This window comes from Pseudomonas sp. TE3786 (assembly GCF_054057335.1).
In genome coordinates this window covers 56379-109594 of sequence record NZ_JBSRZF010000019.1, presented here as the reverse complement: position 1 = coordinate 109594, position 53216 = coordinate 56379, and the positions used below count along the sequence as shown (strand labels likewise).

At 62.2% G+C, this 53216-nt stretch carries 52 protein-coding genes and 1 other RNA gene (1 of these 53 only partly in view); 32 read left to right on the top strand and 21 right to left on the bottom strand.

Annotated elements, in window-relative coordinates:
- Positions 1-132 precede the first annotated feature (132 nt).
- Together ACVW0Y_RS19375 and ompR are read right to left on the bottom strand one after the other, a co-directional pair.
- The gene (locus tag ACVW0Y_RS19375) at positions 133-1446 is read right to left on the bottom strand and encodes an ATP-binding protein (RefSeq protein WP_457440570.1); all 1314 of its coding nucleotides are present in this window, start codon (positions 1444-1446) and stop codon (positions 133-135) included.
- 134 nt (positions 1447-1580) lie between these two features.
- Positions 1581-2312: an osmolarity response regulator transcription factor OmpR gene (gene ompR / locus ACVW0Y_RS19370; protein WP_108097918.1), complete on the bottom strand. Its 732-nt coding sequence runs from the start codon at positions 2310-2312 to the stop codon at positions 1581-1583.
- Positions 2313-2475: 163 nt separating this feature from the next.
- Between ompR and ACVW0Y_RS19365 the strand changes: the two genes are divergently transcribed.
- From ACVW0Y_RS19365 to rmf, 4 genes are all read left to right on the top strand, one after another.
- Positions 2476-4800 carry a Tex family protein gene (locus ACVW0Y_RS19365; RefSeq protein WP_457440568.1) on the top strand — a complete coding sequence of 775 codons (2325 nt, stop codon included), beginning with the start codon at positions 2476-2478 and terminating at the stop codon, positions 4798-4800.
- A 5-nt stretch (positions 4801-4805) separates the two neighbouring features.
- On the top strand, positions 4806-5201 hold the full coding sequence (locus ACVW0Y_RS19360) for a PaaI family thioesterase (protein WP_457440566.1): 396 nt from the start codon (positions 4806-4808) through the stop codon (positions 5199-5201).
- Positions 5202-5361: 160 nt separating this feature from the next.
- A complete protein-coding gene (gshA, locus tag ACVW0Y_RS19355) occupies positions 5362-6945 on the top strand; it encodes a glutamate--cysteine ligase (RefSeq protein WP_457440564.1) in 1584 nt (527 codons plus the stop codon).
- Positions 6946-7054: 109 nt separating this feature from the next.
- The gene (gene rmf, locus ACVW0Y_RS19350) at positions 7055-7267 is read left to right on the top strand and encodes a ribosome modulation factor (RefSeq protein ID WP_457440562.1); all 213 of its coding nucleotides are present in this window, start codon (positions 7055-7057) and stop codon (positions 7265-7267) included.
- A 207-nt stretch (positions 7268-7474) separates the two neighbouring features.
- Here rmf and argA read toward each other — a convergent pair whose 3' ends face one another.
- Together argA and argE are read right to left on the bottom strand one after the other, a co-directional pair.
- Entirely contained in the window at positions 7475-8773 is a 1299-nt protein-coding gene (argA, locus tag ACVW0Y_RS19345) for an amino-acid N-acetyltransferase (RefSeq protein ID WP_457440560.1), read from the bottom strand.
- A gap of 104 nt (positions 8774-8877) precedes the next feature.
- Complete coding sequence (argE, locus tag ACVW0Y_RS19340; RefSeq protein ID WP_457440558.1) at positions 8878-10035, bottom strand: acetylornithine deacetylase; 1158 nt, start codon at positions 10033-10035, stop codon at positions 8878-8880.
- A 264-nt stretch (positions 10036-10299) separates the two neighbouring features.
- Between argE and ACVW0Y_RS19335 the strand changes: the two genes are divergently transcribed.
- The 6 genes from ACVW0Y_RS19335 to ACVW0Y_RS19310 all read left to right on the top strand — a co-directional run bounded on the left by ACVW0Y_RS19335 (position 10300) and on the right by ACVW0Y_RS19310 (position 16020).
- Entirely contained in the window at positions 10300-11670 is a 1371-nt protein-coding gene (locus ACVW0Y_RS19335) for a CYTH domain-containing protein (protein WP_457440556.1), read from the top strand.
- A 278-nt stretch (positions 11671-11948) separates the two neighbouring features.
- A complete protein-coding gene (locus ACVW0Y_RS19330; RefSeq protein WP_457440554.1) occupies positions 11949-13733 on the top strand; it encodes a GspE/PulE family protein in 1785 nt (594 codons plus the stop codon).
- 138 nt (positions 13734-13871) lie between these two features.
- Complete coding sequence (locus ACVW0Y_RS19325; protein WP_457440552.1) at positions 13872-14807, top strand: SPFH domain-containing protein; 936 nt, start codon at positions 13872-13874, stop codon at positions 14805-14807.
- Positions 14808-14820: 13 nt separating this feature from the next.
- Positions 14821-15270, top strand: a complete 450-nt coding sequence (locus tag ACVW0Y_RS19320) for an NfeD family protein (RefSeq protein ID WP_457440550.1) — start codon at positions 14821-14823, stop codon at positions 15268-15270.
- Between the two features lie 112 nt (positions 15271-15382).
- Positions 15383-15703 (top strand): DUF2388 domain-containing protein, encoded by a 321-nt coding sequence (locus tag ACVW0Y_RS19315; protein ID WP_457440549.1) that lies wholly within the window; start codon positions 15383-15385, stop codon positions 15701-15703.
- Between the two features lie 92 nt (positions 15704-15795).
- Positions 15796-16020 carry a hypothetical protein gene (locus ACVW0Y_RS19310; protein WP_457440547.1) on the top strand — a complete coding sequence of 75 codons (225 nt, stop codon included), beginning with the start codon at positions 15796-15798 and terminating at the stop codon, positions 16018-16020.
- 107 nt (positions 16021-16127) lie between these two features.
- Here ACVW0Y_RS19310 and gcvH read toward each other — a convergent pair whose 3' ends face one another.
- The 8 genes from gcvH to ACVW0Y_RS19270 all read right to left on the bottom strand — a co-directional run bounded on the left by gcvH (position 16128) and on the right by ACVW0Y_RS19270 (position 25252).
- Complete coding sequence (gene gcvH / locus ACVW0Y_RS19305) at positions 16128-16517, bottom strand: glycine cleavage system protein GcvH (protein ID WP_457440545.1); 390 nt, start codon at positions 16515-16517, stop codon at positions 16128-16130.
- 99 nt (positions 16518-16616) lie between these two features.
- A complete protein-coding gene (gcvT, locus tag ACVW0Y_RS19300) occupies positions 16617-17699 on the bottom strand; it encodes a glycine cleavage system aminomethyltransferase GcvT (RefSeq protein ID WP_457440543.1) in 1083 nt (360 codons plus the stop codon).
- A 268-nt stretch (positions 17700-17967) separates the two neighbouring features.
- Entirely contained in the window at positions 17968-19581 is a 1614-nt protein-coding gene (locus tag ACVW0Y_RS19295; protein WP_457440541.1) for an ABC transporter permease, read from the bottom strand.
- A gap of 102 nt (positions 19582-19683) precedes the next feature.
- Entirely contained in the window at positions 19684-20643 is a 960-nt protein-coding gene (locus tag ACVW0Y_RS19290; RefSeq protein ID WP_457440578.1) for an extracellular solute-binding protein, read from the bottom strand.
- Between the two features lie 217 nt (positions 20644-20860).
- Positions 20861-22081 (bottom strand): 2-octaprenyl-3-methyl-6-methoxy-1,4-benzoquinol hydroxylase, encoded by a 1221-nt coding sequence (locus tag ACVW0Y_RS19285; RefSeq protein ID WP_457440540.1) that lies wholly within the window; start codon positions 22079-22081, stop codon positions 20861-20863.
- Positions 22082-22133: 52 nt separating this feature from the next.
- Positions 22134-23321, bottom strand: coding sequence for a 2-octaprenyl-6-methoxyphenyl hydroxylase (gene ubiH, locus ACVW0Y_RS19280; RefSeq protein WP_457440538.1), 1188 nt, complete (start codon positions 23319-23321; stop codon positions 22134-22136).
- 2 nt (positions 23322-23323) lie between these two features.
- Complete coding sequence (gene pepP, locus ACVW0Y_RS19275; RefSeq protein WP_457440536.1) at positions 23324-24658, bottom strand: Xaa-Pro aminopeptidase; 1335 nt, start codon at positions 24656-24658, stop codon at positions 23324-23326.
- 36 nt (positions 24659-24694) lie between these two features.
- Positions 24695-25252, bottom strand: coding sequence for a YecA/YgfB family protein (locus ACVW0Y_RS19270; RefSeq protein ID WP_457440534.1), 558 nt, complete (start codon positions 25250-25252; stop codon positions 24695-24697).
- A 158-nt stretch (positions 25253-25410) separates the two neighbouring features.
- On the opposite strand from ACVW0Y_RS19270, the gene ACVW0Y_RS19265 reads away from it, so the two are divergent.
- The 4 genes from ACVW0Y_RS19265 (at position 25411) to ACVW0Y_RS19250 (ending at position 26888) form a co-directional block, all read left to right on the top strand.
- Complete coding sequence (locus ACVW0Y_RS19265) at positions 25411-25617, top strand: TIGR02449 family protein (RefSeq protein WP_122449701.1); 207 nt, start codon at positions 25411-25413, stop codon at positions 25615-25617.
- Positions 25617-25928 carry a cell division protein ZapA gene (locus ACVW0Y_RS19260; protein ID WP_457440531.1) on the top strand — a complete coding sequence of 104 codons (312 nt, stop codon included), beginning with the start codon at positions 25617-25619 and terminating at the stop codon, positions 25926-25928. The genes ACVW0Y_RS19265 and ACVW0Y_RS19260 overlap by 1 nt, the downstream gene beginning before the upstream one ends.
- A gap of 33 nt (positions 25929-25961) precedes the next feature.
- Positions 25962-26140: non-coding RNA, 6S RNA (gene ssrS, locus ACVW0Y_RS19255), on the top strand.
- Positions 26141-26219: 79 nt separating this feature from the next.
- On the top strand, positions 26220-26888 hold the full coding sequence (locus ACVW0Y_RS19250) for a 5-formyltetrahydrofolate cyclo-ligase (protein ID WP_457440529.1): 669 nt from the start codon (positions 26220-26222) through the stop codon (positions 26886-26888).
- Here the strand turns inward: ACVW0Y_RS19250 and ACVW0Y_RS19245 are convergent.
- Positions 26885-27019 (bottom strand): hypothetical protein, encoded by a 135-nt coding sequence (locus ACVW0Y_RS19245; protein WP_457440527.1) that lies wholly within the window; start codon positions 27017-27019, stop codon positions 26885-26887. The genes ACVW0Y_RS19250 and ACVW0Y_RS19245 overlap by 4 nt on opposite strands.
- A 202-nt stretch (positions 27020-27221) precedes the next feature.
- Here ACVW0Y_RS19245 and ACVW0Y_RS19240 point away from each other — a divergent pair, with 202 nt between their 5' ends.
- Both ACVW0Y_RS19240 and ACVW0Y_RS19235 read left to right on the top strand, forming a co-directional pair.
- A complete protein-coding gene (locus ACVW0Y_RS19240) occupies positions 27222-27668 on the top strand; it encodes an EVE domain-containing protein (RefSeq protein WP_457440526.1) in 447 nt (148 codons plus the stop codon).
- Between the two features lie 56 nt (positions 27669-27724).
- Positions 27725-29596 (top strand): diguanylate cyclase domain-containing protein, encoded by a 1872-nt coding sequence (locus tag ACVW0Y_RS19235; RefSeq protein WP_457440524.1) that lies wholly within the window; start codon positions 27725-27727, stop codon positions 29594-29596.
- A gap of 10 nt (positions 29597-29606) precedes the next feature.
- Here ACVW0Y_RS19235 and ACVW0Y_RS19230 read toward each other — a convergent pair whose 3' ends face one another.
- On the bottom strand, positions 29607-30023 hold the full coding sequence (locus tag ACVW0Y_RS19230; RefSeq protein WP_457440522.1) for a flagellar basal body-associated protein FliL: 417 nt from the start codon (positions 30021-30023) through the stop codon (positions 29607-29609).
- Between the two features lie 142 nt (positions 30024-30165).
- Between ACVW0Y_RS19230 and ACVW0Y_RS19225 the strand changes: the two genes are divergently transcribed.
- Positions 30166-31143 (top strand): NADPH:quinone oxidoreductase family protein, encoded by a 978-nt coding sequence (locus ACVW0Y_RS19225; protein ID WP_457440520.1) that lies wholly within the window; start codon positions 30166-30168, stop codon positions 31141-31143.
- A gap of 79 nt (positions 31144-31222) precedes the next feature.
- On the opposite strand, the gene ACVW0Y_RS19220 is transcribed toward ACVW0Y_RS19225, so the two are convergent.
- The 4 genes from ACVW0Y_RS19220 to trxA form a co-directional block, all read right to left on the bottom strand.
- Positions 31223-32188, bottom strand: a complete 966-nt coding sequence (locus ACVW0Y_RS19220) for a CDP-6-deoxy-delta-3,4-glucoseen reductase (RefSeq protein WP_457440576.1) — start codon at positions 32186-32188, stop codon at positions 31223-31225.
- Entirely contained in the window at positions 32188-33654 is a 1467-nt protein-coding gene (gene ubiD / locus ACVW0Y_RS19215) for a 4-hydroxy-3-polyprenylbenzoate decarboxylase (RefSeq protein ID WP_457440518.1), read from the bottom strand. The genes ACVW0Y_RS19220 and ubiD overlap by 1 nt, the downstream gene beginning before the upstream one ends.
- Positions 33655-33798: 144 nt before the next feature.
- Positions 33799-35058: a transcription termination factor Rho gene (gene rho, locus ACVW0Y_RS19210; protein ID WP_457440516.1), complete on the bottom strand. Its 1260-nt coding sequence runs from the start codon at positions 35056-35058 to the stop codon at positions 33799-33801.
- A 261-nt stretch (positions 35059-35319) separates the two neighbouring features.
- Positions 35320-35646: a thioredoxin TrxA gene (gene trxA, locus ACVW0Y_RS19205; RefSeq protein WP_457440514.1), complete on the bottom strand. Its 327-nt coding sequence runs from the start codon at positions 35644-35646 to the stop codon at positions 35320-35322.
- A gap of 356 nt (positions 35647-36002) precedes the next feature.
- Between trxA and ppx the strand changes: the two genes are divergently transcribed.
- Positions 36003-37505, top strand: a complete 1503-nt coding sequence (ppx, locus tag ACVW0Y_RS19200) for an exopolyphosphatase (RefSeq protein ID WP_457440513.1) — start codon at positions 36003-36005, stop codon at positions 37503-37505.
- 129 nt (positions 37506-37634) lie between these two features.
- Here ppx and ppk1 read toward each other — a convergent pair whose 3' ends face one another.
- Together ppk1 and hemB are read right to left on the bottom strand one after the other, a co-directional pair.
- Entirely contained in the window at positions 37635-39908 is a 2274-nt protein-coding gene (gene ppk1, locus ACVW0Y_RS19195; protein WP_457440511.1) for a polyphosphate kinase 1, read from the bottom strand.
- A gap of 19 nt (positions 39909-39927) precedes the next feature.
- A complete protein-coding gene (gene hemB, locus ACVW0Y_RS19190; RefSeq protein WP_457440509.1) occupies positions 39928-40941 on the bottom strand; it encodes a porphobilinogen synthase in 1014 nt (337 codons plus the stop codon).
- Between the two features lie 209 nt (positions 40942-41150).
- Here hemB and ACVW0Y_RS19185 point away from each other — a divergent pair, with 209 nt between their 5' ends.
- Positions 41151-41705 (top strand): DedA family protein, encoded by a 555-nt coding sequence (locus ACVW0Y_RS19185; protein WP_457440507.1) that lies wholly within the window; start codon positions 41151-41153, stop codon positions 41703-41705.
- Here ACVW0Y_RS19185 and ACVW0Y_RS19180 read toward each other — a convergent pair whose 3' ends face one another.
- The gene (locus ACVW0Y_RS19180) at positions 41706-42944 is read right to left on the bottom strand and encodes a sterol desaturase family protein (RefSeq protein WP_457440505.1); all 1239 of its coding nucleotides are present in this window, start codon (positions 42942-42944) and stop codon (positions 41706-41708) included. It abuts the gene before it with no gap.
- Positions 42945-43254: 310 nt separating this feature from the next.
- On the opposite strand from ACVW0Y_RS19180, the gene elbB reads away from it, so the two are divergent.
- The 13 genes from elbB to ACVW0Y_RS19115 all read left to right on the top strand — a co-directional run.
- Positions 43255-43920, top strand: a complete 666-nt coding sequence (gene elbB / locus ACVW0Y_RS19175) for an isoprenoid biosynthesis glyoxalase ElbB (protein ID WP_457440504.1) — start codon at positions 43255-43257, stop codon at positions 43918-43920.
- 49 nt (positions 43921-43969) lie between these two features.
- Positions 43970-44482 (top strand): GspH/FimT family pseudopilin, encoded by a 513-nt coding sequence (locus tag ACVW0Y_RS19170; protein WP_457440502.1) that lies wholly within the window; start codon positions 43970-43972, stop codon positions 44480-44482.
- Between the two features lie 132 nt (positions 44483-44614).
- Positions 44615-45172 (top strand): type IV pilus modification protein PilV, encoded by a 558-nt coding sequence (gene pilV, locus ACVW0Y_RS19165; RefSeq protein WP_457440500.1) that lies wholly within the window; start codon positions 44615-44617, stop codon positions 45170-45172.
- 12 nt (positions 45173-45184) lie between these two features.
- Positions 45185-45961, top strand: coding sequence for a PilW family protein (locus ACVW0Y_RS19160; RefSeq protein WP_457440498.1), 777 nt, complete (start codon positions 45185-45187; stop codon positions 45959-45961).
- On the top strand, positions 45958-46500 hold the full coding sequence (locus ACVW0Y_RS19155) for a PilX N-terminal domain-containing pilus assembly protein (protein WP_457440496.1): 543 nt from the start codon (positions 45958-45960) through the stop codon (positions 46498-46500). The genes ACVW0Y_RS19160 and ACVW0Y_RS19155 overlap by 4 nt, the downstream gene beginning before the upstream one ends.
- Positions 46497-48479, top strand: a complete 1983-nt coding sequence (locus tag ACVW0Y_RS19150; RefSeq protein ID WP_457440494.1) for a pilus assembly protein — start codon at positions 46497-46499, stop codon at positions 48477-48479. The genes ACVW0Y_RS19155 and ACVW0Y_RS19150 overlap by 4 nt, the downstream gene beginning before the upstream one ends.
- Complete coding sequence (locus ACVW0Y_RS19145; RefSeq protein WP_457440492.1) at positions 48466-48906, top strand: type IV pilin protein; 441 nt, start codon at positions 48466-48468, stop codon at positions 48904-48906. The genes ACVW0Y_RS19150 and ACVW0Y_RS19145 overlap by 14 nt, the downstream gene beginning before the upstream one ends.
- Positions 48907-49153: 247 nt before the next feature.
- Entirely contained in the window at positions 49154-50548 is a 1395-nt protein-coding gene (locus ACVW0Y_RS19140) for a COG3014 family protein (protein ID WP_457440490.1), read from the top strand.
- A 15-nt stretch (positions 50549-50563) separates the two neighbouring features.
- Positions 50564-50938: a YcfL family protein gene (locus tag ACVW0Y_RS19135; RefSeq protein WP_457440488.1), complete on the top strand. Its 375-nt coding sequence runs from the start codon at positions 50564-50566 to the stop codon at positions 50936-50938.
- A gap of 35 nt (positions 50939-50973) precedes the next feature.
- On the top strand, positions 50974-51561 hold the full coding sequence (lpoB, locus tag ACVW0Y_RS19130; RefSeq protein WP_457440486.1) for a penicillin-binding protein activator LpoB: 588 nt from the start codon (positions 50974-50976) through the stop codon (positions 51559-51561).
- Between the two features lie 3 nt (positions 51562-51564).
- Positions 51565-52308, top strand: a complete 744-nt coding sequence (locus tag ACVW0Y_RS19125) for a penicillin-binding protein activator LpoB (protein ID WP_457440484.1) — start codon at positions 51565-51567, stop codon at positions 52306-52308.
- A gap of 191 nt (positions 52309-52499) precedes the next feature.
- Positions 52500-52970 (top strand): thioesterase family protein, encoded by a 471-nt coding sequence (locus ACVW0Y_RS19120; protein WP_457440482.1) that lies wholly within the window; start codon positions 52500-52502, stop codon positions 52968-52970.
- A 148-nt stretch (positions 52971-53118) separates the two neighbouring features.
- Positions 53119-53216 carry the 5' portion of a putative bifunctional diguanylate cyclase/phosphodiesterase gene (locus tag ACVW0Y_RS19115; RefSeq protein ID WP_457440480.1) on the top strand. It continues 2044 nt past the right edge of the window, so only the first 98 of its 2142 coding nucleotides appear in the window; it begins with the start codon at positions 53119-53121; its stop codon lies off the right edge, out of view.

The window sequence follows — 53216 nt, the reverse complement described above, 5'->3', positions numbered from 1 at the left end:
CCGTCGTCCCAGCGCAGGCTGGGACCCAGAATCTCGCAGAAATACGACTGGCGTTCGGACGAACGAGGAGCGCCCGACATTGAAACTATCGAGGCTGAATCGGATGGCAGCCCCCCTCTCCCACCGTCGACCTTACACCGCGTCCCTTGGCAGGAGCAGGCCCAGCGGCAGGCACACGCGGGCTTCCAGACCACCGCCGGAGCGGTTGCGCAACTCCACGCTGCCGCCATGCTGCGCGGCGATGCGTTTGACGATGGCCAGGCCCAGCCCGGTGCCCTTGCCACCGCGGGCGCGGTCGCCACGGATAAAGGGGTTGAAGATATCCCCCAGCTCGGACGGATCGATGCCATTGCCGCGGTCAAGCACACTAAGCACCACATAGGGCGCATTGCTGTCGCCGGATACATAGGCCGCCACTTCCACGGCATTGCCGCCATGGTGCAGGGCATTTTCGATCAGGTTGTTGAGCAGGCGCTTCATCGACACCCGCCGCAACGGAAACGGTGGCACCGGCTCCAGGCACAGGCGCACGTTTTCCCGGTCATGGTTGAACGGTGCCACCGCATCGGCCACCAGATCGGCGAGGTCGACCTCTTCCAGACGCTCGTCGCGACCGTCACGGATAAAGGCCAGGAACTGGTCGAGGATGGCGTCCATGTCTTCGATGTCGCGGACCATATCGTTGACCAGCTCGGTATCGCTATTGAGCAATTCCAGGCCCAGACGCAGGCGGGTAAGTGGCGTACGCAGGTCGTGGGACACCCCGGCCAGCATCAGCTCGCGCTCGCGGGCGGCCTGCTCCAGCCCCTCGGCCATCTGGTTGAAGGCGCTGTACACCTCGGTCATTTCGCTCGGCGTGTCGCTGATCGGCAGCCGCACGCTACGGCCCTGGCCGAGTTGACGGGTAGCCGAGACCAGGCGTTTCAGCGGCTGATTGAGCTGGCGAACAAAAATCCACGCCGCCGCCGTCGACAGCACGCCGATGGCCAGGAACCAACCCAGCACCCCCCAGATTTTTTGCCCGCGCAGCGGATGCGGGTACAGCGGCACTTCCACCCACCCATCGCCCAGTGCCGGTGCCCGCACCCAGAGCGCGGATGGCTGGTGAATGCGCAGGCGCACTTCGGTATCCGGGCCCAGTTCCATGCGCATCTGCCGCTGGAAGATCCCCGTATAGGGCCAGTGCTGCTCACCCGGCGGTTCTTCGGCATCGGAGGTCCAGCGCAGGCCCGCGGCTTTTTCGATGACCGGGCGTTTGTCTTCGTCCGTCGCCCAGTAGGCCCGCAAGGTCAGCGCGGCACCGTGGCTGTACTGGCGGTCGACCAGCACGTCCTCGTTCATCATCAGATAAACCAGGGTCAGGGCCTTGGAGAACAGCACCACCACCAGCACCAGCCAGAGGGTGCGAGCGAAGAAGCTTTGCGGGAACCAGACGGGGGTTTTCATGGCGGACTGCGGGTTCCATGGAGAAGCGGAAGGTTCGATCACAAACTCGTAGGAGCGGCTTCAGCCGCGATGCTGTTGATCTTGCAGAGCATCGCGGTTGAAGCCGCTCCTACAGGTGCTGAGTCAGCCGGCTATTACTTATTACCATCCGGCACAAACACATAGCCCACGCCCCAGACAGTCTGGATATACCGCGGCTTGGACGGGTCCGGTTCGATCAACCGGCGCAGACGGGAAATCTGCACGTCGATAGAGCGCTCCAGCGCATCCCATTCGCGGCCACGGGCCAGGTTCATCAGTTTGTCGCGGGTCAGCGGCTCGCGGGCATGTTGCACCAGGGCCTTGAGCACGGCGAACTCACCGGTGGTGAGCATATGCACTTCATCGCCACGCTTGAGCTCGCGGGTGGCGAGAAACAGTTCGTAGTCGCCGAAGCTCACGGTTTCATCTTCGCTGCCTGGCGCGCCAGGTACCGAAACGGTCTGGCGACGCAGCACGGCTTTGATCCGCGCCAGCAATTCGCGGGGGTTGAAAGGTTTGGCCAGGTAATCGTCGGCGCCCTGCTCCAGGCCCTGGATGCGGCTGCTCTCGTCGCCCTTGGCGGTGAGCATGATGATCGGCATCTGGTTGTTGGCTTCACGCAGGCGTTTGCACGCCGAGAGGCCATCTTCGCCCGGCAGCATCAGGTCCAGTACCAAGAGCTGGAACAGCTCGCGCGACAGCAGACGGTCCATCTGCTCGACGTTTTCCACCGCCCGAACGCGGTAGCCTTGCTCTTCCAGAAATCGTTCCAACAGGCGTCGCAGACCGGGATCGTCATCGACGATCAGAATCTTTTCGCCTTCCAGCGGGGCCGTATTGCTCATAGATGCTCCTTCAAATCGTCGCGCATTATGGCGCAGACACCGCGCAGCACGTGCGCACCATTCGTTAGCAGATTTTTCCCCGCGCCGGTTAAAAGTGCCTGCGTATAATGCCGGCCTTCACGTTTTTGTGTCAGCACGTCTTATTTAAGTGGATCTTTTATTTATGAGTAACAACGTCGCCAGCATCAACAACCGTATTGCCGAAGAACTGGGCGTGCGCCCGCAGCAAGTCGCCGCTGCCGTCGCCCTGCTGGATGAAGGCTCCACTGTTCCGTTTATTGCCCGTTACCGTAAAGAAGTCACCGGCAGCCTGGATGACACCCAGCTGCGAAACCTGGAAGAGCGTCTGCGCTACCTGCGTGAGCTGGACGAGCGCCGCGCCAGCATCCTCGCCAGCATCGAAGAACAAGGCAAGCTCACCCCCGAGCTGACCCGCGAGATCAACCTCGCCGACACCAAAACCCGCCTCGAAGACCTGTACCTGCCCTATAAGCAGAAGCGCCGCACCAAGGGCCAGATTGCCCTGGAAGCCGGCATCGGCGAGCTGGCCGACGGCCTGTTCAACGACCCGAACCTGAGCCCGGAAAGCGAAGCCGCGCGTTTTGTCGACGCAGAAAAAGGCTTTGCCGACGTCAAGGCCGTGCTCGAAGGTGCCAAGTACATCCTGATGGAGCGCTTCGCCGAAGACGCCAAGCTGCTGGATAAACTGCGCAGCTTCCTCAAGCACGAAGCCATCCTCGGTGCCCGCGTAATCGCCGGCAAGGAAGAGGAAGGAGCTAAATTCCGCGACTACTTCGAACACGACGAGCCGCTGAAAAGCATGCCCTCGCACCGCGCTCTGGCGATTTTCCGTGGCCGCAACGAAGGCATTTTGAGCTCCTCGCTGAAGGTCGGCGACGAAGCACCCGGCAGCCTGCATCCATGCGAAGGCATGATCGGCGAGCACTTCGGGGTGAAGAACGAAAACCGCCCCGCCGATAAATGGCTCGGTGAAGTGGTGCGCTGGACCTGGAAGGTCAAGCTCTACACCCACTTGGAAACCGACTTGCTGGGTGAGCTGCGCGATGGCGCGGAAACCGAAGCGATCAACGTCTTCGCCCACAACCTGCACGACCTGCTGCTGGCCGCGCCGGCTGGCCCGCGCGCCACCCTGGGCCTGGACCCGGGCCTGCGCACCGGCTGCAAGATCGCCGTGGTCGATGCCACCGGCAAACTGCTGGAATACGCCACGGTTTACCCGCACGTGCCGCAGAAGCAGTGGGACCAGACCCTGGCGATCCTTGGCGCGCTGTGCATCAAGCACCGCGTCGACCTGATCTCCATCGGCAACGGTACCGCCAGCCGCGAGAGTGACAAGCTGGCCGCCGAGCTGATCAAAAAACTGCCTGAGCTGAAGATGACCAAAATCATGGTCAGCGAAGCCGGTGCCTCGGTGTATTCGGCCTCGGAACTGGCCGCTAAGGAATTCCCCGATCTGGACGTATCGATCCGTGGCGCTGTATCCATCGCCCGCCGCCTGCAAGACCCGCTGGCCGAGCTGGTGAAGATCGACCCGAAATCCATCGGCGTCGGCCAGTACCAGCACGACGTGTCGCAGCTCAAGCTGGCACGCAGTCTGGATGCGGTAGTGGAAGACTGCGTTAACGCCGTCGGCGTGGACGTCAACACCGCTTCGGTGCCGTTGCTGGCGCGCATCTCCGGCCTCAACACCACCCTGGCGCAGAACATCGTCAACCACCGCGATGCCCACGGCGCGTTCAAAACCCGCGATGCCCTGAAAAAGGTGCCGCGCCTGGGCGACAAGACCTTCGAACAAGCCGCCGGCTTCCTGCGCGTAATGAACGGCGACAACCCGCTGGACGCCTCCGCCGTGCACCCGGAAACCTACCCGCTGGTGGAGCGCATCGCCGCCGACACTGGCCGCGATCTGCGCTCGCTGATTGGCGATGCCGGCTTCCTCAAGCGCCTGGACCCGAAGAAATTCACCGATGAAACCTTCGGTCTGGTGACCGTCAGCGACATCCTCGCCGAGCTGGAAAAACCCGGCCGCGACCCGCGCCCGGAGTTCAAGACCGCCGAATTCCAGGACGGTGTGGAAACCCTGCAGGACCTGCAGCTGGGCATGATCCTCGAAGGCGTAGTGACCAATGTCACCAACTTCGGTGCCTTCGTCGATATCGGCGTGCACCAGGACGGTCTGGTGCATATCTCGGCGCTGTCGGAGAAGTTCGTCAAAGACCCGCGTGAAGCGGTGAAGGCCGGCGATGTGGTCAAGGTCAAGGTAATGGAAGTGGATATCCCGCGTAACCGTATCGCCCTGTCCATGCGCATGGGCGACACGCCGGGCGAGAAAATCGACGGCCCGCGCGGCGGCGGCAACAAAGGTGGCGGCAAGCCACGTCCACAAGCGCAACCGACCACCCAGCCAGCGCCAAGCAATAACGCCATGGCCTCGCTGTTCGCCAACGCCAAACAACTGCGGAAGTAAACACCATGACCCAGCCAGCGGACGAAACCCAAGAGGTCGGCAATAAAAGTGCCTTCGCCCGCTTGCTGGGCCTGCATATTCTCAAGGCCGACGGTGGCGAGGCGATCATCCGCCTGAGCATGCACGACGGCCTGCGCAACCTGCATGGCAAGCTGCATGGCGGCGCGCTGTTCTCGCTCATCGACACGGCCATGGGCCAGGCCAGTCACAGTGTGGTGGGCGGCCCGGGCACGGTGACCCTGGAGAGCAAGATCAACTACATCCGCCCGGTGGATGAAGGCGACATCCTCTGCCGCGCCTGGGTGGTCCACGCCGGCCGGCGCACCCAGGTGATCGAGGCCGAGGTGCATCAGGACGACAAACTGGTGGCCAAGGCCCAGGCGACCTTCGCCTGTCTGTAACCGCCTGCCGCCTACAACCGCAGCGTGAGTTCCGCTCGCGCTGCGGTTAATCTGTCGCACTCCGAGTAAACCAGGCGACCACGCCAGTTGTTTCTATTTGCCCTTGCAGACCGTTGATCTCACCCCCATATAGGGCCGACTGACGCGAAGGAACACAAAATTGAGCGACCTCCTCTCCCGCCGTTTGGCACTGCTCAGCAAGCCCGCCCACCTGAATTTGCTTACCCAGTGCCTGCACGGGATCGAGCGCGAATGCCTGCGCGTCGACAGCCAGGGCCAACTCGCCCTGACGCCGCACCCGATTGCCCTGGGTTCGGCCCTGACTCACCCGCTGATCACCACCGACTATTCCGAGTCGCTGCTGGAGTTCATCACCCCGGCCGAACCCGACCCGGCAGCCACCCTGGCAGACCTCGAAGCGATTCACCGCTTTGCCTACAGCAAGCTCGACAACGAGTACCTGTGGAGCCCGTCGATGCCCTGCCCGCTGCCGGAAGAGGAGGTGATTCCCATCGCCCGCTACGGCAACTCCAATATCGGTCGCCTCAAGTACGTGTACCGCAAGGGCCTGGCTCTGCGCTATGGCAAGACCATGCAATGCATCGCCGGCATTCACTACAACTTCTCGCTGCCCGAAGCGGTGTGGCCGTTGTTGCAGGTGACCGAGGACGAAACCCAGAGCCTGCGTGACTATCAGTCCGAGCGCTATATCGCCCTGATCCGTAACTTCCGCCGCTACAGCTGGCTGCTGATGTACCTGTTCGGTGCCTCGCCGGCGCTGGATGCCGGCTTCCTGCGTGGCCGCCCGCACAAGCTGCAGCAGCTCGACGAACACACGCTGTACCTGCCGTATGCCACCAGCCTGCGCATGAGCGACCTGGGTTACCAGAGCAACGCCCAGGCCGGCCTGACGCCGTGCTACGACGACCTCGCCAGCTATACCGACAGCCTGCGCTGCGCGGTGTCGACGCCGTACCCGGCCTATGCCGAAGCGGGCACCAAGAAAGACGGCGAATGGCAGCAGCTGAACACCAACATCCTGCAGATCGAAAACGAGTACTACTCGAACATCCGCCCCAAGCGCGTGACCTACAGCGGCGAGCGGCCGATCCAGGCGCTGATGTCCCGTGGCGTGCAGTATGTGGAAGTGCGTTGCCTGGATATCAACCCGTTCCTGCCGATGGGCATCGACCTGCAAAGCGCGCGGTTTATCGACGCCTTCGTGCTGTTCTGCGCCCTGCAGGACAGCCCGTACCTGAGCAGCAATGAATGCCATAGCTGCACCTACAACTTCCTCACCGTGGTCAAAGAAGGCCGCAAGCCGGGCCTGCAGCTGCAGCGCAATGGCCTGGGCATCGGCTTGCAGGAGTGGGCCAACGAGCTGTTGGACAGCATCGGCAAGCTCAGTGAACTGCTCGACCAGAGCCACGGTGGCGATAGCCATGTGCAAGCGTTGGCTGCGCAACGGGCGAAAATCGCTGACCCGGCACTGACGCCATCGGCCCAGGTGCTGGCTGCCTTGCAGGGTAACAAGCAGACCTTTGCCGAGTTCTCCCTGCAGCAAAGCCAAGCCCATGCCGAGTACTTCCGCAGCCAGCCGTTGAGTGCCGAAGAAAGCGCTGCCTTCGAGGAATCGGTGCAGCAATCGCTCGCCGATCAGGCCGCCACCGAGGCCGAGCAGAGCGGCGATTTCGACACCTTCGTGGCCGCCTACCAGGCCAGTATTCTGGCGTTGGCGGTTTAGTCGACGGCGTCACAAATACTGCCAGCGGGGTAAAAGCCGGGACCGACGGTCAAATGTCGCCGGCTGGTCGGGGCTAGCATTAGCCCAGTTCCCCACTGTGAGCTTGCCCATGGCACCGCCCGAGGCCATCCCCAAGGAAGACGACCCGCAATGGAGCCTGGAAAGCCTCAACAAGGCTTACCAACAGGGCTACATGGCCGGCTTGACTGGCAACCCGATCAGCAACCAGCCGAACGCCGCCGATGTATTGGCAGCCGCCTGGGAAGCGGGTTGGGATGATGGGGAAGAGCAGTATCAACTGCTGGCGCAGAAGACTGCGTAACGCCTCAACAACACCGCGGTTGGGCTATAAAGCCCCACGAATCATGCGCGGCCCTTCTCGGCTATAACTTTCCTTGCGAAGGTCTCGCTACCGCAATGTTGGGCTTCGCTTGCGCTCAACAACCTACCCACTAAATCGCTATCGCGGCTGAAGCCGCTCCTACGAGGTCGAAAAATCCTGTAGGAGCGGCTTCAGCCGCGATGCTTTTCAAAGCTGCTTTTCGAAGATCTGCGAGTTGCGCTGGTAGTTGTACAGCGACGCCCGCGCCGCCGGCAGGCGCTCCACGCCACTGGGTTCAAACCCGCGTTCGCGAAACCAGTGCGCGGTACGGGTGGTAAGCACGAACAAGGTCTTCAGTCCCTTGGCCCGCGCCCGTTCTTCGATACGTTCCAGCAGTTCATCGCCACGACCGCCATGGCGGTATTCCGGGTTCACCGCCAGACACGCCAGCTCGCCGCTGTCGGAATCGGCGATCTGGTACAGCGCCGCACAGGCGATGATCAGGCCGTCGCGTTCGACGATGGTGAATTGTTCGATCTCGCGCTCCAGCACTTCCCGCGAACGACGTACCAGGATGCCCTTTTCTTCCAGCGGGCTGATCAGGTCGATCAGGCCACCGACATCCTCGATGCTTGCCTCGCGCAATTGTTCGAACTGCTCCTGGTCCACCAGGGTGCCGCCACCGTCGCGGGTGAACAGTTCGGTGAGCAGCGAACCATCTTCGCTGTAGCTGACGATATGCGCGCGTTTCACCCCGCCACGGCAGGCCTGCGCCGCCGCATCCAGCAGTTCGGCCTGGTAGCTGTTGCCCAGGCGCTGCAGATGGCTGGGCACTTGCTGTGGACGCAGTTCGCGCACCAGCTTGCCGGCGTCATCCATCAGCCCCTGCTCATTGCCGAACAGAATCAGTTTGTCCGCGCCCAGGTCGATGGCCGCGCGCATGGCCACGTCTTCGCAGGCCAGGTTGAAAATCTCACCGGTGGGCGAGTAACCCAGCGGCGACAGCAGCACGATGGAGCGCTCGTCCAGCAAACGGCCGATGCCCTTGCGGTCGACCCGGCGCACTTCGCCGGTGTGGTGGTAGTCCACGCCTTCGACCACGCCAATCGGCCGTGCGGTGACAAAGTTGCCACCCGCCACGCGCAGACGCGAACCCTGCATCGGCGAGGCGGCCATATCCATCGACAAGCGCGCCTCGATGGCGATACGCAGTTGGCCGACCGCGTCGATCACGCATTCCAGAGTCGGGCCATCGGTGATGCGCATATCGCGGTGGTAGTGCGGAGTCAGACCGCGGGCGGCCAGGCGCGCCTCGATCTGTGGGCGCGAACCGTGCACCAGCACCAGACGTACACCCAGGCTGTGGAGCAGCACCAGGTCGTGGACGATATTGCCGAAGTTCGGGTGCGCAACGCCGTCACCGGGCAGCATCACCACAAAGGTGCAGTCCCGGTGGGCGTTGATATAGGGCGAAGCATGGCGAAGCCAATTGACGTATTCCGGCATAGCGAGAAGAGCCTTTTATTCGTGAGGAGAAAGCCTGTGCAGGTACAGCGGGGTACGTCAGCTTTATCGTCGGAATAGGGGCTGCAACACGCGGGTGCTCCTTGTCATTGGCTGGTCGTTGAGGTGAGGCAATAGTGCTGAATCAATTCGCGCAGCACTTTCACTGTGGGCTGCAAACGTGACAGTTCCAGGAATTCGCCGGGCTGGTGGGCACAGCTGATATCACCGGGACCGAGCACGATGGTCTCGCAACCGAGTTGCTGAAGATAAGGTGCTTCGGTGCCGAATGCCACTGCCTCGGCACGATGCCCGGTCAAGCGCTCGGCCACCCGCACCAATTCGCTGTCGGCCGCCTGCTCGTAGGCCGGCACATGGGGGAACAACGGGGCGAAGTCGATCTTCACCGCGTGGCGCTCGGCAATTGGCTTGAGCTTGTCGCGGATTGCCGCGCGCAGCTGTTCGGCGTCCATACCGGGCAAGGGCCGCAGATCGAACTCCAGCGAGCATTGGCCGCAGATCCGGTTGGGGTTGTCGCCGCCATGAATGCAGCCGAAGTTCAGGGTCGGCTGCGGCACGCTGAACTGCTCGTTGCGGTACATACGCTGCCATTTCTGCCGCAGCGCCATCAGCTCGGCCATGCTCGCGTGCATGGCTTCCAGGGCGCTGTGGCCCAAGCTCGGGTCAGAGGAATGGCCGCTCTGACCGAGGATATCGATGCGCTCCATCATCACGCCTTTGTGCAGACGGATCGGTTTCAACCCCGTCGGCTCGCCAATCACCGCCGCACGCCCCAGGGGCTTGCCGGCAGCGGCCAGCGCGCGCGCGCCGGCCATGGAGCTTTCTTCGTCGCAGGTGGCGAGCACCAGCAGCGGTTGCTTGAACGGATGGGCCAGCAGCGGCAGCACCGCCTCGATGATCAGGGCGAAAAAACTTTTCATATCGCAGACACCCAGGCCAACCCAGGTGCCGTCGACTTCGGTGAGTTTCAGCGGATCGCTTTTCCACAGCGCGTCGTCATAGGGCACGGTGTCGCTATGGCCGGCCAGCACCAGACCACCGGGGCCGGAACCGAAGCTGGCGAGCAGATTGAATTTGCCCGGAGACACTTGCTGCACATCGCACTTGAACCCCAAATCCCCCAGCCAGGTGCTGAGCAGATCGATCACCGGCTTGTTCGACAGGTCCAGACTCGGCTGCGTACAGCTCACCGAAGGGGCGGCGATCAACGCGGCGAATTGCTCTTTTAAGCTAGGTAATGGCATGCCAGGTCTCCACGGGCGAGGCCCATCATAGAACCATCGGCGCCAAGGAATAAACCGTAAACGGCCGCAGCCACCCGCCCCACCACCGTCATTCCAGCGCAGGCTGGAATCCAGACGGGTCCGCCGGGCGCGACTTCCTTAACTACGCTGGGTCCCAGCCTGCGCTGGGACGACGGTGGGGTGGTTTGGCGTTGCTGCACGACGCAAGTGCAACGGGCCTGTACACTTCACCGCCTTAGATAACCGCGTTTGGATTCCCCGGCCATGCAGAAAGAAACCGAAATCAAACTCCGCGTCAGCCGCGAAACCCTCACTGCCCTGCGTGACCACCCGCTGCTGAAAAAGCGCAACAAGGCGGGCTGGGAGCAGCGCGAACTGCTCAATCAATATTTCGACACCCCCGAACGCGACCTGGCCAAGGCGCGTATCGCCCTGCGCATCCGCCGCGACGGCGAGCAGTTTATCCAGACCCTGAAAACCCGCGGCCAGAGTGTCGCCGGCCTGTCCGAGCGCAATGAATACGACTGGGACGTGGCCAAGGCCAAGCTGGACCTGAAAAAGCTCGATGACAGCTGCTGGCCGGCATCCCTGGCCGAGCTGGACAAGAAAACCCTGCAAGTGATCTTCACCACCGACTTCGTCCGCGAGCGCGCCGAAATCGCCTGGGGGCGTGGCAAAAGCAAAGTCGTGGTGGAAGCAGCACTGGACCTCGGCAAAGTAGTGGCCGGTGGTCAGGAAGAAGAAATCTGCGAGCTCGAACTGGAACTGCGCCAGGGCGAGCCGCAAGCGCTGCTGGAACTGGCCGCCGAGCTGGCCGCCGACCTGCCGCTGATGCCCTGCGATATCAGCAAGGCCGAACGCGGCTATCGCCTGTTCGATGCCAATAGCTATTCCCTGAGCCTGCCACACCCGGAGCTGAGCATCGAGCAGCCGCTGGATGCCGCCTTCACCGCGCTGGCCTGGAACCTGTTGGGCAGCAGCCAGCGTCTGGCCGAGCAATACCGATTCAATGGCCACTGGCGCCTGCTGGTGGAATGGCTGGAGCAACTGGTCGACCTGCGCGCCCTGCTCAGCAGCTTGGGCCAAGCAGCGCCACGGGCCAGCAGCCATGATCTGCGCGAGCGTCTCGACGCCCTGCTCAACGATTGGCGTCCACGGGTGGTTGCCGGTCTCACCGATGACGATGCCCGCCAGGCCGCGCCGGCGCTGTTCCAGGCCGAACTGCAAGGCACCCGTTGGGGCCAGTTCTCGCTGCACACCTCGCTCTGGCTGTTGACCAGCGCCTGGACCGCCGAGCGCAACAACCGTGGCAATCGCCAGGGTGCCGCGCCGCTGGGCAACTGGCTGCCGACCCTGCTGGCCGAGGAAGCCCGCAGCCTGCAGCTGGGCCGCTACCAGCAACAGCCGGAAGATCTGGCCGAGCAGCTGCCGCGCATCGAGCGTATTCAGGTGTGGCTGCGTCTGGCCCGTCAGGTATTGGTCGAAGTACCGGAAGTCGACCGCCTGTACGGCGAGCTGAACAAACTGCGCGACCTGGCCCACCGCGCCATCGAAGACGACTGTCTGGATGCCCGCAGCCAGCAGGCCCAGACCGTGCTGACCACCAAAGCCTGGAAGACCCTGCTGCGCGGTTGATCCAACACACCCCGTAGGAGCGGCTTCAGCCGCGATGCTCTTTAACAGCATCGCGGCTGAAGCCGCTCCTACGGAGACCGTATCGCGGCCGAAACAGCCGTACCAAACCGTACATCCCTGCAGAGCGCAAACCGGTTCGCAGACCGGCGAATCGGTTGGCTGCCAAGCGTCGCGTCGGGCGACGCAATCGGGCATGCTTGCGGCTATTCTTGATCCACCCCGACATCCTCTGGGGCTGATCATTTCGTTTTGCCGTACCGCGTCAACCAGGAGTTCGCATGTCAGCTTTCGCTTCCCAGGCCCAAGATCGCACACTGGATCTCAATGACCTGCTGCGCGAGCTGGTGGCCCAGGGCCGCCTGGTTCAGGAAACCGCCGAACAGCTGCTGGCGATCCGCCGCAGTTCCAGCAACACCCAGCTGCACCCCCTGGAGTTCGTTGCCGCGCAGCAGGTCGACGACCTCAGCCGCCCCGGCAAAAAACTCGATCTGGAAACCCTGACCATCTGGCTGGCCAACCTGGCCGGTCAGCCGTATATGCGCATCGACCCGTTGAAAATCAACGTCGCCGCCGTTACCCCGCTGATGTCCTATGCCTTTGCCCAGCGCCACAAGATTCTCGCCGTGGCGGTGGACAACGAAGCGGTGACCATTGCCAGCGCGCAGCCATTCCTCACCAGTTGGGAAGCCAACCTGACCCACGTGCTCAAGCGCCCGATCAAGCGCGTGGTGGCCAACCCGACGGATATCCAGCGCTTTACCGTGGAATTCTTCCGCCTGGCCAAATCGGTCAGCGGTGCCGCGTCGGTGGACACCAAAGGCACCAACATCGGCAACTTCGAGCAACTGCTCAACCTCGGTGCCAGCGACCAGGAGCCGGACGCCAACGACGCGCATATCGTCAATATCGTCGACTGGCTGTTCCAGTACGCCTACCAGCAACGCGCCAGTGACATCCATATCGAGCCGCGCCGCGAACAGGGCACCGTGCGTTTTCGCATCGACGGCGTGCTGCACAACGTCTATCAATTCCCGCCCCAGGTGACCATGGCCATCGTCAGCCGCCTGAAAACTTTGGGGCGGATGAACGTCGCGGAAAAACGCAAACCCCAGGACGGTCGGGTGAAAACCAAAACCCCGGACGGCGGTGAAGTGGAACTGCGCCTGTCGACCCTGCCCACCGCCTTTGGCGAAAAGATGGTGATGCGGATTTTCGACCCGGAAGTGCTGCTGAAAAACTTCGACCAATTGGGCTTCTCGCCGGACGACTTGCGGCGCTGGCTGGAAATGACCAGCCAGCCCAACGGCATCATTCTGGTCACCGGCCCCACCGGTTCGGGCAAGACCACCACGCTCTACACCTCGCTGAAAAAGCTGGCGACCCCCGAGGTCAACCTGTGCACCATCGAAGACCCGATCGAGATGATCGAGCCGGCCTTCAACCAGATGCAGGTGCAGCACAATATCGAGCTGAACTTTGCCAGCGGCGTACGCGCCCTGATGCGCCAGGACCCGGACATCATCATGATCGGCGAGATCCGCGATCTGGAAACCGCCGAGATGGCGATTCAGGCGGCGCTCACCGGTCACCTGGTGCTGTCCACCCTGCACACCAACGACGCCCCCAGCGCCATCACCCGCCTGCTGGAATTGGGCGTGCCCTATTATCTGCTCAAGGCCACCCTGCTCGGGGTCATGGCTCAGCGTCTGGTGCGCACCCTGTGCCCGCACTGCAAAGAGCCGATCGAAATCACCGAGGAAGACTGGCAGTCACTGACGCGCCCGTGGAACGCACCGCTGCCCACCGGGGCACACAAGGCGGTAGGCTGCCTCGAATGCCGCGACACCGGCTATCGCGGGCGTGCCGGGGTGTACGAAATCATGCAGCTGAGTGACAGCCTGAAGCCCTTTATCAGCGCCGACACCGACCTGCTGGCGTTGCGTCGCCAGAGCTTCAAGGAAGGCATGCGCAGCTTGCGGCTGTCCGGCGCACAGAAAGTTGCGGCCGGGCTCACCACCATTGAGGAAGTGCTGCGGGTTACGCCGCAGAGCGAACAGAAGTAAGGTTTGACGCTTTAGGTCGAACCCCCATGTCCCCCGTAGGAGCGGCTTCAGCCGCGATGCTGTTCAAGTTCAACCGCATCGCGGCTGAAGCCGCTCCTACGGAGGCACGAAACACCCCACCACCAACAAGGACTCGTTATGCAAATCGGTAGTGTGCTTTTTCTCTTTGTCGGCCTCGCCGTCGCCATTCTGTTCATGGGTTTCAAGGTCGTGCCGCAAGGCTTCGAGTGGACGGTGGAGCGCTTCGGTCGCTACACCAATACCCTGCGCCCGGGCCTGAACATCATCGTGCCGGTGATGGACCGTATCGGCCGGCGCATCAACGTGATGGAAAACGTGTTGGATATCCCGCCCCAGGAAGTCATCACCTCGGACAACGCCACGGTACAGATCGACGCCGTGTGCTTCTTCCAGGTGGTCAACACCGCCCAGGCGGCCTACGAAGTGAACAACCTCGAACACGCCATCCGCAACCTGCTGCAAACCAATATCCGCACCGTGCTCGGCTCCATGGAGCTGGACGCCATGCTCGGTCAGCGCGACGTGATCAACGAGCGCCTGCTGCGCACCGTCGATGAAGCCACCGCGCCCTGGGGCATCAAGATCACCCGCATCGAAATCAAGGACATCAGCCCACCCGCCGACCTGATGGCGGCCATGTCCGGGCAGATGAAAGCCGAACGCGTCAAGCGCGCCCAGATCCTCGAAGCCGAGGGCCTGCGCGCCGCCGCCATTCTGACGGCAGAAGGCAAGAAGCAGGCGCAGATTCTCGAGGCCGAGGGTGAGCGCCAGGCGGCGTTCCTCGAGTCCGAAGCGCGTGAACGTCAAGCCGAAGCCGAAGCCCGCGCCACCCAGGTGGTGTCGGAAGCCATCGCCAGCGGCAACGTGCAGGCGATCAACTATTTCGTCGCGCAGAAGTACATCGATGCCCTGGGCAAATTGGCCTCGGCGAACAACAGCAAAGTGATTCTGATGCCGTTGGAAGCCAGTCAAGTGATTGGCGCTGTGGGCGGTATCGGCGAAATCGTCAAAGCCACCTTCGATGGCAAAGCTGATAAAAACCAGAAAGCCTAAGGACGCGTTACCGATGATGGATTTTCTGCAACACCTGTCCTTCTGGGACTGGCTGGCGCTGGGCACCCTGCTGCTGATTCTGGAAGTGTTCGGCGCCGGCGGTTACCTGCTGTGGACCGGCATGGCCGCAGCCGCCGTAGGCGTGCTCACGTACCTGTTTCCGGCCCTGCCGTGGCCGTGGCAGTTTCTGTTGTTCGCGCTGCTTTCGGTATTAACCGCCGTGCTCTGGTGGCAACGCTTGCGCAAGGCCGGCAAAACCTCCCAGCAGCCTGGCCTGAACCAGCGCGGCCAGGAGTTTCTCGGCCGCACCTTTGCCCTGCATGAAGCCATTGTCGGTGGCCGCGGCAAGATCAAGGCCGGCGACAGCCTGTGGCTGGTGAGCGGCCCGGACATGCCTGCCGGCACCCCGGTAGAGGTAGTCGGCCAGGACGGCGTGGTGCTGAAAATCAAGGCCTGCGCCTAGGTTCTGCACCGGGTTCCTGCGGCAAAGCAATTTGAACTCGGGCGCTGGGCTTGAAGTCGTAATTTCAGGCCCCGTCGTTCAGATTCGAGGTGCCAGTCACAGGAGAACTACCATGCATCGCAAACTCGCTACTGCGGCCTTGTTGCTGATCGTTCCGGTTGCTTCGGCCATGGCCGACGACTTCTGGCGCGACGTGTTGTCATCTGGTGCCACCACCGGTTCCACTTACCTCACCTCGCGTCACGACCACAAAATCATCGTCAATGCCCAGGAAGACGCCGGCAGTTTCATTGCCAGCGACGGTGCCATTCGTGGCCCCTATCTGGAAGCCGCGCTGCACCAAGTACGCGCCGCACACCCTGACCTGAAGGCCTCGGACGCTGAACTGGCGCAGGCGATTCTCACCACCGAGCCAGACCGCCTCGCCCACTAAGTTCATCCGGCAGGACTGCCGACCGCTTCCGGTTGCGTGAAGGGCACATGTGCGAGCATCGCCCTTCCCCTCCAATGACAAGGACCGTTGCCATGGGCAATCCCCTTTCCACCTTGAAAGTCGTGCTGATCCTGATGATCGCCGTGAATGCCGTGTGGTTTACCGATCGCTTGCTGTCGCTGGTTGATCTGGACTTGCTGGGCCTGCTGCCCAGCACCGTCTGGCAAGTGCTGAGTGCCTTTGGCAGCGGCTTGCTGATCATCTTCAACATACAGTTGCTGGCGTTGCTGCCGAAGTTGCAGCTCAAGGCTGAGTGACATCTCTGCCCTGCGGGCAACAAAAAACCTCGAGAGGCGGGTGCGCCTGTCGAGGTTTTTTTAACTGATTTTTCAACGGCGGCCGGGGTCGATCACCCCGCCATTACTCAGGCATCAGCGTCAGCCACGGCCTGGTAAGCGCCAGCATCCAGCAGTTTGTCCAGCTCGCTGACATCGCTTGGCTGCAGCTTGTAGAACCAGCTGCCGTAAGGATCGCCATTGACGCTTTCCGGCGCATCGGCCAGGGCGTCGTTGACGGCGGTGACCACACCGCTGACCGGCGAGTAGATGTCGGAAGCGGCTTTCACCGACTCCACCACGCCGGCTTCCTGCCCCGCCGCCAGTTGCTTGCCGACTTCCGGCAGCTCGACGAATACCACATCACCCAGCGCTTCCTGCGCGTGGTCGGAAATACCCACGGTCACGCTGCCATCGGCTTCCAGGCGAGCCCATTCGTGGCTGGCGGCGTAACGCAGTTCACTGGGGATATTGCTCATGTCTTGGTCCTCGGAGTCGGGGAGGCGGATCGTCCGCCTGGAAAATTTAGCAGGTTGTGGCGCGCTGCCCGATTTTTCGTGGTGCTGCGCCGCAACCGGTCAGATCAATGCCTTGCCGTGTCGCACAAAATTAGGCCGAACTACCCGCACCGGGTACCACTTGCCGCGGATTTCCACCTCGGCACGTTCCCCTGTTGCGGCAGGAACCCGCGCCAGGGCAATGGATTTACCCAGGGTAGGCGAAAAGCTGCCGCTGGTGATTTCACCTTCACCAATGCCTTCAATCCGCACCACCTGGTGCGCGCGCAGCACGCCGCGCTCTTCCAGCACCAGGCCCACCAGCTTGGCCTGCGCCCCGGCGGCACGTTGCGCCTGCAGCGCCTCGCGGCCGACAAAGGCGCGGCTGGCCGGCTCCCAGGCGATGGTCCAGGCCATATTGGAGGCCAGCGGTGAAACGCTCTCATCCATGTCCTGACCGTACAGATTCATCCCGGCTTCCAGGCGCAGGGTGTCGCGGGCACCGAGGCCGATGGGGGCGATACCGGCACCCACCAGCTCATTGAAGAAACCTTGCGCCTCGTCGACCGGCAGAACGATTTCCAGACCGTCTTCACCGGTATAGCCGGTGCGGGCGATAAACCAGTTGCCGTCGGCAAAACCTTCGAATGGTTTGAGTTCGTTGATCAGCTTGGCGCGGCTGGCGGACACCAATTCGGCCACCTTGGCGCGGGCATGGGGGCCCTGAATGGCAAGCATGGCCAGTTCGCTGCGCTCGTTAAGCTGCACGGCGTAACCAGCGGTTTGCGCCTGCATCCAGGCCAGGTCCTTGTCGCGGGTGGCGGCGTTGACCACCACGCGGTAACCGTCTTCGGTGAGGTAGACGATCAGATCGTCGATCACCCCGCCCTGGGCATTCAGCATGCTGCTGTACAGCGCTTTGCCAAGCTCTTGCAGACGCTCGATATCGTTGGCCAGCAGGTGCTGCAGATAGGCTTTGGCCTGTGCGCCGCTGACGTCGACCACGGTCATATGGGACACATCGAACACCCCGCAATCGCGGCGCACCTGATGGTGCTCCTCAACCTGCGAGCCGTAGTGCAGTGGCATGTCCCAACCGCCGAAATCGACCATCTTGGCACCCAATGCAAGGTGCTGATCATAGAGGGGCGTACGCTGTCCCATGGGTTTCTCCTTCCGGGCTTGGCGAAGGTGAAGGCGGTCAGTGAACCCTGGCTGAGCCTACGAAAACCGGCACTTGCACGAGGACTCAACGAACCGGTCTGGATGACGTCCTACACCGAATGGCGCGCATTGTAGCCGCAAGACTGACGCCTGCACACGCCAAGGGAAAGGCTGGAAACGAATTTGTAGGAGCGGCTTGAGCCGCGATGCTGTTGGAGGTCAAAGGCATCGGGGCTCAGGTTGCTCCTACACAGACCACGCGTGCAAATTAATGCCCATAGCGCCGGGCTGAGCGGCGTATCAGACCTATCACCGGCAGCAAACCCACCAGCACCAGGCTCAGCGCCGGTAGCGCAGCGCGGGCCCACTCGCCCTCACTGGTCATTTCGAAAATGCGCACGGCCAGGGTGTCCCAGCCGAAGGGGCGCATCAGCAGGGTAGCGGGCATTTCCTTGAGCACATCGACGAACACCAGCAGCGCCGCGCTCAGCGCGCCCGGCACCAGCAGCGGCAGGTAAACGCGAAAGAACAGGCCATAGCCGGCCACCCCGAGGCTGCGCGAGGCTTCCGGCAGCGACGGGCGGATGCGGGCCAGCGCACCTTCCAGCGGCCCGTAGGCAACGGTGACAAAGCGGATCAGATAGGCCAGCACCAGCGCCAGCAGGCTGCCCAGCAACAAGGGTTTGCCGGCCCCCCCCAGCCATTGCGACAACGGTACTACCAACTCGCGGTCGAGGTAGCTGAACACCAGCATGATCGATACCGCCAGCACCGAGCCGGGCAGGGCATAGCCGAGATTGGCCAGGCTGATCGCGCTGCGGATTGGCCGGCTCGGCACCAGACGACGGGCGAACACCAGCACCATAGCCGCCGCCACGGTAACCGCGGCGGCTATGGTGCCGAGGTAGAGGGTGTGCAGAATCAGGCCAAGGTAACGCTCATCGAGATCGAACCGGCCGCGCTGCCAGCACCACACCAGCAACTGCAGCACAGGCACCAGAAACGCGCAGGCGAACACCAGGCCACACCAGCCACTGGCCACTGCCGCTTTCCAACCGCGCAAGTGATACAGCGCCTGGCCCCGCGGCCGCTCGCTGGCCGGACGGCTGGCACCACGGGCGCGGCGCTCACCGTAGAGCACCAGCATCACCGCCAGCAGCAACAGGCTGGCCAGCTGAGTGGCGCTGGACAGGCTGTAGAAGCCGTACCAGGTCTTGTAGATGGCGGTGGTGAAGGTGTCGAAATTGAACACCGACACCGCGCCGAAATCGGCCAGGGTTTCCATCAGTGCCAAGGCCACTCCGGCACCAATCGCCGGTCGCGCCATCGGTACCGCCACCCGCCAGAACGCTTGCCAGGGCGACTGGCCGAGAATCCGCGCCGCCTCCATCAGGCCCTTGCCCTGGGCAAGAAAGGCACTGCGCGCCAGCAGGTAAACGTAGGGATAAAACACCAGCACCAGCACCACAATCACCCCGCCGGTGGAACGCACCCTGGGCAGCCGCAGGCCGTTGCCAAACCACTCGCGTAGCAGGCTTTGCAGCGGTCCGGCGAAATCCAGCAGACCGACAAAGACAAACGCCAATACATAGGCGGGGATGGCGAAGGGCAGCATCAGCGCCCAGTCCAGCCAGCGCCGACCAGGGAACTCACACAGGCTGGTCAACCAGGCCAGGCTGACGCCCAGCAGGGTGACGCCAACGCCGACGCCCAGCACCAGCGCCAGGGTATTGCCCAGCAGGCGGAGCATCTGGGTGTGCCACAGGTGGGCCCAGATCTCGTGATCAATGGTTTGCCAGGAAAGCAACAACACCGTGAGCGGCATCAACACCAGCGCGGCGATGGCAAAAGAGAGGAGATACCAGCGACGTTGGTGAACCACGGGTTACCCGGTTAACAAGTAGGTTGGGTTGAGCGTAGCGAAGCCCAACGTTTCGGCGAAGCGGCGATGTTGGGCTTCGCCTTCGGCTCAACCCAACCTACATCAATACCAACCCGCTCTATCCATCAACTTGATCGCCTCAGCTTGGCGCTTGCCAGCCACTTCGACCGGAATGGTATCGGCCTTGAAAGTCCCCCAACTCGCCACTTCATCCGACGGTTTCACGCTCGGATTCGCCGGGTATTCCTGATTCACGCTGGAGAAAATCGCCTGCGCATCCGGCCCGGTCATCCACTCCACCAAGGCCTTGGCGGCCTCCGGGTGCGGTGCATGTTTGGTCAGGCCGATACCCGACAGGTTCACATGCACGCCACGATCCGCCTGGTTCGGCCAGAACAGTTTTACCGCCAGGCTCGCGTCCTGCTTGTGCAGCCGGCCGTAGTAGTAGGTGTTGACGATGCCGACGTCGCACTGGCCGGCGTTGATCGCCTGGATCACGGCGATATCGTCGGAGAACACATCGGTGGACAGGTTGTTGACCCAGCCCTTGAGGATTTCTTCGGTTTTTTCGGCACCGTGGGTTTCGATCAGGGTGGCGGTCAGCGACTGGTTGTAGACCTTCTTCGCCGTGCGCAGGCACAGGCGCCCTTCCCACTCTTTGCCGGCCAGCGCTTCGTAGGTGGACAGCTCTTCGGGTTTCACCCGGTCGGTGGAGTAGGCGATGGTGCGCGCGCGCAGTGACAGGCCGGTCCAGCTGTCGCTGGAGGAGCGGTACTGGCTGGGGATATTGGCGTCGATCACTGGCGATTTGAACGGCTGCAGAATGCCCATGTTCTCGGCTTGCCAAAGGTTGCCGGCATCCACGGTGAGCAAAAGGTCGGCGGTGGCGTTGCTGCCTTCGGCCTTGATGCGCTGCATCAGCGGCGCTTCCTTGTCGGTGATGAACTTGACCTTCACCCCGGTCTTGGCGGTGTAGGCGTCGAACACCGGTTTGATCAGCTCGTCGATACGCGAGGAGTACACCACCACCTCATCGGCAGCCTGCACGGTGGTTGCGCCCATCAGCACAAGCAAAGAAAGAAGGGTGCGGCGAATCTGCACGGGCAATTCCTCGTAAAAGCCAGAAGGCCGCAAATGATAAAGAACCTCACTTGGCGGCTGAGGCTTGAGGTGTGTCGGGATGTTGCGACACACCCATATCCCTCGTAGGAGGGGCTTCAGCCGCGATGCTTGTGATCTTCAAGAGCATCGCGGCTAAAGCCGCTCCTACAGGGCCACGTCAGGCTTTGGCGAGCGCCGGTAGATCGCCCGAGAGGCCCAGCGCCTGACGCACAAACAGGGCTTTGCCTTCGGCCAGGCCATCCACCAGATTCAGCCCACTGTTACGCAGCCAGCGTACCGGCAACGGGTCGGCCTGGAACAAACGCTGAAAGCCTTCCATCGCCGCCATCATGGCCAGGTTGTGGGGCATGCGGCGGCGCTCGAATCGGCTGAGCACGCGCTCATCGGCAATGTTTTCGCCGCGCTCGATGGCATGCAACAGCACCTCCGCCAGCACGGCGGCATCGAGGAAGCCGAGGTTCACCCCCTGGCCTGCCAGCGGGTGAATGGTGTGGGCGGCGTCGCCGATCAGCGCCAGACCGGGTTCGACATAACGTTTGGCGTGACGCTGGCGCAGCGGAATGCACAACCGAGGATCGGCCTCCAGCACCTCGCCCAGACGCCATTCGAAGGCCTTGCCCAGTTCCCGACAGAACTCGCTGTCATCCAGCGCCATCAAGCGTTCAGCCTGGGCCGGGGTGGTGGACCAGACAATCGAGCACCAGCCCTGACCATCGCCTTCGCGCGCCAGTGGCAGGAAAGCCAGCGGACCGTCGTCGGTAAAGCGTTGCCACGCCGTCAGCTGGTGCGGCTGGCTGCAATGCACGCTGGTGACGATGGCGTGGTGCAGATAATCCCACTCACGGGTGGCGCAGCCGGCCAGGCGGCGCACGGCCGAGTTGGCACCGTCGGCGGCGATCACCAGCGGCGTGCGTACGGTGCGGCCATCGGCCAGGGTCAGCAGCCAGTCATCGCCGGAGTGGCGCAGCTGCTCCAGGCGGGCGTTGGCCAGCAGGCCAAGGTCAGTGTCGTGCAGCTGTTCCAGCAGCGCGTCCTGAATCACCCGGTTTTCGACGATATGGCCGAGCACCTCGGCATGCACGCTGGCGGCGGAGAAGTGAATCTGCCCGGTGCCGGAACCATCCCACACCTGCATTTCGCCGTACGGGCTGGTACGCCGTGCTTCGATGCCGGGCCATGCGCCGACGCGCTCGAGAATGCGCTGGCTGGCCATCGACAAGGCGCTGACCCGCGGCTCGAAGGCCGCACTTTGCTCAAAGGGTTTGACGCTCAGGGGGCTGCCATCCAGCAGCAGAATGTCCACCCCGCTGTGTTGCAAGGCCAGGGCCAGCGCGCTGCCGACCATCCCGGCCCCGACTATTACCAAATCCGCTCGCATTTCCATGCTTTCAGCCTATCCACGGGCCGCCCGAGGGCCGCCAGAAAAGTGATTAACCGTCGCTACGGGTACCGATGCCCATCGCCTGCCGGGCAAACCAGCGCTTGGCCGGCGGCAGCATGTCCAGCCCCAGCAGGCCCAGGTTGCGACCGGTGGCCAGCAGCGGCTCGGCGTTGCTGAACAGGCGGGTGACGCGGTCGGAAAAGCCGACGGTCAGGCTCTGGTCCAGCTGTTGGCGGGTCAGGTAGTGCTGCAGGGTGGTGAAATCGCCCGGCACATCGGGCCCGGCCAGCAGCGTTTCAGCCAGTGCCTGCACATCGCGCAGAGCCAGGTTGTAACCCTGACCAGCGATCGGGTGCAGGCTGTGGGCGGCGTTGCCGAGCACCACCAGGTTGGCGCGCACCTGCTCCTGCGCCTCGATCAAGGCCAGCGGGTAGACATGCCGGGCACCGACCTGGCGCAAGGCACCCAGGCGGTAGCCGAAGGTCTGTTGCAGCTCGGCCAGAAAGGCCCGCTCGTCCAGGGCCAACAAGCGCTGGGCATCGTCGCCGGGGCGAGTCCAGATCAGCGCGCTGCGGTTGTCGGAAAGCGGCAGCAGGGCCAACGGGCCTTCGTCGGTGAAACGCTCGAAAGCCTGGCCAGCATGGGGCTGACCGATGCTGATATTGGCGATCAGCGCGCTCTGCTGGTAAGCGGTGTTCTTCACCGTGATGCCCAACTGCTCACGCAGGCCGGAGCGACCACCATCGGCCAATACCGCGAGGTTGCAGTCGAGCAGGCTTTCGTCATTCAGGGTCAGGCGGTAGCCATCACCCAGCGCCTGCATCGCCACCACTTCCGCCGGGCAACGCCAGCTCACTACCTCGGGGTCCAGGGCTTGCCACAGGCAATGGCCCAACCAGGCGTTTTCAGCGACATAGCCCAGCGCTGGCACACCCTCTTCTTCCGCGCTCAAGCGCGCGGCAGCGAAGCGCCCCTTATCGGAAACATGGATGTGCAGGATAGCTTCGGCCCGCTCGGCCACCTGCGGCCAGATACCCAGGCGCTGGTAGATTTGCTGGGTGCCGTAGGACAACGCCGTGGAGCGGGCATCGTAGCTGGGCTGGTAGCTGTCTCCGGGGGCAAACGGTTCGATCAGCACGATCGACCAGCCGCGCGCCTTGGCACCGGCCTGCAGGGCCAGCGCCAGGCTGGCACCGACCAGGCCGCCACCAATAATCGCCAGTTGCGCTCTACTCACCCTTAAGCGGCCTGAACGCGGGCGGCAGCCATCAGCGCCTCGATTTCAGCGACGGTTTTCGGCGCGTCCTTGGTGATGATTTCGCAGCCGGTTTTGGTCACCACCACGTCGTCCTCAATGCGCACGCCAATGCCGCGCCATTTCTTCGCGACGTTCTGGTTATCCACGGCGATATAGATGCCCGGCTCGACGGTCAGCGCCATGCCGACTTCCAGCACGCGCCACTCGCCGCCGACCTTGTAGTCGCCGACATCGTGCACATCCATGCCCAGCCAGTGGCCAGCTCGGTGCATATAGAACGGCTTGTAGGCTTCGCTGGCGATCAGCTCGTCGACATCGCCTTCGAGCAGGCCGAGCTCCACCAGACCGGCGGTGATTACCTGCACGGTGGCTTCGTGGGCTTCGTTCCAGTGCTTGTCCGGGCCGATGGCGGCGAACGCGGCCTCCTGGGATTTCAGCACCAGCTCGTAGATGGCTTTCTGCTCGGGGGAGAACTTGCCGCTGACCGGGAACGTGCGGGTGATATCGCTGGCGTAGCAGTCGATTTCACAACCGGCATCGATCAGCACCAGGTCGCCATCTTTCAGCGGCGCATCGTTCTCCCGGTAGTGCAGGATGCAGGCATTGCGCCCGGCAGCGACGATGGAGCCATAGGCTGGCATTTTCGCCCCGCCCTTGCGGAATTCGTAATCCAGCTCGGCTTCCAGATGGTATTCGCTGAGGCCCGCACGGCTGGCCTGCATGGCACGGATATGGGCGCGCGAGGAAATCTGCGCGGCTTCGCGCATCACTTTCACTTCGTTGGCCGATTTGTACAGGCGCATATCGTGCAGCAGGTGGGTCAGCGCGACGAACTCGTTCGGCGGCTGTGCACCCTGACGCGCTTTGGAGCGGATGACGTTGATCCACTCCATCAGGTGACGATCGAATTCCTGGTTGGTGCCCATGGCGTAGTACACACGATCACGGCCTTCGATCAGGCCGGGCAGGATCTCGTCGATATCGCCGATGGGGAACGCATCGTCAGCGCCGAAGTTGGTCACGGCACCGTCTTGCCCGGCGCGCAGGCCGTCCCAGAGTTCGCGTTCCGGGTCACGCTCGCGGCAGAACAGCACGTACTCACCGTGCGGTCGGCCGGGGATCAGGGCGATCACCGCCTCGGGCTCGGGGAAGCCGCTGAGGTACTGGAAATCGCTGTCCTGGCGGTAGATGTGCTCGACGTCGCGGTTGCGGATGTACACCGGCGCAGCCGGTAGAATGGCGATGCTGTTGGGCTCCATCTGCGCCATCAGCGCCTTGCGCCGACGAGCGTATTCCGACTTGGGGATGCTGATCATGGGCGAGCTCGTTCTGGTCTAGAAAGTCTGGAAAAATCAGTGCAGCGATGGCTTCGGGGCGGCGGGTGCAGCCGGCTTCACGCATTCGGTGAACAGCAGCAGCGGCGCTACGCGCAGGTACTCCATCACTTCCATATAGTCGTTTTCGCCATCTTCGGACTCCTCCAGGGCTTCTTGCACCTGGGCAATCGCGGCGAGGTCTTGCAGCACTTCCATGGCTTCGGCACTCAGTGCGGCGTCACGGGCAGTCAGACCGAAACCAGCGAGAAAGCCCTGGCACCATTGGCCCATGGCGGCGGCACGGTCGGCCAGCGGTGCATCATCGGAGGGCAGTAGCAGAACCACGGCGATGTCATCGCCAGTCAGTTCGGCTTTGACCATTTCCTGCAGGCCGATCAGTGCGGCCTTGATATTGTCGGCCGGTTCGGCGGAGAACAGGTCGGCGGCGTCCACCAGCCAGGTGTCGACGTCGAAGCCGGCACCAGCGCAACTGCGGCCGAGCAACAGGCCGTGCAATTCGGCAGGCGAGACGGGTTGACCGCTGCTGGCAAGCAGGGTGGCGAAAGCGCTATACGGGGAATTTTGAGTGGGCATTGGCAACTAGGCACCCAGAGGGCGCAATGACTAGAATGGAGGCCTTGTATCCTAGCATCGGCAGCCGCGCCAAGACCATTGGCGGACATCAACGGGTTTGCCCCATTACCGATGCCTTCCTATATAGTTTCGCCACTTCATACGCCTAGCGAGAATCCATGGAAGACGCCGATCTGCACGCGCTTACCATCAAGCTGGAACTGCTTATCCAACGCGTCGAGCAGTTGAAAGCGGACAACCGCGCCTTACGTGCGAGCGAGCAGGCCTGGCGCGAAGAGCGCGCCCATCTGATCGAAAAGAACGAAATGGCCCGGCATAAGGTCGAATCGATGATTTCGCGCCTCAAAGCCCTGGAGCAGGACTAATGACCTCGAACACCGTTACCGTTCACATCCTTGATAAAGACTATTGCATCGCCTGCCCGGCGGACGAACGCGCCAACCTGGAAAGCGCCGCGCGCTACCTGGACGGCAAGATGCGTGAGATCCGCAGCGGCGGCAAAGTGATCGGCGCCGACCGCGTTGCCGTGATGGCAGCCCTCAACATCACCCACGACCTGCTGCATAAACAGCAGCGCCTGGATCAGGACGTCAGCTCCACCCGCGCCCATGTACGCGACCTGCTGGATCGTGTCGACGGTGCCCTGGCCACCGATCAGGACAGCAGCCATAGCTGATTGCAGAGCGGTTTATTCGGGTATACTGGCCGCCGCTCCCTGGAGTGTGCGCCAGTTGGTGATGTCCCTGAGCCGATACGCACAAACCCGGGGGTTGCAAGTTGGAGCCGGTGTGCATGTCCGCCTGACGGAAAGCCTTAACGCTCCCTGCAACCTCCACCTTGAACTTTCGGGTTCAAGGGCTAAACCGACAGCGGCACGTCGGGGGGTCTTACTTCTTCGCTCATTGCCCGCCCTGTTTGGTGATGAGGTTTTCCGCGGTTCGCGCTCGCGAATCCAGGCCGTCACTCGATGCTGACCGCCGCCACTCTTTCCCGCCCGCAACTCCGTCGCCTGCTCCGCAAAGCCCGTCGCGCCTTGAGCGCCAGCGCCCAGCGCAAGGCCGCCGAACAGCTCTATCGGCAACTGGCGCAGCACCCGTTTTTTCGTCGCGCACGGCATATCGCGCTGTATCTGCCGGTTGATGGTGAGATCGATCCGCGGGCGTTGATGCGCGCCGCACAACGGCGCGGCAAAGCCACCTACCTGCCCGTTCTCAGTGCATGGCCACGCAGCAAAATGGTCTTCCAACGGGTACGAGCGAACGAGCCCTTGCGCCCGAACCGTTTTCGCATTGCCGAACCGACAGCCAATTGCCAACGGCAACGCAAGGTCTGGGCGCTGGACCTGGTGCTGCTGCCATTGGTGGGCTTCGACGCCGAGGGCGGGCGTCTGGGTATGGGGGGCGGCTTTTATGATCGCAGCCTGGCGTACTTGCAACGTCGCAATAATTGGCACAAACCGACGCTATTGGGCCTGGCCCATGAATGTCAGAAAGTCGATCGCCTGGCACTGGCCAGCTGGGACGTGCGTTTGCATGCGACGGTGACGGATAAGGCGTGGTATCTGGGCGATACCCTGGAAGCGGACAGCGGTGCCGCACTCCTTGCGGCCACCACCGGCGTCGGCAAACAGCCTTAAGGCTGTTGCGACAATGTGACTGGAGCGTCGCTCTGACGGTCCCACAGACTCTGGGTGTAACCGGTGGTGACCACACCCAGGCCGAACAGAATGACCAATACCCACAACAAATCTGGTTTACGTTTCTTCATCGATTGCCTCCCCCTTCCAGGCAATTTTTCGCACTAGACCTGCGACGTTTTTTGTTTTTGGACCGCCCGGCTGCGTTAAATTCAGCTGCGCGGCATTCTCCTGCATGGTGCCCGCATGTGCAATTCTGACGCCAACCGGCTGTCGTCTAAATGTGCAGAAGCACCCACAAAGATTTAACCCCACGAGCGAAGAGCAAAGTTCATGCCTCACTGGTTGATGAAGTCCGAACCCGAAGAACTTTCCATCCACGACCTGCAGCGGCTCGGCCACGCGCGCTGGGACGGGGTACGCAACTACCAGGCGCGTAACTTTGTGCGCAGCATGGCGGTGGGTGACCTGTTCTTTTTTTATCACTCCAGCTGCCCGCAGCCCGGTATTGCCGGAATAGGCAGAATTATTGCTTCGGCCTATCCGGACCCAACGGCGCTCGACCCGCAAAGCCATTACTACGATGCCAAGGCCAGTGCGCAGAAAAACCCGTGGAGCGCCTTGGACGTCGAATTCGTCGAAGCGTTCGCCAGGGTCATTGCTTTAGCCACACTGCGTGATCTACCTGGGCTGAGCGAACTACCCTTGGTTAAAAAAGGCAGCCGGCTTTCGGTGATGCCAGTCAGTGCTAGCGAATGGGCAGCAATCCAGGCTTTGTGAAAACCGAGTGCGGTAGTTTTATCGGCGCTCTGCATTAAGCAACACGGACACTGTGCATGGAACTAGATAGCTTGCACGACACCCCAGCGTTTCCCGCTGCCCGCCCAGCCTGGCGGTCCCGCCTAGCCCTGACGCTGCTGGCCGCGTTACTGCTCGGTGCCAGCCTGGTGCTGTGGCAGAAGCTGGTGACCATCGAGCGCGCCCACGCCAATGAACGGGTGGCGGCCCAGGCGCGTCTGCTGACTCGGCAATTGGAAGGCGGCCTGACCACCCAGGCGCAGGACCTTTATCGCCTGGCCGAACTGTGGAATCACCATGGCCGTATGAGCCAGGAAGAGTGGCAGCTGGAGGCCCGTTTCTCGCTGCAGCACTTCCGGGGCTACCAGGCCATTCAATGGGCCGACGCCGACTTGCGCCTGCGCTGGATTCTGCCCCTTGCCGGCAACGAGGCGGCGGTCAATTTCCAGCTGACTCCAGCACACCCCAATTACTTGCTGGCCATGCAAGCCAAGGCCCAGGGCAAGCAGGTGTTCTCCAATAGTTTCGACCTGGTGCAAGGCGGCCGCGGCTTTGTTCTGTATACCCCGCTGTACGTGATGGATGCCCAGGGCCAGCGAGTGTTCGATGGTTTTGTGCAGGGCATCTTCCGCGTGCAAACCCTGATGGATGAGTTACTCGACACGGTGGACAGCACGGATTTCAACGTACGCCTGCTGGAGTTCGGCCGCCCGCTGTACAACCGCGAGCAAGCCGACTTCAGCGCCGGCCTGCAGCAGGAGCTGCCGCTGCATCTGCTCAACAACCGCAATTTCACCCTGCAGCTCAACCCCACACGCAAGCTCGCTCAACAGCTGTCCAGCCCGTTGCCGCTGGTGCTGCTGGCGGCCGGCCTGACCACCACGCTGTTACTGATCGCCGCCCTCGCGCTGGCGGTGGAAAACGCTCGCCGCGCCGGCGCTCTGCAGGCCAGCAACAGCCGCCTGAATCAGGAAGTGCACGGCCGCGAGCTGATCGAGCAGGTGCTGCGCGAAAGCCGCGAGCGCTTGCAGCTGGTGGTCGACCTTACCGACTCCAGCCGTGATGGGCTGTTTATCATCGACCCGCACAATCGCAAGATCCTGCATATGAACAAGGCTACCTACAGCAGCCTCGGCTACAGCGAACAGGAGTTTCGCGAGCGCCTGCAGGAGCAGCCGGAATCCTTGCTGCTGGGCTTTTATGCCTGGGTCGAGCTGGTACGTCAGGCGCAAGGCGACAACCAGGGGAAGATCTTTCAGCGCGAAATGCGCCGCCGCAATGGCAGCATCCAGCCTGCGGAAATCAGCGCGCAGCTGGTGCAGGTCAACGGCCATGAATACCTGATCGGCGTATCGCGCGACAACAACGAGCGCCTGCAACTGGAGGCGCAGCTGCAGCACCTGTCGCAGCGTGACGGCCTGACCGGCCTGTACAACCGGCGCTTCTTCGACCACCAGCTGCACAGCGAATGGCGCCGGCTGCAGCGCATCGGCGCGCCGATGAGTTTGCTGATGCTGGATGTCGATTACTTCAAGGCCTACAACGACCAGCTCGGTCATCTGGCCGGCGACGATGCCTTACGCCAGGTGGCTGCAGCGCTGCAGTCGTGTCTACTGCGCGATGGCGATGCGGTGTGCCGCTATGGTGGCGAGGAGTTTGCGGTGATTCTGGCCAACACCGACGAAGTAGGTGCGCAGATGATCGCCGCCCGAATTCATGCCGCCCTGGCGGAGTTGCAGCTGCCCCACCCTGGCAGCCCGCTGTCGCGCCTGAGCGCCAGTATCGGTTTGAGCTCGGTGACGCCCAACCGCGACAGCCACCCGGACAGCCTCGTAGCCCATAGCGACCAGGCGCTGTACCAGGCCAAGCATCAGGGCCGCAATTGCACCTGCGTGTGGAGCACCACCTGACTGGCGGTGCTTACTGCACGATCAGGTTATTGAACAGCAGGTCTTCCACCAGCGGCTTGCCCTCTTCCTGGGTCAGCACGTCCTGCACCTGCTTGAGGGCTTCCTGGCGCAGTTTTTCCTTGGACTCGACGTTGCCCATAGCTTCGTCAGTCTGCTGGGAAAACAGCATCACCAGTTGATTGCGGATCAGCGGCTCATGATGCTCGACCTTGGCTTCGGCCTCGCTACCCGTGACCTGCAACGCGATATCGGCTTTGAACACTTTCAGCCGCGGGCCGGTACCGTAGTTGCCCACCAGCGCCGGCACCAGGCTGATATACGCCACAGTCGGCGTTTTGCTTTCGCCTTCGCCGCCTTCTTTCTCTTCATTGGCCAGGGCGGCAAACGGCAGGGAGAGGGCCATCAATAGTACAAACCAAGCTTTCACAGTACGCATCCTCGACTGGGTATGTGCCCTAGCATAGCGATAGCCCGGCGCTTATACACCTTTATCAGGCCGGACCATGCTCGTTGACCCTCGCGGCCACCCACCTACACTGCCAAGCCATAACTCTGCGAGGAACACTCCAATGAAAGCCGTGTTGTGCAAAGCCTTCGGCCCTGCCGAAACCCTGGTACTGGAAGAAGTAGCCAGCCCGGAACCGAAGAAGAACGAAGTGCTACTCGACGTCCATGCCGCCGGCGTGAACTTCCCGGACACCCTGATCATTGAGGGCAAGTACCAATTCAAGCCACCCTTCCCGTTCTCGCCGGGTGGCGAAGCGGCCGGTGTGGTCGCTGCGGTTGGCGAGAAAATCAGCCACGTAAAACCCGGCGACCGGGTAATGGCCCTGACCGGCTGGGGCAGCTTCGCCGAGCAGGTTGCGGTACCCGGTTACAGCGTGATGCCGATCCCGGCCGGCATGGACTTCGCCAGTGCAGCCGCCTTTGGCATGACCTACGGCACCTCGATCCACGCTCTGAAACAACGCGCCAACCTGCAACCGGGCGAAACCCTGCTGGTTCTGGGCGCGTCCGGTGGCGTCGGCCTGGCTGCGGTGGAAATCGGCAAAGCCATGGGTGCCCGCGTGATCGCCGCCGCCAGCAGTGCAGAGAAACTGGAAGTGGCCAAGGCCGCCGGTGCCGATGAGCTGATCAACTACAGCGAAGGCAGCCTGAAGGAAAAGCTCAAGGAACTCACCGGCGGCCAAGGCGTGGACGTGATCTACGATCCGGTCGGTGGCGAGCTGTTCGAAGAAGCCTTCCGCTCCATCGCCTGGAACGGTCGCTTCCTGGTGGTGGGCTTTGCCAGCGGCACCATTCCGTCACTGCCGGCCAACCTCACCCTGCTCAAGGGCGCATCGCTGGTCGGTGTGTTCTGGGGCGCGTTCGCCCAGCGCCAGCCGGCCGACAACGCCGCCAACTTCGAGCAGCTGTTCAAGTGGTTCGCTGAAGGCAAGGTGAAGCCACTGGTATCGCAGACGTTCCCGCTTACCGATGCAGCCGGTGCGATCAACGCACTGGGGCAGCGCAAGGCTGTGGGCAAAGTGGTGGTGCAGGTGCGCTAAGCGCCCATATCAACGCCATAAAAAAACCGCCTCCGGGCGGTTTTTTTATATCTGCGAACGGCGTTTCCAGGAGTCGCGGCTAACGCGGCGCGTAAGCAAAGACGTCGGCGCGCATCTGATGCGCATCCATCCCTGCATCCACCAACGCATCAAGGGTCGCGTAGACCATCATCGGCGAACCGCTGGCATACACATGCAGCGGTTTGAGATCGGGGAAATCTTCGCGCACCGCTTCGTGCAGCAAACCACAACGGCCTTGCCAGCCGCACACGTCGCTGACCACCTGATGCAGGGTCAGGTTCGGCATCTGCTGCCAATCGGCCCAATGCGGCAGTTGGTAGAAATCCTCCGGCCGGCGCGCACCCCAGTACAGGTGCACCGGGTGCTTGAAGCCGGTGGCGCGGCAATGCTCGATCAGGCTGTGCATCTGCGCCATGCCGGTCCCGGCAGCGATCAGAATCAATGGCCCATCGGGCAACTCGGCCAGGTGCGCATCACCAAACGGCATCTGTACTTCCACCAGCGGCTCGCGCTGCAATTGCGCCAGCAAGTTCAGCGCGCTGTCTTCACGACCGAGGATATGCAGCTCCAGTTCCCGCCCCTGGGACGGTGCCGAAGCCAGGGAGAACGCTGACTGTTCGCCATCGTCACGGCGTACCAGCACGTACTGCCCGGCGTGATAACGCGGTGGCTTGCCGGCCGGCGCGCGCAGGCTGACCCGCCAGACATCACCGCCCACGGCCGTACACGCCACCACTTGGCAACGCAGGGTGCGCAGCGGCAATTCGCCAGGGGCCAGCACGCCATCCCAATGCAACACACAATCCTCCAGCGGCTCGGCCAGACAGGTGAACAATTCACCGTGGTCACGGGCCTCGCCGCTCTGCTGCACGGAACCCTCCACCAACAAGGCCGCGCAGATATGGCAGTTGCCATTGCGACAGGCTTGCGGACACTGGTAGCCAAGACGGCGGGCGGCATCGAGGATGCGCTCGCCGGGGTGCACATCCAGCACCGCCCCGGAGGGTTGCAGGGTCACTTTTATCACTCTATTCCAAGATCCTTCCACATCGCGTCGACCCGCTGGGTAACCGCTTCATCCTTGACGATCACCCGGCCCCATTCGCGGCTGGTTTCGCCCGGCCACTTGTGGGTGGCGTCCAGGCCCATCTTCGAACCAAGGCCCGAGACCGGCGAGGCGAAGTCGAGGTAGTCGATCGGCGTATTGTCGATCAGCACCGTGTCGCGCTTGGGGTCCATGCGTGTGGTAATGGCCCAGATCACATCGTTCCAGTCCCGCGCATTGATGTCGTCGTCAGTGACGATAACGAACTTGGTGTACATGAACTGACGCAAAAACGACCACACACCGAGCATTACGCGCTTGGCATGCCCCGGATACTGCTTCTTCATGGTCACCACCGCCATGCGGTAGGAGCAGCCTTCGGGCGGCAGGTAGAAGTCGGTGATCTCCGGGAACTGCTTCTGCAGGATAGGCACGAATACTTCGTTCAATGCCACGCCGAGAATCGCCGGCTCATCTGGCGGCCGGCCGGTGTAGGTGCTGTGGTAAATCGGTTTTTGCCGGCGGGTAATGCGTTCGACGGTAAAGACCGGGAAAGAGTCCACCTCGTTGTAGTAGCCGGTGTGGTCGCCATAGGGACCTTCGTCCGCCATTTCGCCCGGGTGAATCACACCCTCCAGCACGATTTCGGCGCTGGCCGGCACCTGCAACTCACTGCCACGGCACTTGATCAGCTCGGTACGGTTGCCGCGCAGCAGGCCGGCAAAGGCGTATTCAGAGAGGCTGTCCGGCACCGGCGTCACGGCACCGAGAATGGTCGCCGGATCCGCACCCAGGGCCACGGCCACCGGGAAGGGCTGACCGGGGTGTTTGTCGCACCATTCCTTGAAGTCCAGCGCGCCGCCACGGTGGCTGAGCCAGCGCATGATCACCTTGTTGCGGCCGATCACCTGCTGGCGGTAAATACCCAGGTTCTGCCGGTCTTTATTCGGCCCCTTGGTGACCGTCAGGCCCCAGGTGATCAACGGCGCAACGTCGCCCGGCCAGCAGGTTTGCACCGGCAGTTTGCCGAGGTCGACGTCATCACCCTCTTCGATCACTTCCTGGCATGGGGCGTCTTTAACCACCTTGGGTGCCATGGAAATGATCTTCTTGAAGATCGGCAGTTTCGACCAGGCGTCTTTCAAGCCTTTGGGCGGCTCCGGCTCTTTAAGAAAGGCCAGCAGCTTGCCGATTTCGCGCAACTCGCTGACGGCTTCAGCGCCCATGCCCAGGGCCACGCGCTCGGGGGTGCCGAACAGATTGCCGAGCACCGGCATAGCGAAACCGGTGGGGTTTTCGAACAGCAGGGCCGGGCCTTTGCGGCGCAGGGTGCGGTCGCAGATTTCGGTCATTTCCAGCACGGGTGACACGGGATGGCTGATGCGTTTCAGCTCGCCGCGTTGCTCCAGGCCACGAATAAAGTCGCGCAGATCGCGATACTGCATGCTTGAGCCTCGTGTAGGGCGCTCGATAGAAGGACAAAACCAGGTGCGAAGTTTAGCCTGCCAGGGCGTCGCAAAGGGCGACGGATGCCAATCCGCAGTTAGCAAAAAGCCGGGTTTCCCCGGCTTTTGCCTGTCTTCGCGATGTTACTTGCGCTTCATCGACTGGAAGAACTCGTCGTTGGTCTTGGTCGCTTTGAGGCGATCGAGCAAGAACTCGATAGCGGCGATCTCGTCCATTGGATGCAGCAACTTGCGCAGGATCCACATACGCTGCAGCTCGTCTTCGGCGGTCAGCAACTCCTCGCGGCGAGTGCCGGAGCGGTTGATGTTGATGGCCGGGAATACGCGCTTCTCAGCGATGCGACGGTCCAGGGGCAGCTCCATGTTGCCGGTACCCTTGAACTCTTCGTAGATCACTTCATCCATCTTCGAGCCGGTTTCCACCAACGCGGTAGCGATGATGGTCAGCGAGCCGCCTTCTTCGATATTACGGGCCGCGCCGAAGAAACGTTTCGGCTTCTCCAGGGCGTGAGCGTCGACACCACCGGTGAGCACCTTGCCGGAGCTCGGGATCACGGTGTTGTAGGCACGCGCCAGACGGGTAATGGAGTCGAGCAGAATGACCACATCCTTCTTGTGCTCGACCAGGCGCTTGGCCTTTTCGATCACCATTTCGGCAACCTGCACGTGGCGGGTTGGCGGTTCGTCGAAGGTGGAAGCAACCACTTCGCCGCGCACGGTGCGCTGCATTTCGGTCACTTCTTCCGGGCGCTCGTCGATCAGCAGAACGATGAGGTGGCACTCGGGGTTATTGCGGGTGATGTTGGCCGCGATGTTCTGCAGCATGATCGTTTTACCGGCTTTGGGCGGAGCCACGATCAGACCGCGTTGACCTTTGCCGATTGGCGCGCAGAGGTCGATGACACGGCCGGTCAAGTCTTCAGTGGAACCGTTGCCGGCTTCCATCATCAGGCGCTTGTTGGGGAACAAGGGCGTGAGGTTTTCGAACAGAATCTTGTTCTTGGCGTTCTCGGGACGGTCGAAGTTGATGGTGTCGACCTTGAGCAGCGCGAAGTAACGTTCGCCTTCTTTCGGCGGGCGGATCTTGCCAACGATGGTGTCGCCAGTGCGCAAGTTGAAGCGGCGGATCTGGCTAGGCGAAACGTAGATGTCGTCCGGGCCGGCCAGGTACGAGGCATCGGCGGAACGCAGGAAGCCGAAGCCGTCCTGGAGGATCTCCAACACGCCATCACCGGAGATTTCCTCACCGCTTTTCGCGTGCTTTTTCAACAGGGAGAAAATCACGTCCTGCTTGCGCGAACGGGCCATATTTTCTATGCCCATCTGTTCGGCCATTTCTAGCAGGTCGGTAATCGGCTTTTGCTTGAGTTCAGTCAGATTCATATAGGAATGACGTAATCGTGAAGGAGGGGGAAATAAGCGTTTAGCTTATGAGGCCGGGCTGCGCGGAGGCAGCATGATCGCCTGCTTGTTTATCGATGGGTATCGAGTAGGAATGCGTCGGCGACGGCTTACAGAGAGCAACGGAGGAACCGTTGCGAGGCCGAATGTACCATCGGCTTTGCGGAGCGTCTAGTCTTCGGCCAATGAAAAAGCCCCGCGTAGGACGGGGCTTTCAGGCACAACAGAGAAATTCCTTACGACTTAGATGTTGCTGTCGAGGAACGCCGCCAATTGCGACTTGGACAGTGCGCCCACCTTGGTGGCTTCTACAGCACCGTTCTTGAACAGCATCAGAGTCGGGATACCACGCACGTTGTACTTCGGCGGGGTGTCCTGATTTTCGTCGATGTTCAGTTTGCAAACTTTCAGTTTGCCTTGATAGGTCTGGGCGATTTCGTCCAGAACCGGGGCGATCATTTTGCACGGGCCACACCATTCAGCCCAATAATCGACCAGCACCGGGCCATCAGCCTGGAGCACATCCGAATCAAAGCTGGCGTCGCTGACGTGGGTGATGAATTCGCTCATGGAAACTCTCCAGGGTCGCAAGGATGTAAAGTGGCGCCATCATAGCCCGGCTTTGCCAACACCGAAAGCGCCGACCGATTGAGCTTCGCTATGATGAACTACGCAAATGCTGATCAACAATTGAACTAAAAACCGCCGCAAGCGCTCCGTTTCTCTGCACTGTCGGACTGACGCCAGTCATAATTGCGACGTACAGCAGCGCCATACTGCGCGGCCGAACCTTGTCACCGCCTGACCTGCGGCTATAAAGAACAACTCCAGCATCGACATCCCGCCGCGCCCGCATTGCCACTCGCGTTGGCGCAAGCGCCTGATCATGGCAGGATGTCGCGCTACAGCTCTGAGACCTTCACACCATGCCGCAAAGCCCCGCCAAGCACTTTTCCATGATCGCCGCCATCGACCTCGGCTCGAACAGTTTCCATATTGTTCTGGCCAAAGCCGACCACGGCGAGATCCGCATCCTGGAGCGCATGGGCGAAAAAGTGCAGCTGGCCGCGGGCATCGATGAGCAACGCGAACTCAATGAAGAAGCCATGCAACGCGGCCTCGACTGCTTGCGCCGCTTTGCCCAGCTGACCAACAGCCTGCCTCCGGGTGCCGTGCGCGTCGTCGGCACCAACGCCCTGCGCGAGGCGCGCAACCGCTCGGTATTCATCCGCCGCGCGGAAGAAATTCTCGGCCACCCGGTGGAAGTGATATCCGGACGTGAAGAAGCGCGTCTGATCTACCTCGGCGTGTCCCACACCCTCGCCGACACCCCCGGTAAACGGCTGGTGGCGGATATCGGCGGCGGCAGTACCGAATTCATCATTGGTCAGCGCTTCGAACCGCTGCTGCGCGAAAGCCTGCAGATGGGCTGCGTCAGTTTCACCCAGCGTTATTTCCGCGACGGCAAGATCACCCCTGCCCGCTATGCCCAGGCCTATACTGCGGCACGCCTGGAGCTGATGGGTATTGAGCACGCCCTGCGCCGCCTGGGCTGGGATGAAGCAGTGGGTGCCTCCGGCACCATTCGCGCAGTAGGTCTGGCGATCAAAGCCGGCGGCCACGGCAACGGTGAGGTAAATGCCGAGGGCCTGGCGTGGCTCAAGCGTCGCGTATTGAAACTGGGCGAAGTCGACAAGCTCGACATGGACGGCATCAAGCCAGACCGCCGCGCCATTTTCCCCGCAGGCCTGGCGATCATCGAAGCCATCTTCGATGCCATGGACCTGCACTCCATGAATCATTCCGAAGGTGCCCTGCGCGAAGGCGTGCTCTACGACCTGCTGGGCCGCCATCACCATGAAGACGTCCGTGAGCGCACGCTGAGCGCGCTGATGGAGCGCTACCATGTCGACCCGGAGCAGGCGCAGCGCGTCGAAGCCAAGGCTCTGGAGGCGCTGGACGACGTAGCCCAGGCCTGGGGCCTGGATGACGAATGGCACCGCGAACTGCTGAGCTGGGCGAGCAAGGTGCACGAGGTGGGCCTGGATATCGCCCACTACTCCTACCATAAGCACGGCGCTTACCTGGTGGAGCACTCGGACCTCGGCGGCTTTTCCCGCCAGGACCAACAGATGCTCGCCCTGCTGGTACGCGGGCACCGACGCAATATTCCCAAGGACAAATTCGCCGAGTTCGGCGATGAAGGCGTCAAGCTGATGCGCCTTTGCGTGCTGCTGCGCTTTGCCATTCTGTTCCACCATATCCGCGGCACCCAAGAGATGCCCAAGGTGAAACTGCTGGCCAGCGACGACAGCCTCGACCTGGCCTTCCCCGACGGCTGGCTGGCCGCCAACCCACTGACCCAGGCCGACTTCGAAGCAGAAGCGGAATGGCTCAAACGCATTGGGCTGACCCTTAGCGTTCGCTGAATCGCGCCCAACAAAAAGCCGCTCACTTGGGCGGCTTTTTGTTGGGCGGTGTACACCCCGTGGGAGCGGCTTCAGCCGCGATGTCTTTCAAGAGCATCGCGGCTAAAGCCGCTCCTACGAGATCGCGTACTACCGAACACTCAGCGGCGGATTGGTAAGTTTCTCCAGCAACCCGGCCTGCGCACTGCGGGCGTTCTGGTTGCCGGTCGGGCTGGAGCGCACGTAGCGGCCATCCGGTTGCAGCACCCAAGCCTGGGTATTGTCGCTGAGGTAGGACTCCAGCTCTTTCTTCACCCGCATGATCAGCTTCTTGCCCTCCACCGGGAAGCAGGTTTCCACGCGCTTATCCAGGTTGCGCTCCATCCAGTCGGCACTCGACAGGTAGATCTTCTCGTCGAAGTCATTGAGGAAGTAGAACACCCGGGTGTGCTCGAGAAAGCGACCAATGATCGAGCGCACGTGAATGTTGTGCGACACGCCGGCAATGCCCGGGCGCAGGCAGCACATGCCACGCACCACCAAGTCGATGCGCACACCGGTCTGGCTGGCTTTGTACAGCGCGCGGATGATCTTCGGATCGGTCAACGAGTTGAACTTGGCGATGATGTGCGCCGGCTTGCCTTCAGCCGCCAGAGCCGTCTCGCGGGCAATCATGTCGAGCAGGGTTTTCTTCAGCGTGAAGGGCGCATGCAGGAGCTTCTTCATGCGCAGGGTCTTACCCATGCCGATCAGCTGACTGAACAGCTTGGACACGTCTTCACATAGCGCATCGTCGGAGGTGATCAGGCTGTAGTCGGTGTACAAGCGCGCGTTGCCGGCGTGGTAGTTGCCGGTACCCAAGTGGGCGTAACGCACGATCTCACCGGCTTCACGGCGCAGGATCAGCATCATCTTGGCGTGGGTTTTGTAGCCGACCACGCCGTAAATCACCACCGCACCGGCGGCTTGCAGACGGCTGGCCAGCTGCAGGTTGGACTCTTCGTCGAAGCGCGCGCGCAGTTCGATGACCGCGGTCACTTCCTTGCCGTTACGCGCCGCATCCACCAGGGCATCGACGATCTCCGAGTTGGCACCGCTGCGATACAGGGTCTGCTTGATCGCCAGTACATGGGGGTCTTTTGCCGCCTGACGCAGCAGGTCGACCACCGGAGTGAACGACTCGAAGGGGTGCAACAACAGGATGTCCTGCTTGCTCACCACGTTGAACAGGTTGTCGCTGTTCTGCAGCAGCTTGGGAATAACCGGGGTGAACGGCGTGTATTGCAGTTCCGGGTGGCTATCCAGACCAGTGATGCTGAACAGACGGGTCAGGTTCACCGGACCATTGACGCGGTACAGCTCGGTTTCGCTGAGGTTGAATTGCTTGAGCAGGTAGTCGGCCAGGTGCGCCGGGCAGGTGTCTGCCACTTCCAGGCGTACCGCATCGCCATAACGCCGGGAGAACAGCTCGCCGCGCAGGGCGCGTGCCAGGTCTTCCACGTCTTCGGAGTCCAGCGACAGGTCCGCGTTACGGGTCAGACGGAACTGGTAGCAGCCCTTCACTTTCATGCCTTGGAACAGGTCGTCGGCGTGGGCGTGAATCATCGACGACAGGAATACATGGTTGTCCCCAGCGCCGCCCACTTCTTCCGGCACCTTGATTACCCGCGGCAACAGACGCGGTGCAGGGATGATCGCCAGACCGGAGTCGCGGCCGAAGGCATCGATACCTTCCAGCTCGACGATGAAGTTCAGGCTCTTGTTCACCAGCAGCGGGAACGGGTGCGTCGGATCGAGGCCGATGGGGGTGATGATCGGCGCAATCTCGTCGCGGAAATAACGCCGCACCCAGGCCTTCATCTTGGTCGTCCAGAAGCGGCGACGGATAAAGGTGATGTTGTGCTTGGCGAGCTCGGGAAACAGCACGTCGTTGAGAATGGCGTACTGGCGATTGACCTGCTCGTGCGCGACCTCACTGATACGGGCCAGCACCTGATGCGGCTGCAGGCCGTCGGCACCGGCCTGCTCACGGGCGAAGGTGATCTGCTTCTTCAGCCCGGCCACACGAATTTCGAAGAACTCATCCAGGTTGCTGGAGAAGATCAGCAGGAACTTAAGGCGCTCCAGCAACGGATAGGATTCATCCAGCGCCTGTTCCAGCACGCGGATATTGAACTGCAGCTGCGACAGCTCGCGGTGGATATACAGGCTGCTGTCGTCCAGGCCCGGAATCGGCAGCGGCGCAGGTGCCGGCACCTGTTCCACGGCAGCGACCACCGGTTCTTCCGCCACGGCCTCGCTAACCGGTTCCTGCACCACAGGCTGCTCTACTGCCACTTCGTCCACCGCCTGCTTTTCCACTGCCTGTTCCGCTACGGCCTGCGCTTTAAGCGCGGCCGCGTTGCTGAGTCCTTCGGTATTCATCGGGGTTTCCCAAGAGGGCTTACTGCCCTTGCTTTAGTAGTTGTGCCGCACGCACGGCGAAATAGGTAAGGATGCCATCGGCACCCGCGCGCTTGAACGCCGTCAGCGATTCGACGATCACTGCCTCGCTGAGCCAGCCATTCTGGATGGCCGCCATGTGCATGGCGTACTCGCCGCTGACCTGATAGACAAAGGTCGGCACGCGGAATTCCTCTTTCACCCGGTAAAGAATATCCAAGTACGGCATGCCTGGCTTGACCATCACCATATCCGCGCCTTCGGCCAGATCGGCCGCCACTTCGTGCAGGGCTTCGTCACTGTTGGCGGGGTCCATCTGATACGAGGCCTTGTTGGCTTTGCCCAGGTTCAAGGACGAGCCGACCGCATCGCGAAACGGCCCGTAATAGGCGCTGGCGTACTTCGCCGAGTAGGCCATGATCCGCACGTTGGTGTGGTCGGCAAGCTCCAGAGCTTCACGAATGGCCTGGATACGGCCGTCCATCATGTCGGACGGTGCCACAACCTGAGCGCCCGCTTCGGCATGGGACAGGGCCTGACGGACCAGCGCGTCGACGGTGATGTCGTTCTGCACGTAGCCTTCGTCGTCGAGAATTCCGTCCTGACCATGGGTAGTGAAGGGGTCGAGGGCCACGTCACTGATAACCCCCAGTTCCGGAAACTTCGCGCGCAACGCACGGATGGCGCGCTGGGCAATGCCTTCCGGGTTCCAGGCTTCGCAGCCATCCAAAGTCTTTTTCTCTGCCGGGGTTACCGGGAACAGCGCCAGCGCCGGAATACCCAACGCCACCCAGGCTTCGGCTTCCTTGAGCAGCAGGTCAATCGACAGGCGCTCCACACCCGGCATGGACGGCACTTCTTCACGGCGGTTTTCACCTTCCAGAACGAAGACCGGCAGGATCAGGTCGTCTACCGTCAGCACGTTCTCGCGCACCAGGCGGCGGGAAAAGTCGTCGCGGCGGTTGCGACGCAGGCGGGTGGCAGGGAACAGACGATTGGCGGGGGTAAAGCTCACGGCAAACTCCTGGGCCCGCAGGGACGGGCGAGTGTGACAGTTATAGGCGGCCATTATGACTAAAGAATGACATCACTGCCGCTTGTGCGACGGCGCGCCGCAGCCAGTCGCCATTCTGCCTTGGAATAGACTAAGGGCTGATGCGTCACGCTTTCCCCTGAGGCGCTGGCAGGTTAGGCTGCGCGTTCATTTCGCCGTGCACGCTGACGATGCTCCAACAATTCCTGCAGGACTTCGGTTACCTCGCCTTGTTTCTTGGCACTTTCTTCGAAGGCGAAACCATTCTGGTATTGGCCGGCTTCCTCGCGTTCCGTGGTTACATGGACATCAACGCGGTGGTGCTGACGGCCTTCTTCGGCAGCTATGCCGGCGACCAGCTCTGGTACTACCTGGGGCGCAAACACGGACGCCGTCTGCTGGCCCGCAAACCGCGCCTGCAGAAGATGGGCGACAAGGCGCTGGTGTATATCCAACGCCATCCCGATCTCTGGGTGCTGAGCTTCCGCTTTGTGTATGGCATGCGCACCGTGATGCCGGTGGCAATCGGTCTGTCCGGCTACCCGCCACTGCGCTACCTGATCCTCAATGGCATTGGCGCAATCGTCTGGGCGGCCGCGCTGGGCTATGCCTCGTTCCGCTTCGGCTCGGTGATGGAAAGCATCCTGGGCAATATCAAGAAGTACGAGCTCTGGGTGCTGGGTGCTCTGATTCTGCTCGGCGCGGCCTTGTGGCTGCGCCGCTATCTGAAATCGCGCAAGGTCTGATCAGGCCGGCACGGCGACGCCAGCGCGGCGCGCGGTGATCACCAGCGCCAGGGCACTGACCAGGCTGTAAACGCCCAACAGACTCCAACTCAGGCCGCTGATCGGCAGTAAGCCGACCTGCTCCGCCAGCCACAGCGCCGGCGCGTTCAACAGCAGGCGCAGCACCTCCAGGCCGAATGCATGGCCACGATTCTCCAGCCAGGTGCCCAGCACATACAAACCGAACGCCATCCACACGCAGCTGCCGAGCAGCACCGCCACGCTCTGGGTGGCACCATTGGCCAACAGAAAACTGCCCGCCGCCACATACAACACGAACTGCAAACCGGCATACCACTGTTGCGCCGGGCGCAGCGGTATGTGGAATTTGACGAACTGACTGAGGTCGGGCTTGGCGTGCGGGTATTGGGCCGCCACATCGGCCGGGCGCCAGCCGGTGCGCATAAACCAGATACGCAGCTTGTCCCACAGCGACCCTGCCTGCGCCGCATCCTGCCAGAGCAGCGCATAGAACTGCAGATTGGCCCACAACGGGTTCCAGCTGGCCAGCGGCGTGGTCACGCCAAACACCACCGGCTCCTCGTCCAGCTCTTCCTGGAAGGTACCGAACAGGCGGTCCCAGACAATAAAGACGCCGCCGTAGTTGCGGTCCATGTAGACCGCGTTCTGCGCGTGGTGCACACGGTGATTGGACGGCGAGATAAACACCCACTCGAACCAGCCGAGCTTGGGCACATGGCGGGTATGTACCCAGAACTGATACAGCAGGTTCAACGCCGCCACGGTCAGGAACACCAGCGGCGGCACGCCCAGCAGCGCCATCGGCAGGTAGAAGATCCAGCCGAAAATCCACCCGGTACTGGTCTGCCGCAAGGCGGTGGACAGGTTGTACTCCTCACTCTGGTGATGCACCGAATGCGCCGCCCACAGCACATTGCGCTCATGGCCCAGGCGGTGGTTCCAGTAGTAACAGAAGTCATAGAAGACAAAAGCGAACACCCATACCCAGAGGCTCTGCGCCGAAAGCTCCAGCAGCCCCCAGTGCTGCCAGGCGAAGGTGTAGGTGAGCAGCCCCACCACCTTGGTCAGCAAGCCGACCGTGGTGGACAGCACGCCAGCGCTGAGGCTGTTGATGGCGTCGGCCAGGCGATAGGTGCTCAGCCCGCGCCAGCGATCGGCGAGCAGCTCCAGGGCAATCAGCAGGAAGAAAAAAGGTACCGCATAGAGGACGTAATTCATGGCACACCCGTCATTGTTATTGTCCGGCCACAAGCTGGGACTATAGGCAAGAATCCTAGCCCCGAGCCACGTCAGACTCCGCGACATGGGGTGACAACCTGAGCGGCATTTAGCGACAGCCATTTCGGAGCCTGCGCCAGAAAAAACCGGCAGATGACAATTTCATAACGCGCTTTCGCGCAAACTGTGGTCGAAACCTGTACCAGCTAGGCAGCAACGGTTGGTCGAGGGTACTTGGCGGCTGGCGCAGCGTCGGGTTAAGTCAAAGGGCCGAGTGTTCGGCCGACCCATCGAGTAACGGGATATCGCCATGCATAAAAAAGTCGCTGTACTTCTCTCTGGCTGCGGCGTCTACGACGGTGCCGAGATCTATGAAAGCGTGATCACCCTTTTGCGCCTGGATCAACGAGGCGTCGCCGTGCAGTGTTTTGCACCCAACGTCGCCCAGCACCATGTGATCAACCACCTGACCGGCGAAGAGATGCCTGAAACGCGCAATGTGTTGGTCGAGGCCGCACGTATCGCGCGGGGCGCAATCAAGGATCTGCGCGAAGCCCGTGCCGAAGACTTCGACGCGCTGATCGTGCCCGGCGGCTTTGGGGCTGCGAAAAACCTCAGTGACTTTGCCGTCAACGGTGCCCAGCTAAGCGTTCAGGCCGACGTGCTGAGCCTGGCACAGGCCTTCGCCGCCGCTGGCAAGCCGGTGGGCCTGATGTGCATTGCCCCGACCATGGCCGCGAAGATCTTCGGCCCCGGGGTCATCTGCACCATCGGCAATGATGTCGATACCGCCGCCGCGCTGACCACCATGGGTGCGCAACATAAAGAGTGCACGGTCGACGATATCGTCGAAGACCCCAAGCACAAGCTGATCACCACGCCCGCGTACATGCTGGCGCAATCCATCAGCGAGGCCGCCTCCGGCATCAACAAGCTGGTGGACCGGGTACTGGAGCTGAGCAACAGCTCCAACTGACCCTTCTGCACCAGGCCAGGAAGGCCGCTGACAACAAGGATGTTTCGCCATGCGCCCGCACCACGGTTTTACCCTGCCCGAACTACTGATCACTCTGGCGTTGCTGCTGATGGCCTGCGGCATCGCCCTGCCCAACCTCAACCAATACCTGCACCACAAGCGCCAGGAGGACTTGCGCCACAGCCTGCAAAGCCACCTCAAAGCCGCCCGCGGTGAAGCCATCGCCCTGATGCAGCGGGTCGAACTCTGTGGTTCCAGCAACGGCCTGCAGTGCGACCAGGCGTGGGCCAAGGGCTGGCTGATTCGCGACCCCAGCAGCCAGCGCAAGCTGCGTTATTCCCGCCAGCAAGGCCAGCAGCAGTTGCGCTGGGCGGGTGCCGGTGCCACCAGCCAGAGCGTGATCTACCAGGCCAACGGCAGCACCGTCGCCAGCAATGGCCGCTTTCTCCTGTGCGATGCCGAGGGTCAGGTGGCCTGGCAGTTGGTGATCAATCGACAGGGCCGGGTGCGCCATGTGCAGGGCCTGGAAAGTGGCCAGAGCGATGCCGAACTCTGCCGCTAATTCACCATGACTGAAGAGTTGCTGTGAGCACTCCTACGGAGATTTTGCCGACGCCTGCTACATCGGCACCGCGTCCGGCCAAACAATCGAGGTGCCTTATCCCTCATTGATTGCTGTGGCACAGGGAGCGCCATGATGAGCACTGCACGGACGACCTCGGTTACACCTCCACTCAAGCCGCTAGCCAGCCCCTTAACCAGCCCCTTAACCAGCCCGTTAATAAAGACAGCTGGCTTCAGCCTGGTGGAAATTCTGATCACCACCTGGCTGCTCAGCGTCGGTTTGCTGGGCATGGCCGCACTGCAAGGCCGTGCCATCGCTTACGGTGACGACACTCTGCAGCGCAGCACCGCCGCCATGCTGGCCAACGATCTGCTGGAGCAGATCCGTGCCGCCCCGGGCGACTGGTCGCGCTATCTGCAGAGCGGGCCAGAGCAACCAGCGCCAGCGCCGCCCTGCAAACTTCCCCCCGGCCAGCCGTCCGCCCAGGTTGCCTGCTGGCTTTCCGAGCTCGCGCAGCTACTGCCGGGCAGCCAGGCGCTGGCCAATGGCGAGACTTATGTGTGCCGCTCGCCGGCACCGGGAACCTGTAGCCACAGCGGCGCGGCCATCGAGATTCAGGTGGCGTGGCCGGGCAACTGTGCACCGGGCAACACACCCTGCCGCTATCGCGTACGTAGCGAGATCTAGGGAGCGCCAGCGATGAAAAAAACTCAGCACGGACTGTCTCTGGTGGAGCTGTTGGTGGCCCTGGTGATTGGTGCTTTTCTGGCCGTGACGGTGGCGCAGATCGCCATCGATCAGCAACTGGGCTACCTGTTCCAGCGCGCCCAGGCCGACAACCAGAGCAATGCTCGCTTCACCCTCAACTGGCTGGACCAGCAACTGGCCAGAGCCGGCTTCAAGCGCCGCCCCGATCAGCCGTTGGAAGCCGCTTTTCCCGCACTCAGCGAAGCGCAATCCGGGGTGGCCGGCTGCGCCTTTACGGCTGGCCAGGTGATCAAACCGCTGAATGCCAAAGCGCTGTGTATCCGTTACCAACCCAGTGATCGCCTGGAGGCGGATTGCCTGGGCAACGGCCGCGCCGCCAACACCGCCGCCCTGGCGCAACCCTATGCCGAGGCCGCCGAAGCCTATGTGGAAAAGTTCATGCTCAATGCCAGCCAGCAACTGCTGTGCAGCAGCAAGGATGGTGCCGCCAGTCTCACTGAAGGCATTGCCGATCTGCGCTTTGATTTCGGCGTGGGTCTGGCCGACTCGCGCCAGGTCAACCGCTACACCGCCTCGCCCGCCAACGGCGAGTACATCCGCAGCGTGCGCTATGCCGCGCTATTGAGTGCTCCGGTCGCGCCGCGGGCCGTCTCCGCCACCTCCATTGCCTGGACCTACTGGTACGGCACCACCTCAGCGCAGCCCAAGCCGGACCGGCTGTACCAGGTGGTCAAAGGCACCACCACCTTGCGGAACCTGCTGCCATGAAGTGCGCAGAGCAACGGGGCAGCGTGCTGCTGGTGACCTTGATTCTGCTGCTGGTACTCACCGCACTGGCGGTTTCCAGCGTGCGTGACAGCGCCCTGGAAACCCAGGTGATGACTCGGGATCTGCAACAACACCATCTGTTCAATGCGGCCGAGGCCGGTCTGCGCGATGCCGAGCGGCGCATCGCCCGGGCCCGCGAACCACTGCCCGCCTGCGGCGCACCGCCCTGCGTGCAAGGGCTGGCCAGCAACAACATGCTGGACTTTGCCCAGGCTACGCCCTACTTCAGCGGCGAAGACCGCGGCGGCATGAACGCCAGCGTGCGCTGGTATATCCGCCTGATCCCCTCCACCCCCGCGCAACCGCGCAACGCCCGTTACGGCGAAGCCGCCAAGGCCACCGGCAGCTATTACTACGAGGTTAGCAGTCAGGCCTTTTTCCCCGCGCTCGCACCTTCCAATCTCAACAGCAACTGCGCCGCCGGCGTGGTATGCCTGCGCTCGGTCGTAGCGCGAACCTTTATCGAGCAGCAACCATGAGCGGCCGTCTGCTGTGGGGGCTGGCTCTGATACTGCTGGGCAGCGCGGTGTTCGCTGACAGTGAGCTGCCGTCCTGCAGCCCCACTGCGCAGAACAGCCCGGCGCAAACGGTGGCCGGTGAAGCACCCGGCGTGCGCTATCGCACCGGCTTTGCCGTCGACGGCTGGACCGGCGAATTGAGCAAGGAGCAGCTGTCGGCCACTGGCGAGGCCAGCGTGCTGTGGCGCGCCAGTGAGCAGATGGCCAACCCGCGGCGCATACAAACTCCTGCTACCGCCCCCAGCAGTGATCTCACGGATTTCACTTGGGCAAACCTCAGCCCGCAGCTACAGGCAGCACTTAACAGCACGGCCAGCGGGGTAATCGATGGCTATGGCCCAGCGCGGGTCAGTCTGCTACGTGGTGAAAGCTGCAGCCAGCTGGAGGGCTGCGCTAGCTTGCGCCAAGGCTTACCGCCGCTCGGTGATATCGTCCACAGCAGCGCATGGGTGGTGGCTGCGCCCAATCGTCGTGCCACCGTGATGGAACACTATGACGGCCCGCCGGGTGCCTATGCCGCTTTCCAGGCCAAGCCCCGTCGCACGCAGGTGTATGTGGGCAGCAACGACGGCATGCTGCATGGCTTCGACGCCGCCAGCGGTGAAGAGCGTCTGGCGATCATTCCCACGGCAATGATCGCCGCTCTGTCGGCGCTGACCGCGCCGGATTACGGCCGCGCGGGCGGCAGCTCCCATCGCTTTTTCGTCGACGGCCCACTGCTGGCGCAAGACGTCTATTACGACCAGGCCTGGCATACGGTGCTGCTGGTGACGTTCGGCGCGGGTGCTCCGGGGCTGATGGCCCTGGAGGTCAGCGACCCGGACCAGGTCCACTTGTTATGGGAACTGTCCAGCAGCCCGGAGCACGACCTCGGCCATCTGCTCGGCCCACCCACCATCGCCCGCTTGCACAGCGGCCAATGGGCAGCGGTGCTGGGTAATGGCAGCGCGGTAGAGAACAACAGCGCCGCCTTGCTGCTGGTGGATATCCATACCGGTGCCCTGATCAAACGCCTGCAAACCCCACAACCCACTCCCGGGCTGGCCATGCCGCTGGTGGCCGACAGCAATGCCGATGGCAACGCCGACTATGCCTATGCCGGCGACGACCTGGGCAATTTGTGGCGCTTCGATCTGTACCCGGTGAACCAAGGCAACCTGAACAAGAGTGCGCCTGAAACGCCGGCCACTGCTGCGCAGTTTCGCCTGTCCTTCGGCGGCAGGCCGTTGTTCAGCACAGTGCCCGGGCAACCCATCAGCCTCGCCCCGGCAATCGTTGGCCATCCCACGGAAAAGGGTTACCTGGTTATCCTCGGCAGCGGACGAAACGACCGCCCGGATGCCCCTGGCAGTCACGCCCGGCAAAGCCTGTACGGCATCTGGGACCGTTACACCCAGGGTCAGAACACCCAGACAACGGCCACGGTCAGCGCCGATACGCTGCAAGAACAGCACCTGCAGCTGCCCACGGGCGGCGAAGAACAGGAACCCTACAGCCTCACTCGCCAGCCCATCGACTGGGATAGCAAATCCGGCTGGTACCTCGAGCTGCAGCCCGCAACTGCGGATGCCGCGGCCGAGCGCCAGCAGGAACCCGCGCAGCCCTTGGGCGAGTTGCTGTTTCTGCGCACCCGCAGGCCGAGTCTGGAACCCTGTCAGGCGGATCGCGAGCGACGCCTGTATGTGCTCGATCCGACGCTGGGCGGACGCCCGCTGTTCCCGGTGTTCGACCTGAATGGCGACGGCCGCGTCGATGAGCAGGACACTGTCGCCGGGCTACCACCGTCGTTCCTGTCGGCAGGTGCAGAGCTGCTGATCGTACCCACGGCGACGGATGGCATGCCGTGCCTATTGGATGCTGCCAGCTGCTCGCCGCTGGCCATCGGCCCGCGTGCCAATGGCCGGCAAAGCTGGAGGGTGGTCACCGATGCCCTGCCTTGAACATCGCCGTCGGCGCGGTTTCAGTCTGTTGGAATTACTGGTGGTGTTGCTGATCGCTGGGCTGCTGTATGCCATCGCCGCGCCGCAGTACCGGCAATTCGTCCTGCGCGCCAATCGCAGCGAGGCGCAGGCCATGCTGGTCGATGCCGCCGCACGTCAGGCCCGTTATCACGCTCAGCACCAGCGCTTTATCACCACCCAACCGGCCATCGCCGATCTGCAGTTGCCCCATACCCAGGGCAGCGAGGTACAGAGTGCCAACGGGCTGTATCGGCTGACGGTGGGTGACGGCGATGGCGGCTATCTGCTGATGGCCGAACCCCTGGGCGCGCAACGCGCCGATAGCCGTTGTGCCAGCCTGATGCTCGACGGCACCGGCACCACTGGCATCACCGGCAACGGCAGCCCCAACGAGTGCTGGAAATAGCCGGACACCGCCCAGCCCTTGCACCACGTCCCTAGCATCCAATGATGGCACCCAAATCACAGTGCAATTAAAAAGCTGTTACATGGCCATCATTGCCCGCCTATAATGCCGCGCCTTCGCTATAGCGATTCGGTATTTAAGCTCCTCTGCTTATGAGGAATTGGCAGGAAGCCAGCCCTACTGTCAATGGGTCACGCCAGTCCGCCCAGCGCCAGCGGCTGTATTTTTCAGGGAAGAAGTCGCTCCAATGCTATTCCGTACCCCCTCGTTGCTCGCGCTCAGCGCTATCACCCTTCTGTCCGGCTGCTCCGCGTTTCGCAACTACGATTCCGAACTGGCCCAGACCAACCAGCAACTGGCTACCGGCAACGTCGATGCCGCGCTGACCCTGCTGGAAAAGAACAACAGCGGCGAAGACAAAGACCTGCTCTATTACTTCGAGAAAGGCGAGCTGCTGCGCGCCAAGGGCGACCTCAGCGGCAGCCAGAACGCCTGGGGTCAGGCCGATCAGGTGGTGGGACACTGGGAAGATTCGGTGAAGCTCGACACCGACAAGTACCTGGCCCAGTTCGGTAGCTTCCTGGTCAACGACAAGGTGCGGCGCTACGAAGGCTACGACTACGAAAAAGTCATGCTGACCACCCAGATGGCGCTTAACCAGCTGGTGATCAACGACTTCGACGGTGCGCGTACCGCAATCAAGAAGACCCACGAACGCGAAGCGGTGATTGCCGAGCTGCGTGACAAGGAATACCTCAAGAGCGAGGAAGAAGCCGAGAAGCAAGGGGTCAAGACCCAGTACAAAGATCTGCAGGGCTACCCGGTCGCCAGCCTCGATGCGCCGGAAGTGGTGGGCCTGAAAAACAGCTACCAGAGTGCCTTCAGCCATTACCTGGCCGGCTTCGTCTACGAAGCCCTGGGTGAAAAAGACCTGGCCGCGCCAGGTTACCGCACCGCCGCCGAGCTGCGCCCGAACACCCCCCTGCTGGAGCAGGCGCTGAGCAACCTCGACAAGCCGGCTGCCGGCGATGACAGCGACGTGCTGATCGTAGTGCAAAGCGGCCTGGCACCGGCCCGCGACTCGATCCGTATTCCGTTGCCACTACCGATCTCCAACAACCTGGTGATCACCCCGCTGTCGTTCCCGGTGATCAAAGCGGACACCTCCACCGCCGCCTTTAGCCAGATCGGCGTGGATGGTCAGCAACAGGACCTCACCGCCCTCAACAGCACTACTGCCATGTCCCGTCGCGCGCTGCGAGATGACATGCCAGGGATCATCCTGCGCACCACCGTGCGCGCCATTACCAAAGGCGTGGCACAGAAACAGATCAACGATGCCAACCCACTGGTGGGCCTGGCCGTCGGTATCGGCTCGGTGGTGCTCGAAGGTGCCGACACCCGCACCTGGCGCACCCTGCCGGACAACACCCAGGTGGTGCGTCTGCGCCTGAAGAAAGGTCAACACCAGGTGTCGCTGCCCAGCAGCGTCGGCGGCGCGCTGGTGAAGATCAATGTCGATCAGCGCTATCAGGTGTTCAGCCTGCGCGCGGTGGGCAATCAGGTATTTGCCGCCGGCACCGTCGCCCAGGTGCAGTCGGGCAGCAGCCTGACCACCGTGGCCAGCATCACACAACCGTAAGTACGGAGTCTTTGCATGCGCTTCAAACTCATCGCCGTCGCCGCTCTCGCCTTGTTGGCCAGCGGCTGTGCCACCCCACCGCCACCGGAAGCCGGCTCGTCCGCGAGCAAGGTGGTGGCCATGGGCAAACTGAAAAACATCGTGGTCGGCTCCATGCGGGTCGCCCGTGAAAACGGCTTCAAGACCGTCAATGTGCAGCTGAGCAACACCAGCTACAGCAACCAGACCTTCTACTACCGCTTTGCCTGGATCGGTGCCGAAGGCTTCCCGGTGGGCGGCGAAGAAGTGTGGAAACGCCAGCTGATGTACGGCGAACAGGTCAGCTTTATTCAAGCCATCGCCCCGACTCCACAAGCCGTGGATTTCCGTCTGGAAATCAAAACGCCTTAAGCCCCACCCCTATTGCCGTTTTCGAGAGCCTTGCCATGTTTGTACGTTTTTCCTTGATTGCCGCTGTTGTCCTGCTGGCCGGCGGTTGCGCCAACACCTCGCCAACCCTGGGTAGCAAGAACATCAGCTACGGCGACACCAAAGCGGTTGAAACCGTCACCAACGAGTTCGGCTCCACCGATTTGCAGATGATCGCCGAAACCATGACCCGTTCCCTGGCCCAGTCCGGCGTGCTGCAAGGCCGCCCGGTGGTGCAGGTGTACGACGTGAAGAACAAGACCAGCGAGTACATCGATACCCGCGAGATCACCACCAGCATCAAGACCCAGCTGATGAAGACCGGCACCGCCCGTTTCGCCAGCGACAACACCGAAATGCAGAGCCAGGTCGACCAGCTCAAGCTGCAGAACCAGAGCGGCATGTACAAGCAAAGTACAGTGGCCAAGACCGGCAATATGATCGCCGCCAAATACCGTCTGGAAGGCTCGATCAGCTCGATCGTCAAGCGCAGCAGCGACTACAAGGACGTCTTCTACAAATTCAGCCTGCAACTGGTCGATGTTGAAAGCGGCCTGGCCGAGTGGATGGACGAAAAAGAAATCCGCAAAACCACGGAGCGTTGAGCAATGCGCGTATGGATTGGCATGATGGCCCTGGCTTGCGCATTCAGCGCGCCAGCAGCGCCAAAGGTCGCGGTCACCGATCTGGCCTATCAGGAGCGTGTGGAGCAGTACATCCACATCGTTTCGGCCCAGAGCGCCTACCGCGAGGGGTATTACAGCGCCAGCGGTGCCGCGAGCTACAACGAACTGGAAGCGTCCACCGGCTATATCGAGCAGACCGAACTGCGCAATTTCACCGGCGATATCAAGGGTGAAATCCTCCGCACCGGCATGTTCCAACTGGTACAAGGCACGCCCTATACCGCCTCGTCCAAGGGTGACGTCTACGATGTGATCAAGCGGATCAAAGCCGGCAACTTCAAAGGTGCCGACTACGTGCTGTTCGGCAGCGTGTCCGATATCGACTTCACCCGTGACGTCAACGAGCTGGCCAACACCGACAGCTATTCGGCGATTCTCGGCCTGACCCTGGTGGCGAACTTCAGCCTGATCAACACCAAGACCCTGGAAATCACCTCGGCCTTTACCGCGATGGGCGAAGGCCAGGACACCAAGCTGGTGAACGGCCGCGATATCAAGGTGTCGCTGAACCGTCCACGGGTGGTGCGTGACGTAGCCAAGGCGCTGGGCGAAGACGTCGCCAAGCAACTGAGCCAGCAGCTCGGCGGTGGCGGCTACCCGCAACCTGGTCAGGCGCAGCAGCGCAATAACCTGCCGCCGGATACCGCGCCGCAGATTTTGCGCTGAGTGTCTTGCGGCCTCGTGGCACTAAATAGTGACGCGTGACCAAGGCGACCCTGATGGGTCGCCTTTTTTATGCCCGACGCCTGCGCATTGCGGCCATGCCCGCCGAACTCTCCGGCAAAACCGCTAGAGGTCTGGCGCCCTCAGCTGCCTTTGCGGCAGGCTAGCCCTCTACCCATGGAGCACAGAACCCTATGTCCGAACCTACCTTCGAACTCACCGCAGAGCTGAAGCAGGCGGTACAAGGCTTCTTCGAACGCATTCCGTTCAACCAGATGCTTGGCATCCGCATCGATGAGCTGTCCACCGATCACGTGCTGATGTCGCTGCCGATGCAGCCGGCGCTGGTGGGCAACTTCGTGCATGGCATTCTGCATGGTGGGGTGATCTCCGCGCTGCTGGACGTTACCGGCGGGGCCATGGCACTGATTGGTGCCTTCGAGCGGCATCAACACCTGAGCAGCGGCGAGCGCATGGCCCGACTATCGAAACTGGGCACCATCGACTTGCGGGTGGATTATCTGCGCCCCGGCCGCGGCCAACATTTCGTCGCCAAGGCGGTGTTGCTGCGCTCCGGCAACAAAGTAGCGGTGGTACGCTCGGAACTGCACGCCGATGACGGCACCCTGGTAGCGGTGGGCACCGGTACCTATCTTTGCGGCTAATGGAGTACGGCCAAGGCTCAAGCTCGGGTTTCCAGGCCCGGCGAGCAAAAGCGTAGCCTTCACCGGCGACGCCCTTTAAGATGGCCGAAAATGGCAATGCGCCATCACTGTGAGCCTTAGCGCGCAACCTTTTGGGCTGGAGTTCGTGATGTCACTGCTGCACTTCATTGCTGACATGCCAGCGAACCAGACGGTGATCCTTGGTTGCCGGCATGACCCGAGCCTGGTGTTTCTCGCCTACCTGGT

Bases quoted from the DNA above. Each gene is read 5' to 3' on its own strand.
- argA (WP_457440560.1), bottom strand. From the start codon at position 8,773: ATGCCGGAATACGTCAATTGGCTTCGCCATGCTTCGCCCTATATCAAC.
- ACVW0Y_RS19155 (WP_457440496.1), top strand. From the start codon at position 45,958: ATGAAGTGCGCAGAGCAACGGGGCAGCGTGCTGCTGGTGACCTTGATT.
- ACVW0Y_RS19290 (WP_457440578.1), bottom strand. From the start codon at position 20,643: ATGGGCGCAACCACCGTGCAGGCTGCCGATGAGGTGGTGGTGTACTCC.
- rho (WP_457440516.1), bottom strand. From the start codon at position 35,058: ATGAATCTGACTGAACTCAAGCAAAAGCCGATTACCGACCTGCTAGAA.
- ACVW0Y_RS19265 (WP_122449701.1), top strand. From the start codon at position 25,411: ATGGAAGACGCCGATCTGCACGCGCTTACCATCAAGCTGGAACTGCTT.
- ACVW0Y_RS19320 (WP_457440550.1), top strand. From the start codon at position 14,821: ATGATGGATTTTCTGCAACACCTGTCCTTCTGGGACTGGCTGGCGCTG.
- ompR (WP_108097918.1), bottom strand. From the start codon at position 2,312: ATGAGCAATACGGCCCCGCTGGAAGGCGAAAAGATTCTGATCGTCGAT.
- ppk1 (WP_457440511.1), bottom strand. From the start codon at position 39,908: ATGAATACCGAAGGACTCAGCAACGCGGCCGCGCTTAAAGCGCAGGCC.
- ACVW0Y_RS19185 (WP_457440507.1), top strand. From the start codon at position 41,151: ATGCTCCAACAATTCCTGCAGGACTTCGGTTACCTCGCCTTGTTTCTT.
- ACVW0Y_RS19335 (WP_457440556.1), top strand. From the start codon at position 10,300: ATGCAGAAAGAAACCGAAATCAAACTCCGCGTCAGCCGCGAAACCCTC.
- elbB (WP_457440504.1), top strand. From the start codon at position 43,255: ATGCATAAAAAAGTCGCTGTACTTCTCTCTGGCTGCGGCGTCTACGAC.
- ACVW0Y_RS19330 (WP_457440554.1), top strand. From the start codon at position 11,949: ATGTCAGCTTTCGCTTCCCAGGCCCAAGATCGCACACTGGATCTCAAT.
- ACVW0Y_RS19235 (WP_457440524.1), top strand. From the start codon at position 27,725: ATGGAACTAGATAGCTTGCACGACACCCCAGCGTTTCCCGCTGCCCGC.
- ubiD (WP_457440518.1), bottom strand. From the start codon at position 33,654: ATGCAGTATCGCGATCTGCGCGACTTTATTCGTGGCCTGGAGCAACGC.
- ACVW0Y_RS19270 (WP_457440534.1), bottom strand. From the start codon at position 25,252: ATGCCCACTCAAAATTCCCCGTATAGCGCTTTCGCCACCCTGCTTGCC.
- pilV (WP_457440500.1), top strand. From the start codon at position 44,615: ATGATGAGCACTGCACGGACGACCTCGGTTACACCTCCACTCAAGCCG.
- trxA (WP_457440514.1), bottom strand. From the start codon at position 35,646: ATGAGCGAATTCATCACCCACGTCAGCGACGCCAGCTTTGATTCGGAT.
- ACVW0Y_RS19180 (WP_457440505.1), bottom strand. From the start codon at position 42,944: ATGAATTACGTCCTCTATGCGGTACCTTTTTTCTTCCTGCTGATTGCC.
- ACVW0Y_RS19125 (WP_457440484.1), top strand. From the start codon at position 51,565: ATGCGCGTATGGATTGGCATGATGGCCCTGGCTTGCGCATTCAGCGCG.
- ACVW0Y_RS19310 (WP_457440547.1), top strand. From the start codon at position 15,796: ATGGGCAATCCCCTTTCCACCTTGAAAGTCGTGCTGATCCTGATGATC.
- rmf (WP_457440562.1), top strand. From the start codon at position 7,055: ATGGCACCGCCCGAGGCCATCCCCAAGGAAGACGACCCGCAATGGAGC.
- ACVW0Y_RS19260 (WP_457440531.1), top strand. From the start codon at position 25,617: ATGACCTCGAACACCGTTACCGTTCACATCCTTGATAAAGACTATTGC.
- ACVW0Y_RS19325 (WP_457440552.1), top strand. From the start codon at position 13,872: ATGCAAATCGGTAGTGTGCTTTTTCTCTTTGTCGGCCTCGCCGTCGCC.
- ACVW0Y_RS19315 (WP_457440549.1), top strand. From the start codon at position 15,383: ATGCATCGCAAACTCGCTACTGCGGCCTTGTTGCTGATCGTTCCGGTT.
- ACVW0Y_RS19170 (WP_457440502.1), top strand. From the start codon at position 43,970: ATGCGCCCGCACCACGGTTTTACCCTGCCCGAACTACTGATCACTCTG.
- argE (WP_457440558.1), bottom strand. From the start codon at position 10,035: ATGCCATTACCTAGCTTAAAAGAGCAATTCGCCGCGTTGATCGCCGCC.
- gcvT (WP_457440543.1), bottom strand. From the start codon at position 17,699: ATGGGACAGCGTACGCCCCTCTATGATCAGCACCTTGCATTGGGTGCC.
- ACVW0Y_RS19245 (WP_457440527.1), bottom strand. From the start codon at position 27,019: ATGAAGAAACGTAAACCAGATTTGTTGTGGGTATTGGTCATTCTGTTC.
- ACVW0Y_RS19120 (WP_457440482.1), top strand. From the start codon at position 52,500: ATGTCCGAACCTACCTTCGAACTCACCGCAGAGCTGAAGCAGGCGGTA.
- ACVW0Y_RS19225 (WP_457440520.1), top strand. From the start codon at position 30,166: ATGAAAGCCGTGTTGTGCAAAGCCTTCGGCCCTGCCGAAACCCTGGTA.
- ACVW0Y_RS19135 (WP_457440488.1), top strand. From the start codon at position 50,564: ATGCGCTTCAAACTCATCGCCGTCGCCGCTCTCGCCTTGTTGGCCAGC.
- ACVW0Y_RS19365 (WP_457440568.1), top strand. From the start codon at position 2,476: ATGAGTAACAACGTCGCCAGCATCAACAACCGTATTGCCGAAGAACTG.
- ACVW0Y_RS19150 (WP_457440494.1), top strand. From the start codon at position 46,497: ATGAGCGGCCGTCTGCTGTGGGGGCTGGCTCTGATACTGCTGGGCAGC.
- ACVW0Y_RS19250 (WP_457440529.1), top strand. From the start codon at position 26,220: ATGCTGACCGCCGCCACTCTTTCCCGCCCGCAACTCCGTCGCCTGCTC.
- pepP (WP_457440536.1), bottom strand. From the start codon at position 24,658: ATGATCAGCATCCCCAAGTCGGAATACGCTCGTCGGCGCAAGGCGCTG.
- ACVW0Y_RS19145 (WP_457440492.1), top strand. From the start codon at position 48,466: ATGCCCTGCCTTGAACATCGCCGTCGGCGCGGTTTCAGTCTGTTGGAA.
- gcvH (WP_457440545.1), bottom strand. From the start codon at position 16,517: ATGAGCAATATCCCCAGTGAACTGCGTTACGCCGCCAGCCACGAATGG.
- ACVW0Y_RS19160 (WP_457440498.1), top strand. From the start codon at position 45,185: ATGAAAAAAACTCAGCACGGACTGTCTCTGGTGGAGCTGTTGGTGGCC.
- ACVW0Y_RS19285 (WP_457440540.1), bottom strand. From the start codon at position 22,081: ATGCGAGCGGATTTGGTAATAGTCGGGGCCGGGATGGTCGGCAGCGCG.
- ppx (WP_457440513.1), top strand. From the start codon at position 36,003: ATGCCGCAAAGCCCCGCCAAGCACTTTTCCATGATCGCCGCCATCGAC.
- ACVW0Y_RS19240 (WP_457440526.1), top strand. From the start codon at position 27,222: ATGCCTCACTGGTTGATGAAGTCCGAACCCGAAGAACTTTCCATCCAC.
- ACVW0Y_RS19375 (WP_457440570.1), bottom strand. From the start codon at position 1,446: ATGAAAACCCCCGTCTGGTTCCCGCAAAGCTTCTTCGCTCGCACCCTC.
- ACVW0Y_RS19360 (WP_457440566.1), top strand. From the start codon at position 4,806: ATGACCCAGCCAGCGGACGAAACCCAAGAGGTCGGCAATAAAAGTGCC.
- ACVW0Y_RS19140 (WP_457440490.1), top strand. From the start codon at position 49,154: ATGCTATTCCGTACCCCCTCGTTGCTCGCGCTCAGCGCTATCACCCTT.
- lpoB (WP_457440486.1), top strand. From the start codon at position 50,974: ATGTTTGTACGTTTTTCCTTGATTGCCGCTGTTGTCCTGCTGGCCGGC.